Origin of the sequence: Corynebacterium lemuris, assembly GCF_024919295.1 — a bacterium.
Lineage (GTDB): Bacteria > Actinomycetota > Actinomycetes > Mycobacteriales > Mycobacteriaceae > Corynebacterium > Corynebacterium lemuris.
Map to the genome: position 1 here is coordinate 281835 of NZ_JANWTC010000003.1, position 57671 is coordinate 339505.

The following is a 57671-nucleotide window of genomic DNA, read 5'->3' on the forward strand; positions in this document are numbered from 1 at the left end:
TTGACAAGGGCCGGCTGTGGTCGGCGATCGCGGAGCTGGGGGCGGACATCGGCAAGAACGTCACCCGCAAAACCACGGTCCTGGTGGCCGGTGAGTGGGCGACAAAGACCAGCAAGGAGAAGCGGGCCGAGGAGCTGATCGACAAGGGCCAGGAGATCCAGATCTGGACCTCCGCGCAGCTCTTCGCGGTGCTCGGCCTCGACCCGCAGACCCCGGACGACGACGAGCAGCCCCCGTTCTGATCCGCCTCAGCTGAGGTGGCGGCTGTGGTCGGCGGGGTCGGTGTCGTCGGAGACCAGCGACTGCAGGCGCGCCAGATCCTCCGGGTGCAGGCCGGGCTGATCAGCCACGGCCTCCAGCAGCATCCGCATCTGCCGGTCCAGGGCCGGGACGAGCTCCGGGTGGTCCTGTTCCTGAACGTGGGTGGTCAGCATCCGCAGGACCCGCAGCAGTGCGGCCACCACCTCGGTCTGGTCCCCACTCGTCTGCCGGAGCTGGTCGAAGGCGTGGGCGATGTACTCCTCCCGGGAGAGGTTCCAGGGCTGCACCAGCACCCGGCCGTCACCGTCCTGCAGAGCCGGCGGTGGCAGCGGGGTGGCCAGCACCGTGCGCATGAGGCTGCCCAGCCGGAGGATGATCTCGATGGCGGTGGTGGGATCGTTGATCGCCGGGCTCAGCGCGCGCAGGCCGATGTCCACGAGTTGGCGGATGGCGAAGTCGACATCCTGGAGCATGGTGCGCATGGGGGAGACCTCAATCGCCCCGGCCAGGTCGCGGCGGCTGCGCTGCGGGGGCGCGGGCCACACGCTGAACAGCGGCTCCCCGGCGTGGATGTAGGCACCCACCCGGGTCTCCATCCGCACGACGGTGCCGGACGGGACGACGTCGAACACCTGGCGCAGGTCCACCTGGCTGACCCAGCCGCTGCCGGGGGCGGGGATGAGGGCGGCATCGGCCGGGACATCCCGGTAGTGGCGGGGGTCGACCTCCCGCATGCCCGTAGGTACCTCATCCAGTGCGTTGACGACTTTGTCGCCTTCCTCGGCGATGAGCCGGGCGACGTTGCCCACCTGCAGACCGTGCGCCAGGTGGTCCAGGTGGACGATGATGCCGGCCACGGTGACCAGGGTGAGCACGACCGCCAGGGTCAGGGAGATCTGCGGGGCGGGGTCGGTGGCCTCCCCGCTGACGTTGGGCAGGACGAGCACGCAGTAGAAGAACGTGGCCACCAGCAGACCGATGACCTGCTGGCTGAGCCGGTCCCGGATGAATGAGCGCATCACCCGCGGGGAGAACTGGTCGCTGGCCAGCTGCAGGCTGACCACCGTGAGGGAGAAGACCACGCCGACTGTGGTGATCATCGCCCCGGCGACGGTGGACAGCAACCACGTGGCTGCGTTGCTGCTCATCGACAGCGTCAGCGGCACATCCGTGTCGTGGCCGAGGGTGTCGTCGAGGATGGTGGCGCCGACGGCCAGGGCGATGCCGGCCAGCATGATCAGTGCCGGGTGGAGGAAGAGGCTCTCGGCGAACCGGTCCCGGACAGAAGCCACCCGCAACCGCCAGGACAAACCCACCCGCTCCGCCACCGCCACTCCTCTCACCTGCCGAACAATGACCGGAGTCTACCGAATACCTGGGCGACCGGTTCCGCGGCCGCGCCCCCGAGACGACGCGCCGCAGGCAGCAGAGTGCGCTTGTTCTTCGGTACCGCACGCAGCACGTCCTCGTCGTCGAGCAGGGCGGCGTCGGCACGCGGCGGGTGCAGACCGGCGACCACCTGGTGGGGTCCCTGCGTGCCGGGGCGGATGTCGAAGTCGAAGATCTCCGTCGGGATGTGCAGCGTGACACAGGCGTTGGGGAGGTCCACCACGCTCGACAGATGGGCCCGCACCGGTGCCGCCCCGAGCAGGAGGTAGGCCTGCTCCCGGGTGTAGCCGAAGACCGTCAGATGGTCGATGGCGTGCAGGCAGGCCCGCTGGAAGGCCAGGTAGGGATCCAGGTGGCGCTGCCGGCCGTCCTCCGTTACGGAGACACCGGAGAAGGACAACCAGTCGTCATAGGAGGGTGCCGCGCTGCCCGGCACGAAGATGGCGTGGTCCTGGACATGGTAGGTGTCCATCCCGCCCGGGATGAGGTCGACGTGGAGCTCCACGACACCCCCCATCTCAATGGCACCGCACAGGGTGATCTCCCCGTCCCCCTGGGAGAAGTGCAGGTCCCCCACCGACAGGTTCGCCCCCGCCACGAACACCGGGTAGAACACCCGGCTCCCGCGGGTGAGATCACGGATGTCCTGGTTGCCCCCGTTCTCCCGCGGCGGGGTGGTCTGCGCGGCCTCCAGGGCGATACGTCCGGCCTCCTCCTCCGGCACCTGCCCCAGCAGCGCGCCGTGGGCCAGCGGCGGCAGGGCCAGGGGCGGGACCTTCCACGGATGGCGGGCGACGAGCCGGGCCTCCCGCTTATTCCAGCGGGTCAGCAGTTCCGCGGAGGGCGCGGTGCCCATCACCCCGGGGTGCGGAGCGCCCCGGAAGGAGACACCGGGGATGTGCCGGGAGGTGGCCTGCCCATCCCGGAAGTCCCAGATCGCCTTGTGCGCGTCCGGGAAATGCCCATGCAGCAGACCCCCGCCGTGGGAGGGGGCGAAGATGCCCGTGTAACCCCAGCCCTGTCCGGCCAGGGGCCCGGTCTGCTCCCCCTCGCTGGTGGGGCCGACATCGACGATGTCAACCACCAGCAGATCACCAGGCCGGGCGCCCTCCACGCGGAAAGGCCCGGACAGCTGGTGACCGATGTGGAAGGGGGCGGTCAGCACATCCCGGGCTGATTCGTCGTTGCGGACGGCACCGTCGAACCAGTCCCGGCAGTCGATCCGGAAGGTCTCCCCCGGCCGGACGGTGGCCACCGGCGGGATCTCCGGATGCCACCGGTTGTGGCCGAGAATGTCCTGCTCGTGGAATGGCCGGTCAGGGTCCAGGGGGAAGATCGTCGCGTGGTGGTTCATGACCCCACGGTAGCCGGAAAATGTGACGCACAACACTCCAGTGTCCAGCTCTGCCACGGGAAAATTCCCCGCGGCGGGAACCGCCGGCCTGTTTTCCGGGTCCAACAGTGGTGGAGACCCCGACATGTAAGGAGACCGCGAGACCATGACCGCACCGACACTGTCCCCCACCACCCTGCTGCCCGCCCTGCGCCCCGCCACCTGGCGCACCCACCGGGGCTTGAGCGATGACGGCTTCTGCGACACCGTCGCCACCATCGCCCTGTCCCGGGAACTGTGCGCGACGTTCGTCTGCGGGGACAGTGACATCAGCTACCGGGGGCTGGGCGAACTCGACCTCTCCGCCCGGCAGGCCTGGGAACTGGCTGCCCGCAACCTCATCACCCGCGCCCGCACCCCGGAGGGCATCCGGATACTCAGCCGTCCCCACGCGGACGGCCTGCAGGTGGCCATGCCCGGCGCGCCGGCGGAGAGCTGGCTGGCGCATCCGCACACCTTCACCATCCTCGACAGGCACCTCGCCGAGCTGCTCGGCGGACCCGTGGCATGGTGGTGGCCTGCGGCGGGGCGGCTGGTGGCGGTGCCGCGGGCGGACGTCGATAAGCAGGCGCGGAGAGAAGGGACGCTGGTGGAATGGCGTCACGGCTTCCCCGCAGCTGTGTCCTGTCCCCCGTTGCTGACCACTCCCGCCTAGGCTGGCATATGCACTTTTCCTGAATTCAGCACTGACCCGAGGAGATCCATGCGACGTCCCATCACCGCCACCTACCGCCTGCAGCTGCGGGGTCCACAGGCGGACCCGTCGGGACGGGCCTTCGGTTTCGCCGAGGCGGCCGCCCAGGTTCCCTATCTGCAGACCCTGGGCGTCAGCCACCTCTACCTCTCCCCCATCTTCACGGCTGACCCGACCTCCACCCACAACTATGACGTCACCGACCCCACGGAGATCAACCCGGAACTCGGCGGCATCGAGGGGCTGCGTGAACTCGCGGCCGTGGCACACGAGGCGGGCCTGGGCCTGATCATCGACATCGTGCCCAACCACCTCGGCGTGGAGAACCCGCGTCTGAACAGATGGTGGTGGGACGTGCTCAAGAACGGGCAGGACTCCGAGTACGAGCACTACTTCGACATCGACTGGCACGAGGACAACGGTGCCGGCGGCAAACTGGGCATGCCGGTGCTCGGTCAGCCGGGGGACGAGGACAAGCTCGAGTTGCGCGAGGAGGACGGCGAACTCGTCCTGGCCTACTACGAACATGTCTTCCCCGTGGCGGAGGGCACCTGCGAGGGCGTCGACGATGATGTGCTGGCCGTCTACGAACGCCAGTCCTACCGCCTGATGTACTGGCGCGACGGGGTGATCTCCTACCGGCGGTTCTTCTCCGTCAACGGCCTGGCCGGCATCCGCCAGGAGGACCCGCTGGTCTTCGAACACACCCACCGCATCGTCCGCCAGCTGATCGCCGAGGACCTCATCGACGGTGTCCGCGTCGACCACCCCGACGGGCTGTCGGACCCCTTCGGCTACCTCAACCGGCTGCGCGAGGTCGTCGGCCCCGACCGCTGGCTGCTGGTGGAGAAGATCCTTGAGGTCGATGAGGTCCTCGACCCCCGTCTCGCCGTCGACGGCACCACCGGATATGACGCCCTGCGGGAACTGGACGGTGTGTTCATCGCCCGGAAGGCGGAGGAGTCGATGTCCATGTTCGCACTCCAGCACTCCGGTTCCACCTGGGATGAGACAGCCGTGACTGTGGCGCAGCAGCAGCTCAAGCGGGAGGTCGCCGGTTCAGAACTGGCCGCGGAGATCCGTCGCCTGGCGCGCGCCATCCGCCGGGACAACTTCTCCACCGCCGGTTCCGCCGTCGATGAGCAGGATCTGACCACCACCATCATCGAACTGGTCGCGGCGATGCCCGTCTACCGCGCCGACTACCTCTCGCTGTCGCGCGTCACCGCCACCGTCGTCGCCGAGATGTCGCGCCGTTTCCCCTCCCGCCGCACCGCCCTCGACCTCATCGTCGCCGCCCTCAATGCCAACGGGGAGGCGAAGATCCGCTTCGCGCAGGTCTGCGGCGCCGTCATGGCCAAGGGGGTGGAGGACACCACCTTCTACCGCGCCTGCCGTCTGGTGTCGCTGCAGGAGGTGGGTGGCGCGCCGGGCCGTTTCGGTGTCTCCTCCGCGGAATTCCACCTGCTCCAGCAGGAACGTGCGCGCCTGTGGCCGAAGGCGATGACCACGCTGTCGACCCACGACACCAAACGCGGTGAGGATGTGCGCGCCCGCATCATCGAACTGACCGAACGCCCCAGCGAGTTCTCGGAGTTCATCCACCGGGTCTTCGCCATGGTGCCGGCCCCGGATGCGGGCACCGGCTACTTCCTCATCCAGAATCTGCTGGGGGTGTGGCCGGCGGACGGGCAGATCACCGAACAGCTCAGGGAACGGTTCCGGGCGTACACGGTCAAGGCGCTGCGGGAGGCCAGCGTGCACACCACCTGGACCGACCCCGTCGAGGCCTTCGAGACGGCCGTGCTGGACTGGGTGGAGGTGCTTTTCGACGGCCCCGTCACCTCCATCATCACCGAATTCGTCGCCCCGCTTGCCGACGCCACCACCACCATCTCCCTGGGCCGCAAGCTGCTGCAGCTGACCGGGCCGGGTGTCCCGGACGTCTACCAGGGCACCGAATTCTTCGACGACTCCCTCGTCGACCCGGACAACCGCCGTTTCGTGGACTACACCGCCCGCCACCAGACCCTGGACATCCTCCGCGAGGGGGTGGACTGGAATGACCTGGCCGCCGAGGCGGAGTGCCAGGAGGGCACCTCGGGGGTCTACCCGCACCTGGAGCTCTACGGCGACCGGGCGAAGCTGCACATCGTCCACGAGGGGCTGCAGGTACGCCACGACCACCCGGAATACTTCATCGGCGGCGACGTGCAGGCCGTCTTCGCGGACGGACCGGCCTACTCCCACCTCATCGGCCTGGCCCGCGGCAGTGTGAACCAGCCCGGTGAGGAGGGCATCGGCGTGATCACCCTGGCCACCCGCCGCCCGCTGCGTCTGGCGGAACGTGGGGGCTGGGCCGGCACGACCGTCACCCTGCCGCAGGGGCAGTGGCTGGACCGGCTGACGGGCCGCACCTACGAGGCAACCGTCCCCCTGGATGAGGTCATGGATCTCTTCCCCACGGCACTGCTGGTGAGGCAGGATGTCTGACCGGATGGCCCAGCTGGGCAGCCGCTACCACGAGTGGGTGCGCGCCCACCCGGATGCCGGGGAGGATTTCGGGGCGGCGGTCGAGGACCTGCTGGCCGATGCCGGTGTCACCTATGACCGGGTGATCGCCCGGGTGAAGGACTGGCCCTCCATGAAGGCGAAGGCCTATAAGCGCAGGGCTGACGGCAGCTGGATGTACCCGGAGCCGTGGGAGGACATCCACGATCTGATCGGCGTGCGCGTGACCGTCTTCCACTCCACGGAGATCCCCGTGGCCATCGGCGCGCTGCAGCAGTCCTTCCTCGTGGATCGTTCGGTGGACAAGACCGCGGAGACGCGCATCTCCGGTGGCTTCGGTTACGGTTCCCACCACCTCATCCTCACCGTCGACGAGAGTTCCGCCGACCTTGATGAGCTCGCCGCCTACCCGGGTGTGAGTTTCGAGGTGCAGGTGCGCACGGTGCTGCAGCACGCGTGGGCGGAGTTTGAGCACGATATCCGTTATAAGCGGGGACGGGATCCGGTGGACCCGCGGGTGGACCGGGCCTTCACCCTGGCGGCGGGCCTGATCGAGCTGGCGGACCAGCAGTTCGACCAGATCGCGGTGCTGCAGTACACCGATGACGCCGCCGGCGATGATGTCGAACTGACCGCGGAGACCCTGCCGGGCATCCTGACGATGCTGCTGGGCAACCGTTTCCCGGGTTCGCGTTCGGAGAATTACCGCTTCCTCATGGAGATCCTCGCCGCCGACGGCATCACCACCGTCGCGGAACTGGCGGCGTTGCTCGACGACGTGGACATCGAGGCGGTGCGCGGGGCCATGCGCTACCGGTTCCACCCCGGCCAGATCCGGCTCATCGATGATCTGCTGCTGCGCCGTTACGGTCGGGCACACGTCGACCGCACCAGCAAGATCGGTCAGCGACCCCAGTTGCGGCCCGCGCAGCTGGCCCGCCGACTGGAAATGATGCGCACCGCGCGGATCAAGCGCGAAGATTGATCCGGCACCCATTAGCATGGAGCGGGTCAACACCAATTGCCCAATAAGGAGCACTGTCCCATGAACCTGGTTTCGTCCATCCGCGAAGATTTCCCCGAGGCGGCAGACTTCCTGCATGTGTGGGCACTGTCCATCGCGGATTTCTTCCGCCCGATGGGCATTGACTTCCCGCCGGCAGGCTGGGGTCTCTGGTAGTAGCCCCACCGGGTTTGTTGACATATCATCGTCAACATGAACAGACCCATCTCCTTCGGCCTCGACACCTTCGGCGACGTCACCGTCACTCTTGACGGCACCCCGGTCCCCCACGACCAGGTACTACGTGACATCGTCGCGGAAGGCGTCGAGGCCGACCGCGTCGGCGTGGACGTCTTCGGCATCGGTGAACACCACCGCCCCGACTACGCTGTCTCCGCCCCCGACGTGGTCCTCACCGCCATCGCCGCCCGCACGGAGCGCATCCGTCTCACAACTTCCGTCATCGTCTTATCCTCCGACGACCCGGTGCGGATCTTCGAGCGTTTCTCCACCCTCCAGGCCATCTCCTCGGGCCGTGCCGAGATGACCCTGGGACGCGGCTCCTTCATCGAGTCCTTCCCGCTCTTCGGCTACGACCTCTGCGACTACGAGCGCCTCTTCGAGGAGAAGCTCGAGCTCATGCGCGTACTTCTCGACGCCGACGCCTCCCGCACCCCCATCCCCTGGGACCGCGCGCCGGAGCACATCTACCCGCCCACGGCCACCCCGCTGCAGGCCTGGGTCGCCGTCGGCGGCTCCCCCGAGTCCGTCATCCGGGCCGCCCGCCACCGCATGCCCCTCATGCTGGCCGTCATCGGCGGCGCCGCCCGCCGCTTCCGCCCCTTCGTCGACCTCTACCACCGGGCCAACGAGGAATTCGGCCAGCCGCAGGCCCCCATCGGTGTGCACTCCCCCGGTCTGATCGCCGACACCGACGCCGAGGCCCAGGAACGCCTCTACGAGCACTGGTACGTCGGGCAGCGCCGGGTGGGCGCCGAACGCGGTTGGCCGACCCCGACCCTGGAACAGTTCACCCGGGAGATCACCCACGGCGCGCTCTACGTCGGTTCCCCCGCGACGGTGGCGGCGAAGATCGCCGACACGGTCCAGGCCCTCGACCTGGACCGTTTCACCCTGAAATACGCCAACGGACCCGTCCCGCACGAGCACAACATGGACACCATCCGCCTCTACGGCGAGGAGGTCATCCCGCGGGTACGGGAGTTGCTTTCTCAGTAACTGTCGTAGCCGCGCAGCCGGTCGAGTTCGCGCCGTTCGCGCTTCGTCGGGCGGCCGGCCCCGCGGTCACGCCTGGGCAGGGAAGCCAGGACCTCCTTCGGCGGGGGCGGCGGGGAATGGTCGATGTAGCAGGTGCGGGCGACCGGCGCCCCGACGCGCTTACGCACGGTGCCGGTGACCTCCAGGTCCAGCTCCCGGTGGCTGATCCACACGCGGACCCGGTCGCCGGGCACGACCTGCTGGGCGGGCTTGACGGCGTGGCCGTTGAGCTTCACGTGCCCGGCGCGGACGGCGGTGGCGGCGTCGGAACGCGTCTTGAAGATGCGCACCGCCCACACCCACACGTCAATACGGACTGCCTCACTCATCCGTGTGCCTAGCGGTTGTCCCTGTGGTTGACGATCTTCTGGATCTTGTTCCAGTTGTAGAACCCGCCCACCACTGCGACGACGAGGCCGAGGATGATCCAGGTCCAGCTGGTGAACAGCAGGCCGAGTGCGAGACCACCGACGACACCACCGCCGACGCTGAGGACGGCGTTGCGGGAGTACCGGCGCACGGACTGTTTGCGCTGTTCGATCGGGTTGTTCGGGCGACGTTGCATGGTCATGGGGTCCATCCTAGTACTCGATCCATGCGGTCCCCGCCTCAGCGGGGATGACCGCCCCAGCGGTCAGCGCAGCCAGCGTCGACTCCAGTTCCCCCCGCCCGCCCGGAGCCACGGCAAGGGTGTAGGTCACGGCCGCCCCGTAGTCGGTGTCGGTGACGGATACCCCGCGGGCACGCAGGTCGGATTCCAGGCGCCCGGCGTCGGCGTGCGGCACCTCGATACGGTAAAGCTCCCGGATCGCGCGGGTCACCCGGTCGACCGCAGGCATGAGGTCGCCGACGGACTGGGAGTAGGCGTGCACCAGGCCGCCGGCGCCGAGCTTGATGCCGCCGAACCAGCGGACGACGACCACGGTGACGTCGAGAAGCCCGGAGCCCTTGAGCATGTCGAGCATCGGTTTGCCGGCGGTGCCGGAGGGCTCGCCGTCATCGGAGGAACGCTCCACCGGGTTCGAACCCTCGACGTGGATGAGGTAGGCGCTGCAGTGGTGGCGCGCATCCGGGTACTGTGCCCGGATCTCATGGATGAAATCCCGGGCGGCCTCATCGCTCGGGGTGCGGCGGGCCAGGGAGAGGAAGCGGGACCTTTTGACCTCCCATTCGTGCGTCCACGTCTGATCGGCGGCGGGCAACTGGTAGGTCGTGAGCATGAGCACTGATATTAGCCGCCTGTTTGATTAGCCTGGGGCGCATGACTGCTCATGAACCCTTCTCCGTGTGGGCGCCCAACGCCCGCGACGTCCGACTCCGCCTCGACGGGGAGGTGCTGCCCATGCGCGCCACCCAGGGTGACTGGTGGTTCGCCGACCGGGTGGCCGAGCCCGGCATGCGCTACGGCTTCGAGCTCTTCGACGGCCGCGACTGGTCCAAGACCCTGCCCGACCCGCGCAGCACCGCCCAGCCCGACGGCGTCCACGGCCTCAGCGAGGTCACCGACCCGGAATACGCATGGACCGCCGAGAACTGGACCGGCCGCTCCCTGGCGGGCCAGGTCATCTACGAGCTCCACGTGGGCACCTTCAGCCCGGAGGGCACCTTTGCCGGGGTCATCGGCAAGCTCGACTACCTGCGTGAGCTGGGAGTCACCGCCATTGAGCTCATGCCCGTCCAACCCTTCGGCGGCGACCGCAACTGGGGCTACGACGGCGTCGAGTGGCATGCCGTCCATGCCGGTTACGGCGGGCCGGAAGGCCTGAAACAGCTTGTCGACGCCGCCCACGCCAAAGGCCTCGGCGTCATCCTCGACGTCGTGTACAACCACTTCGGCCCCGACGGCAACTACAACGGCATGTTCGGCCCCTACACCTCCGGCGGGTCCACCGGCTGGGGGGATGTGGTCAACATCTCCGGCCACGACTCCGACGAGGTACGCGCCTACATCCTCGACGCCGTCCGCCTGTGGCTTGACGAGTACCGCATCGACGGTCTGCGCCTGGACGCCGTCCACTCCCTCGACGACACCGGCGCGTACTCCCTGCTCGAGCAGATGCAGTCCATCGCCGACGACATCGCGGCACGCACTGGTGTCCCCCGCTACCTCATCGCCGAATCCGACCTCAACGACCCGCGCGTGATCACCGGGACCGACGGCGGCGGTTACGGACTGGCCGGCCAGTGGGTCGACGACATCCACCACGCCCTGCACACCATCGTCTCCGGCGAGAACCACGCCTACTACGAGGACTTCGGCTCACTCGACGCCCTGGCCAAGACCCTGCGCGGCGGCTACTACTTCGACGGCACGTACTCCTCCTACCGTGGACGCGCCCACGGCCGGCCGATCAACACCGCCGCCATCCCCGCCCACCGCCTGGTCACCTACACCACCACCCACGACCAGACCGGCAACCGGGCCGGCGGCGACCGGCCGTCGATGAGCCTCACGCCCGCCCAGCAGGTGCTCAAGGCCGCGGTCATCTACTCCTCCCCCTTCACCCCCATGCTGTTCATGGGTGAGGAATTCGGTGCGCAGACCCCCTTCGCCTTCTTCTGCTCCCATACCGACGCCGAACTCAACCGCCTGACCTCCGAGGGGCGCAAACGGGAATTCGCCCGCTCCGGTTGGGATGACTCCGAGGTGCCGGACCCCGCCGACCCGGCCACTTTCGAGGCCTCGAAACTGGACTGGGACTTCACCGACGAACAGCAGGAGATCCACGCCGCCTACCGGAAGCTGCTGCACCTGCGCCGCGAACTGGGTCTGGCCCGCCCCGACCTGTCGAAGCTGCTCGTGGAAACCGGCACCGAGGAGGACAAGTGGCTGGCGATGGGACATGAGGACGTCATGCTCGTGGCCAACCTCTCCGACCGTCCGGTGGTGGCGCCGTTCGGCGGCGAGCTGATCTGGTCCTTCACCCAACCGGCGGTGGAACCGGACCGGACCGAGCTGGGTGCGTGGGAGTTCGCGCTGATCCGGCGGTAGAGGCGCAGTGGCGCGCCCACTGGATGCGCAACATCTGACACCACCGGAACCAGCGAACAGCGACGATGCGCGCTGATGCCACCCAGGGCTGTCAGTTATTGCGCACCGGTCGAGCAGTACCGCCTCACATGTTCACGAGGTACTCGTACTCCGGGGTGCCGGGGCGCAGGTGCTGGCAGTCGATGCGCGAGGCGGCCATGCGCTCCATCAACGGATCGAAGTTGCTGGCGCTGCCGAGCTCAAGGCCGACGAGTGCCGCACCGGTCTCCCGGTTGTTGCGCTTGAGGTACTCGAAGAGGGTGATGTCGTCGTCGGGGCCGAGGATGTCGTTGAGGAAGTGGCGCAGCTGGCCCGGCTCCTGGGGGAAGTTGACCAGGAAGTAGTGCTTGAGGCCGCGGTGGATCAGGGAACGCTCCATGATCTCGGCGTAGCGCAGGACATCGTTGTTGCCGCCGGAGATGATGCACACGACAACGGAGTCCTGCTGCAGGTTCATCTCCTTCATGCCGGTCACCGACAGGGCGCCGGCGGGTTCGGTGATGATGCCCTCGTTCTGGTACAGCTGCAGCATCTCGGTGCACACCGCACCCTCGGAGACGTCCATGACGTGGATGCGGCCCTGGTTACGCTCGGCGATGTAGTACGGCAGGTCACCGATGCGCTTGACGGCGGCGCCGTCAACAAAGGGGTCCACGGCCTCGAGGGTGACCGGCCCCCCGGCGCTCAGGGCGGCCTGGAGGGAGGCCGCACCGGCGGGCTCGACGCCGACGATCGCGGTGCGCGGGGCCATGTCGGCGAGGTAGCTGGTCACACCGGCGAGCAGGCCGCCGCCGCCGACGGGCACGAAGACGGTGTCCAGGGACTTACCGATGGCCGTCAGCTGGGTGAGCATCTCCGCGGCGACGGTGCCCTGGCCGATGACGGTGTCGCGGGCGTCGAAGGGTTCGATGATGGTGGCGCCGCGCTCGATGGCGTCGATACGCGCAGCCGCGGCGGCCTCGTCGAAGTTGTTGCCGGTGACCACGAGCTCGACCATGTCGCCGCCGTGGACGATGATGCGGTCACGCTTCTGCTTCGGGGTCTGGACGGGCACGAAGATCCGGCCGGGGATGCCCATGGTGCGGCAGGCGTAGGCCACACCCTGGGCGTGGTTGCCTGCCGACGCCGCGACGATGCCCGCCGCCCGCTGTTCATCGTTGAGGTTGGCGATGGCGTAGTAGGCGCCGCGGATCTTGTAGGAACGCACATCCTGGAGGTCCTCGCGCTTGAGGTAGACCTCGACACCGGTATCCTCGGAGAGACGGGGGCAGTACTGCAGCGGGGTCGGTTCAATAATTGATGAGATCCGGGCCTGAGCCAACTGAATATCCGAGGCGTGGACGGGCTCGAAGGTGGTTGCTGCAGTGGGGTTGTCGCTCATGTCGTCACAGTGTAGTCCCCCGCCATCCCTGTCCCCGCCCCGCCGTCCGGTTCATGGAAGGTTCACCGGGACACCCCCGGGAGTTTGCCGGGCAGACATTTCATCACACCATTCTGAGCAGCGTTCTTCATCCACGTAACACTCAGGAGCCCTCCAGTGTCCTTCCGTCGTTCTGCCGTTGCCCTGTGCGCGGCCGTCGCCACCGGTCTGAGCATCGCCCCCGCCCAGGCCGCCATCGTCGCCGAGCCGATCGAATACTCCGCGCCGGGTGCCGGCCTGTCGCTCACACCGATCGGCGCCTACGATTCCGGTGTCTTCGACGAGTCCGCGGCCGAGATCGTCGCATACCACGCAGGTTCGCAGCGGGTGCTCACCATCAACGCACGGTCCGGCAACATCGACCTGCTCGACATCTCCGACCCCACCAGGCCGGAGAAGGTCGGCGAGGTTTCCGCCGGTGCGGGCAACGGCATCAACTCCGTCGCCATCCGTGCGGACGGCCTGGCCGTGGCCAACGTCGAACCGGAGGACAAGACCGCGGAGGGCTCCATGCTCTTCTTCGACGCCACCACCGGTGAAGAGCTGGGCACGGTCATGCTGGGCAACAACGGCGAGCACGACGCCGCGCTGCCCGACATGGTGGGCATCTCCGCCGACGGGCGCTACGCATTCTCCGCCAACGAGGGCGAGCCGGCCGAGGACTACAGCTTCGACCCGGAAGGTTCGGTCTCCATCGTGGCTCTGCCGAAGAGCATCCAGGCCCCGGCGCAGTCGGATGTCCGCGTCGCCGACTTCCGCGCCTTCAACGCCCCCGGCGCCCTGCCGGAGGGCGTGCGCATCTTCGGCCAGGTCGGGAACTCCACCACCGTCGCGCAGAACCTCGAGCCGGAGTACATCACCGAGATCGACGGCAGGCTCTACACCACTCTGCAGGAGAACAACGCCGTCGCGGTCGTGGACCTGGAGTCCGCGACCGTGGAAAAGCTCCTCCCCCTCGGACACCAGGACCACTCCGTCACCCCGCTCGACGCCTCCGACAAGGACGGCGGCATCAACATCCGCAACTGGCCGGTCAAGGGCATCCACCAGCCCGACGCCATCGGTGCGTACACCGCAGCCAACGGCCGCAACCACCTGGTCATGGCCAACGAGGGTGACGCCCGCGACTGGGAGGCCTACTCGGAGGAGGCGCGCCTGAAGAAGGTGCAGCTGTGCGAGGGCTACCAGGGCCTGACCGCAGGCGAGATCGAACACCTCCAGTCCGATGAGGGCGCCGGCCGCCTCAACGTGACCACCGCCGAGGGCCTGAGCGAGGACGGCAGCTGCCACACCCAGCTCTACTCCTACGGCTCGCGTTCCTTCTCCGTGATCGACACCGAGGGCAGGCTGGTCTTCAACTCCGGCGACGATTTCGAGCAGATCCTGGCGAAGGCCGTCCCGGAGTACTTCAACTCCAACCACTCGGAATCCAACTTCGAGGGTCGTTCCGACGACAAGGGCCCGGAGCCGGAGGGCCTGGCCCTCGGGGAGATCGACGGCCGCACCTACGCCTTCGTCGGCCTGGAGCGCATCGGCGGCATCATGGTCTACGACATCACCGACCCGGCCCACTCCAAGTTCGTCACCTACGTGAACAACCGCGATTTCGCCATCTCCATGGAGGATTCCACCGACATCGACGCCGACCTGCCGCAGGCCGGCGACCTCGGCCCGGAGGGGCTGGCCTTCATTCCGGCCGCCGACTCCCCCAACCGGAAGAACCTGCTCGTCGTGGGTAACGAGGTCTCCGGCACCACCACGATCTTCCAGATCGACGGCCATGAGCTGCGGCCGGAGGGCTCCTCCTTCTCCTCCAGTCTGGGCTGAACCCTCGCGGTGGCAGCCCGCGCCTGCTAAGTTCTACAACGATCTGATCTCATATCCCCTCAAGGAGTACCCGTGATTCGTCGTCGACTCTCTGTCGCCCTGGTTGCCGCAGTCGGCACCTCCCTGGCCCTGGTCACCCCGGTCCAGGCAGAGACCCCCGGGGGATCGGTGGAGACCATCCTCGCCCAGTCCTCCGGTTCCTCCACCTCCACCACGGATGATGACGAGGACGTCATCATCGACGACGATGCGGACGACGAGGACGACTACGAGATGCCGGAGTGGGCACAGTCGGCGGTCCTCGACGATGAGGGACTGCTGGTTGTGGAGGTCCTCCGCGCGATCATGGCCCTCGGTCTGGCCGTGACCCAGGGCGCGACCGTCGTCCTGCCCTTCATCCCGGGCGGTGAGGACATGCTCCGCGACTTCCTCATCTCCATCGGTATCCAGCCTTAAGGGAAGCATGTGGAAGGGCCCGCGGGGATCTCCCCGCGGGCCCTTCCGCCATGTCCTCAGCAGGAACTAGAAGAGTTCCCTGGTGGCGATGCGTGCGCCCTCGACGAGGGACTCCAGCTTCGCCCAGGCGATCTGGTGGTGCAGACGGCCGCCCAGGCCGCAGTCGGTGGCGGCGACGACGTTCTCCGGGCCGACGACCTCGGCGAACTGGATGATGCGGTCGGCGACCAGGCGCGGGTGCTCCACGGCGTTGGTGTTGTGAGAGATGACACCCGGGTAGATCAGGGAACCCTCGGGCAGTTTGTGGTCCTGCCAGACGCGCCACTCGTGGGCGTGGCGCGGGGAGGCACCCTCGAAGGAGAAGCCGCCGACCTCGGCGCGCAGGATCTCCTCGATGATGTCGCCGAAGGGCACGTCGGTGACGTGCGGGCCGTGCCAGGATCCCCAGCAGATGTGCAGACGGGTCTGTTCCTTCGGCAGGCCCTTGAGGGAGTGGTTGATGGCGTCGACGCGGGTGCGCAGCCAGTCACGGTAGTCCGCCAGCGAAGGCTCCGGGTTGATCTGGTCCCAGGACTCGGCCAGGTCCGGGGCGTCGAGTTGGACGGTGAAACCGGCGTCGGTGATGGCCTTGTACTCCTGGGCCATGGCGTCGGCGCAGGCCCACACGACCTCGTCGTCCGTGGCGTAGTGCTCGTTCTTCAGGCGGGCGGCGGAACCCGGGGACAGGGCGGCGACGAAGCCGTCCCTGGCGCCGACGGCGTCCATGGCGCCGCGCATGAGTTTGACGTCAGCCTCGACCTCATCCTGGCCGATGTAGGTGATCGGGCCGGTGAACTTCGGGTTGCCCACCTTGGCGCGGCCGGTGAAGATACCGGACTCCGGGTCTTCGTAGGCCTCGTTGAACAGCTGGCGGTCGCGGCGGTCAGCGAAGGAGGTCAGCTGGATGTTGCCCGGGGTGGAACGCACGACGTCCTGGCTGGCCCAGCGGTCCTCGTCGGTCATCGTCAGGCCGCCGAGGCGGGAGAAGGAGTAGTTCCACCAGGCGCCGTAGTCGATGGCACCGGAGGTGATGTGGCCGTACTCGCCCTCGTTGATGATGTCGATGCCCATGTCCACCTGACGCTTGACCACGTCGTTGACGGCGGTCTGCAGGATCCCGAAGAACTGCTCATCGGGGAGCTCGCCGGCGGCGCGCTGCCTGTTCGCCTCCAGCAGTTCCGGGGTACGCGGGAGGGAACCCACGTGGGTGGTACGGATCTTGTTCACTGACATTCAGACTCCAATACGAAAATAGACTGTGCGGTCTATGGTAACCGATGTTCCGCAGTCTTCCCGATCCGGCTCACGTTTTTATGCAGGGGTGCCGCTTCCGCATATCAACCCAGGATCCCCGGCCCCATCGTGGCCTTGAGGTCACCCATCAGGGAACCGGAACGGTCGACGCGCAGATGCTCGCCGAGGATCATGGTGGTGGACTCCTCGCCGTCGACAAGCTTGAGGTAGACGTCGGAGTCGCCGACGTTGCCCACCAGGACCTCCTTGAGCTTGCGGATGTTGGCCATGGTGCACTGGTCGGTGCGCATGGTCAGCCGCAGCGGCAGCCCGGCGCCGTTGCCGGGGCCGAGCTCCGGGACCTTCAGGTCATCGCAGAACAGGGACATGCGGTCATCGCGGATGGAGACGTGCGCCTTGGCCAGGATGATGTTGTCCTCGACGATCTGGGAGGACACCAGGGAGTAGACCTTGTTGAAGACCAGCAGCTCCACCTGGGCGCCGTTGTGGTCCTCCATGGTGACGATCGCCCAGGGGGAACCGTCCTTCTTGGAGAACCGCCTGTCCACGCCCGAGATGATGCCGCCGATGGTCACCTCCGCGCCGTGGCGCATCTCCCCACCCAGGATGGTGGTCAGGGGCGTGTCGATCTGTGCCGCCAGTGCATCCTCGTAACCGTCGAGCGGGTGCCCGGAGACGTAGAGTCCGAGCATCTCGCGTTCCAGAGCCAGCTCGTGCTTGCGCTCCCAGGCGTCCTCGGGAACCTCGATGGCGAACATGCTGGCCCCGGCATCCTCGCCGTCGTCGCCGCCGAAGCTGGCGAAGAGGTCGAACTGGCCCTTGTCGGCGGCTTTCTTCGTCGCCAGTACCGAGTCGACCGCATCCTCGTGGATGAGCATGAGTCCCTTGCGGGAGTGGTCGAGGGAGTCGAAGGCACCGCCCTTGATGAGGGATTCGGTGATGCGCTTGTTGCAGGGCAGCAGGTCGATCTTCTCCAGGTAGTCGGAGAAGCTCGTGAAATGGCCCTTCGCCTTGCGCGTGGCGACGATCGAGTCCACCACTTCCGCGCCCACGTTGCGGATCGCACCCAGCCCGAAACGGATGTCCTCCCCCACGGCCAGGAAGTCGTTCTCGGATTCGTTGACATCCGGCGACAGCACCCGGATACCCAGGTGACGGCAGTCCGAGAGGTAGATCGCGGACTTGTCCTTCCTGTCCGCCACGGAGGTCAGCAGGGCCGCCATGTACTCGGGCGCGTAGTGGGCCTTGAGATAGGCCGTCCAGAAGGAGACCAGGCCGTAGCCCGCGGCGTGCGATTTGTTGAACGCGTAGGAGGCGAAGGGCAGGATCGTGTCCCACAGCGCCTTGATGGCGTCCTTGCCGAAGCCGTTGTCCTGCATGCCGGCCTCGAATTTGGCGTATTCTTTCTCCAGCACCTCGGGCTGCTTCTTACCCATGGCCTTACGGAAACCATCGGCCTCACCGGCGGTGTAGTTGGCCACCTTCTGGGAAATACGCATGATCTGCTCCTGGTAGACGATCAGACCATAGGTCTCGTCCAGGATCTCCCGCAGCGGTTCCTCCAGCTCCGGGTGGATCGGCTCGATCGGCTTGCGCCCGTTCTTGCGGTCCGCATAATCCAGGTGCGCGTTCACACCCATGGGGCCGGGGCGGTAGAGCGCCAGGGAGGCGACGATGTCATTGAAGCCCGTCGGCTGCATGCGCTTGAGCAGCTCCTGCATGCCGCCGGAGTCCAGCTGGAACACACCCAGGGTGGAACCGCGGCCCAGCAGCTCGTAGGTCTCGGTGTCCTCGACGGGGAGGTTCTCCAGGTCGATGTCGAGGCCACGGTTCTTCTTGATGTTCTCCAGGGCGTCACCGATGACGGTGAGGTTGCGCAGACCCAGGAAGTCCATCTTCAGCAGGCCGATGTTCTCACAGGCCGGGTAGTCCCAGCCGGTGATCAGTGCACCGTCGGCGGGGCGCTTCCACATGGGGATGCAGTCCAGCAGCGGCACGCTCGCCATGATCACCGCACAGGCGTGCACGCCGGCCTGGCGGACCACACCCTCCAGACCGCGGGCGGTCTCGTAGATCTTCCGGATGTCGGGGTCCGTCTCGATGAGGCTGCGGACCTCACCGGCCTCGGCGTAGCGCTCGTGCGAGGAGTCGGTGATGCCGGCCAGGGGGATGTCCTTGGCCATGATCGGCGGCGGCAGGACCTTGGTGATGCGGTCGGCCATCTGATAGCCGGCCTGACCGAACTGCACACGGGCGGAGTCCTTGAGCGCCTGCTTCGTCTTCACCGTGCCGAAGGTGATCACCTGGGCGATCTTGTCCTCGCCCCAGCGGTCCGCGGCGTAGCGGATCATCTCACCGCGGCGGCGGTCATCGAAGTCGATATCGATATCGGGTGCCGACGGCCGCTCCGGGTTGAGGAAACGCTCGAACAGCAGGCCGTGTTCGATGGGGTCGATGTTGGTGATGGTCAGGGCATAGGCCACGAGTGCACCGGCGGCGGAACCACGGCCCGGGCCGACCCAGATGCCGATGGAACGGGCGTGTTTGATGATCTCGGCGACGATGAGGAAGTACGAGGGGTACCCCTTCATGTCGATGATCTCGATCTCGTAGTTCGCGCGGTCGATGTAGTCCTGGGGGACCTCGGCGCCGTCGAAACGCTCCTTCAGCCCCGCCATCACCTCATGGTGCAGCCACGTCGTCGGGGTGTGGCCCTCCGGCACATCAGCGACCGGCATGCGGTCATGCGGGTGCGGCTCCCAGATCTCGCCGTAGTCCTGGACGCGCTCGGCGATCCACAGGGTGTTGTCGCAGCCGTCGGGGACGATGTCGTCGAAGAGCGCGCGCATCTCCGCGGCGGACTTGATGTAGTAGCCGGTGCCGTCGAATTTGAAACGGTCCGGGTCGCTCAGCGTCTTGCCGGTCTGCACACACAGCATCGCCTCATGCGCCTGCGCCTGGGACTCCAGGACATAGTGGCAGTCATTGGTCACCAGCGGCGGCAGATCCAGCTTCTTGCCGATCTCCAGCAGCTCCCGGCGCACCCGCTGCTCAATGTGCAGGCCGTGGTCCATCAACTCGAGGAAGTAGTTGTCCCGGCCGTAGATGTCCTGCCACATCGCCGCAGCCTCCAGGGCCTGGTCGAACTGGCCCAGCCGCAGGCGGGTCTGCACGTCACCGGAGGGGCAGCCGGTGGTGGCGATGATGCCGTCAGCGCGCTCGGCGATCAGCTCCACATCCATGCGCGGCCACTTGCCCAGCTGACCCTCATAGGAGGCCATCGACGACAGGTGGAACAGATTCCTCAGACCGGTGGCGTTCTCCGCGATCATCGTCTGGTGCAGGTAGGCACCCGAGGCCGAGACATCATCGGACTTCTGGTGCGGCTCACCCCAGCGCACACGCGTCTTGTTGAAACGGCTCTCCGGCGCCAGATAAGACTCGATGCCGATGATCGGCTTCACGCCCGCCTTGGTCATCGCCCGGTAGAACGCATCCGAACCGAACATGTTGCCGTGATCGGTGATCCCGACCCCCGGCATCCCCTGCCGTGCGACCTCCTCCGCCAGCATGTCGATCTTCGCCATGCCGTCGAGCATCGAGAACTCGGTGTGGTTGTGCAGATGTACAAAAGAGGAGTTCTTCGCCATGGGAGTGAGTCTAGCCAGTCCGTCAACGCAGGTAAATTACACCAGTGTTGCGGTGCTGAGCAGGGGTTTTGATGGTGGTGTGGGTCACTGGACACCTCCGGTCCTCTTCGGCGTGAGATTTTCAGGTGAGCTTTTCAGGGCCCTGAAAACCTCACGTCACACCTTTGGCTGAACAGGGACTTTCAGGGGCTGACCAGAAATTCAGGGCAGTTATTCAGGCGGGCCCCGAACCGGCTGGCCCCGTCATGCTCCCAGGCCCCCTCACCCGCCCTTTCTTTGATCACACCAGCGGGTACCATGACCTGCCATGGTCTATGGATTGCTCGCCTATCTGCTGTGGGGTCTGTTCCCGGCGTTCTTCCCGCTGCTGCTGCCCGCGGGTCCGGTGGAGATCCTCGCGCACCGGGTGGTGTGGACCGCGGTGATCATGTCGGTGGTCCTCACGTTCATGGGCAGTTGGAAAGAGCTGCGGCAGGCCTCGGGGCGCACCTGGCTCCAGCTGATCGCCGCCGGGGTGCTCATCTCCTCGAACTGGGGCATCTACATCCTGGCGGTGAACACCAACCATGTCGCCGACGCCGCCCTGGGTTATTTCATCAACCCGCTGCTGTCGGTGGTGCTGGCGGTGGTCTTCCTCCGGGAGCGGCTCAACCGGCTGCAGCTGGTGTCGGTGTCCATCGCGGCGGTGGGTGTCATCCAGCTGACCTTCCTGTCGGGTCAGGCACCCGTGATGGCGCTGGCCATGGCGATCACCTTCGGGCTCTACGGCCTGGTGAAGAAGCAGGTGCAGGTCTCGCCCACCGCCTCGCTGACGGCGGAGACCCTGGTCATCGCGCCGCTGGGGCTGGTCTTCATCGTGTGGTTGGAGTCCACCGGCCAGGGCACCTTCTTCAGCGAGGGCCCGCTGCACAGCACGCTGCTGGTGGTCTCGGGGCTCATCACCATGATCCCGCTGCTGCTCTTCGGCATGGCAGCGAAGCGGCTGCCACTGTCGACGATCGGAATGATCCAGTACATGACCCCGACGATGCAGATGCTGTGGGCGCTGTTCGTCACCCAGGAGTACCTCTCCCCTGCCCGCTGGGCGGGTTTCATCATCATCTGGGTGGCGGTGGCGGTCTACCTCTTCGACCTCACTCGCCGGGCGCGCCGGGCGCGGAAACGGGACGAACCCCGAACCGCCCCCACGCGGCATCCGGTGGAAGTACCTCAGCAGTGATGATCGCGGGGTCCGCGGCGACCTCGCGCAGGGCGGTGCCGGTGTCGTAGGCGACGACGGCGTCGATACCCTCCGGGACCGGCACGTTCCCCACCCCCGAGAGGCTGTGGGCGATGCGGTCGAGCTGGCGCTGGAAGACATCCTCCCGGGTTTCGCCGGCGATGGGTTCGGGCAGGTCGAAGGGGGAGGCCAGGGCGATGATCATCGCGTTGACCCGGCCCAGCGGCTCCAGCACGTCCGCTGCTTCGGCGGGTGCCAGGGGCTGAGTGAAGGTGAGCAGCGCGAAGGCGGGCTGGTCGGCGGGGGCGTCGGCAAGCGAGGCCTCCGCGCGGGCAGTGTAGTCCCGGAAGGACTCGCCGGAATCCATGCCGAGCATGTCCCCCTGCGGGGCGAGGGGTTTGTGGGTGGCGTCGTCGAAGAAGGCGAAGACGAGCACCCCGGCCAGGGCGACCACGGCGAAGATCGCCAGGATGCGCTGGGCCATACCGCTCACTGGCGGATCACCTCGAGCGCATGGGCCAGGTCGTCCGGGTAGGGCGCCTCGATCTCCATGTACGCGCCGGTGCGGGGGTGGTGGAAACCGATGCGCACGGCGTGCAGCCACTGGCGGATCAGGCCGAGACGCTCGGCCAGGTTCGGGTCGGAACCGTACATGGGGTCACCGACGCAGGGATGCCCGATGGCGGACATGTGCACGCGGATCTGGTGGGTGCGTCCGGTCTCCAGGTCGATCTCCAGGAGGGTGGCCTCCCGGAAAGCCTCGATCGTCTCGTAGTGGGTGACGGCAGCCTTGCCGTCGGTGGTCACCGCGAAGCGCCAGCCGGCGGAGGGGTGGCGGCCGATGGGGGCGTCGATGGTGCCGGTGAACGGATCCGGGTGCCCCTGGACCAGCGCGTGGTAGACCTTCTTCACCGTGCGGTCGCGGAAGGCGTTCTTCAGGACCGTGTAGGCGCGTTCGGAAGCGGCGACGACCATGACGCCGGAGGTGCCCACGTCGAGGCGCTGGACGATGCCCTTGCGCTCCGGAGGGCCGGAGGTGGAGATGCGGAAACCAGCCGCGGCCAGACCACCGACGACGGTGGGCCCCTCCCAGCCGACGGTCGGGTGTGCTGCGACACCGACCGGCTTGTGCACGGCGATGATGTCGGCGTCGGAGTAGAGGATGTCCATGCCCTCCACGAGTTCCGCCCGCGGGGTCAGCGGCTGCTCCGGGGCGGGCAGGGTGACCTCCAGCCAGGTGCCCTCGGTGAGGCGGTCGGATTTGCCGACCTCGCGGCCGTCGACAAGCACGTCGCCCTCGGCGGCGAGCTCGGCGGCGATGGTGCGGGAGATGCCGAGGAGCCGGGACAGGGCGGCGTCGACACGCATGCCGGCCAGTCCCTCGGGGACGGGGAGATTACGCATTTCGCGGCCCATCAGGCATCCACCTTTCTGCGCTCGTCGACGAACATGGCGATGACGAACACCACGACGCCGACAGTGATGGCGGAATCCGCGATGTTGAAGACCGCGAAACCGCCGACGGAGATGAAGTCGACCACGTGGCCGAACCAGAAACCCGGCTCCCGGAACAACCGGTCGATGAGGTTGCCCAGGGCACCGCCCGCGATCAGCGCCAGGCCGAGGGCCTGCCAGCGGTCGCGGATGCGGGGGGCCGCGATGGCCACACCGATGACGAAGGCCAGCTGGATGGTGGTGAACAACCAGGTGGAGTTCTCCCCCATGGAGAAGGCAGCACCCGGGTTGAACAGCAGGAGGAAGCGCAGCCAGTCCCCGATGACGGGCACCGGCACCCCCGGTTCCAGCCAGGCCAGCATGGTCGCCTTCGTGGCCTGGTCGATGGCCGCCACCACGAGGATGATCACCGCCATGAAGGTGATGTGTCTTTCGGATGGTCTCGGCGTTGTCGTGCTCACGGCCACCATCATTCCCCACGCAGCCTGTCAAGGTCCACCTCAGGTAGCGTTGATGAGGTGCAGTTCTCCCGTATTCTCCTCGCCGCAGCGACCGCTCTGACACTGACCACCGGCCTTGTCGCGTGCACCACCGAACGGCCCGATGCCTCCATCGAGCCGGCCGTCGGCCTGCCTGTCGATGCCGCACGGGTCACCATCCAGTCCTCCGGCACCGGCGAGCGGGTGCTCACCTACGGGGACGTCGATGCTGACGACCAGTCCCTCGAGGTCGAGGTCGCCGACGGCATGGAGCAGACCGTCATGCAGGCCGATGCCGTGGACGTCCAGGCCCCGGCCGGCGGCGATGTGCAGCGCATCACCCTGCCGCTGACCGGCGGCACCTCCGCAGCGCAGGAGGACGAACCGGAGGAGGGGGAACCCGCCACCCGGGACGTGGAGTTCCGTCTCGGCCAGCCCTCCAACACCGACCTGGAGATGACCGACGACATCCGCTCCGCCGAGGGTTTCCTCCTCGGTTGGGACGGCCACGACGACGGCCGCGTGTCCACCGTCTACCTCGCCGCCCCCCGCGAGGCCACCGACGAGGGTCGCGCCCGGATCGAACAGGCCATGATGAAGCTGCTGTCCCTGCCGGTGGTCTTCCCGGCGGAGGCCGTCGGGCCCGGCGCGACCTGGTCGGTGGATTCCCGGGTGACCGGTGAGTCCACGCTGCTGCAGACCGTCACCTACACCCTCACCGCCCTGGAGGGTGACCGCGTGGAGCTGGATGTTGACGTGCAGCAGCGCCCGGCGATCGGTGCGCTGACCATGGAGGACGGCGGCTCGCTCAACGTGCTCAACTCGAACACCACCACCGAAGGCTCACTGACGGTCGATCTGACCAGTCCCCTGCCAGTCGAGGGGCGCGTGTCCTGGACCACCCGCGTCGTCTACGGTGGCGCGGATTCGGACGTCCGCGTTGTCCAGGACGCCACCACGTCACTGGCCTTCAACGACAGTTAAGGAAGAACCACCATGGCTTCCCCCCACCACCTGAAATTCGACGGTGTGAGCTTCACCTACCCGGGCTCTGTTGACCGGGTGCTCACCGACATCACCTTCGCCGTGCCCTCCGAGCATGTCACGGGTCTGATCGGGGAGAACGGCGCCGGCAAGTCCACCCTCCTGGAACTCGTCGCCGGGAAGCTGGAACCGGATGTCGGTTCCATCACCACCCCGCCGACCACGGGTTTCATCGAGCAGGAGACGTCACTGCCGTTCTCTGCGGCCGCTTCCGAGCTTATCGACGCCGCCGTGGCCGAGCTGCGCGACGTGGAGCGCCAGATCGGGGATCTCTCCGCCCGTCTGGCCGATGAGCCGGAACTGGCGGAGGCCTTCGACGCCGCCCTGGCCACCGCGGAGCAGTCGGGGGTGTGGGAGCTGGACTCACGGATCGCCACGGTCCTGGCCGGACTCGGCCTGGCGGAGGTGCCGCTGGAGACCCGCCTGGGTGACATGTCCGGTGGGCAGCGGCGCCGTTTCGCGCTGGCCGCCCTGCTGCTGCGCCCCGTGGACGCGCTGGTGCTCGACGAGCCGACCAACCACCTCGATGACGACGGCGTCGACTTCCTCATCTCCGAGCTGCACGAATTCCGCGGTCCGGTGCTGGTGGCCAGCCACGACCGGTTCTTCCTCGACAAGGCCGCCGATTCTCTCGTCGACCTCGACCCCGGCCTGGGGCATGAGGGTGGTGGCGGGGAGGACACCCGACAGGGCACCGTGTTCACCGGTGCCTTCACCGACTATCTGGAGGCCCGGGAGGACATCCGGCGCCGCTGGGAGGAGCTCTACACCGTGCAGGAGCACGAGCGGGCGCGCCTGCAGAAGGCCACCGAGCAGGGCGCGGAGGACATCTTCCACCGGGAGACCTCGAAGTCGGAGAGCCGGATCTCGGACAAGTTCTTCGCCGACCGGGCCGCGAAAACACTGGGCAACCGGCTGCGTTCGACCCGCAGCCGGCTGGAGGCGCTGGAGCGGGAGGAGCTGCCCCCGCCGCCGGCGCGCCTGAAATTCCACGGCATCCCCGAGCACACCTCGCTGGCCTCCCTCGGCGAACCCGCGGTGGTGGCGAAGGAGCTCGTGGTGGCCGACCGGCTGGGTCCGCTGACGGTGACCGTGCAGCCCGGTGACCACTGGCTCATCGAGGGGCCCAACGGGGCGGGTAAATCAACTCTGCTCAAGGTGGTGCAGGGCGAGTTGGAGGTCAACGACGGCCTGCTGCGCATCCCCGAGGAGGTGCGCATCGCGCGGCTGAGCCAGGATGATGAATGGATCGAGCTGGACACCCCCGCCGAGGAGATCTTCGCGGCGAAGGTGCCGCCGAAATCCCCCACCCTCGTGGAGATGGGGCTGATGGACGAGGAGACCGCCGCCCGCCCGCTCGGCGAGTTGTCCCTGGGTCAGCGTCGGCGTGTGTCGCTGGGTATCATCCTGGCCTCCCCGCCGGACATCCTGCTTCTCGACGAGCCCACCAACCACCTCTCCCTCGCCCTCGCCGAGGAACTCGAGGAGGCGCTGGAGGACTATCCCGGCACGGTGCTGCTGGCCACCCACGACCGCTGGATCCGCCGCCGCTGGGCGGTGCGCACCAACGGCCGCGGCAAGGTCCTCTCCCTGCCGGGCCGGGACGGCTAGGTTATTCGGCCGGGGCCTCGGCGGGGGCCGGGCTGAAGTCCAGGCACATCTCCGGGACCTGCTCCGGGCTGACGGTGTTGGTGATCAGGGTGCAGGCCCAGGACTGGGACAGCTTCCAGGTTTCGTTCTCGTAGATGAACTCGACGTTCTCGGCAGGCTGGGCCTCGTTCTCCGGGAGGATGAAGTTCACCGAGGCCAGCACGGAATCCGGGGTGTAACCCGGCAGTACCGGGTTGACCACCTGGAACTGGGCGCCGGACTCAGCCTGGGAGGCGGCCATGACCTCGAAGAGCTCGGGTGCCTGCTCGCCGTTCTGAACGGTGTTGACCTTCTCCTCCAGCGGGACGGCCGGGTCGGTGGCCTTGGCCAGGATCGTGTTCAGTTCGTCCGCGGTGGGCAGCGCGGGGCTGGCGGCCGAGGTGGTGGCCTCGGTGGTCGCCGTCGCGGTGGTGGTGGCGGTCGCGCCGTTGTCCTCATCGGAGGCGCAGGCGGTGAGTGCCAGGGCGGCGCCGAGTGTGGCGACGAACGCGGTGATCTTGGTCAGCTTCACGGAAAAACTCTCCTCAATTCGGGGCACCACTGGTCTTGGGGCTCCGGGCCGATCGTACACGTTACGGATTTGTGACAACACTTGCGGCGGGTGTCCTGTGGCAGGCTTGGAAGATGACCCGTATCGTCCTGCTGACCACCGGCGGCACCATCGCCTGCACCACCGACGAGTCCGGGGCGCTGCGCCCGACCGTCACCGGAGCAGAGCTTCTGAGCGCCATCCGTGACCACCTCCCCCACGATCTCACCGCCGTAGACCTCGTCCGTCTCGATTCCTCCGCGATCACCCTGGCCGACATTGACGGCCTGGTCACGGCGGTACAGGAAGCCCTGGACTCCCCGGATGTCGACGGGGTGGTGGTCACCCACGGCACCGACTCCATGGAGGACACCGCCTTCGCGCTGGACTGCTTCCACGCCGATGACCGACCGGTCGTGCTCACCGGGGCACAGCGCGCCTTCGACCATCCCTCCTCCGACGGGCCCGGCAACCTCATCGACGCCGTGCGGCTGGCCGCCGATCCCCTGGCCCGCCGCCAGGGGGTGCTCATCGCCTTCGGTGGCTGGACCATCCCCGCCCGCGGTGCCGCCAAGCGCCACACCACCGAACTCGATGGTTTCATCTCCACCGTGCCGCGCGAATCCCACCGACCCGCCCCCGTGGCGGCCGCTCCCCTGGCCGGTATCCACGTGCCCGTGCTCGCCGCCTGGCCCGGCGCGGGCCGCTCGCTTGTCGACGCCGCCGTCGCCGCCGGTGCCCGCGGTCTGGTCATCGAGGCCCTCGGTTCCGGCAACCTCGGCCCCGGGATGGGCGCCGGTGTCGCCGATGCGCTGGACGCCGGTATCCCGGTGGTGATCACCAGCCGTGTGCCCTCCGGGGAGATCGTCCTCGCCTACGGCGGTGATGGCGGGGGCGCCACGCTGGGTTCGAAGGGTGCCGTCGGCGCCGGGCATCTGCGGGCCGGGCAGGCCCGGATGGCGCTCGTCGTCGCCCTGGCGACCGGTCGCGATGTGCGGGAGCTGCTGCTCTAAAACCCCGCGATCACGATCCTGCGGGGAGGGCCCCGCGGTCACCCCCGAAAAATAGCGGAAACCCCGCGAGGAGTCCGATTCGTCGGGTCCTCGCGGAGTCTTCCCCCCGGCTTCGTGATCGCGGGGTTTGTGCCCGGAAACTGTCAGGCGTCCGAGACGGTGAAGCGGGTGTTGCGGTGGGCCGGGTTCTGCAGCTCGTCGAGAACCGCGACGGCCATGGTGCCGGCGGTGGTGTGGGATTCGCCGTCGGCGGCGGTGAGCAGCTCGTCCGTGCCCAGCTTCGGGGTGGTCGCCGGGCCCTCGGCGGGGAACATCGCCTGCGGGGAGATTCCCACCCAGTTGACGTTCCCGACGGTGCGCAGGTACTCAAGCTGCTTGAACTGCTGCTCGGGGACGTTGATCCAGGCTGCGGCATCCGGCACCTCACGGAGCACCTCGATGAAGGGCCTCCCGGTCGCCGGGTTGGTCAGGGAGCCGGCGCCGAGGATGAACACCAGGCGCGGGCCCTCCTCCCCTGCGGCCTCGACGAGCCGGCGGGACAGGTCAATGTGCCGGTGCGCCTGGTCCGGAGCGGTGGAAAAGGCGTTGACGATGGCGTCGTAGCCGGCGATGTCCTCGGCGGTCAGCTCAAAGGCATCCTTCTCCACGACGTTGACGTCCGCGCCGAGGATCTCCCTGGCACGGCCGGCGCTACGGACGAGTGCCACAGCCTCTTCCCCGCGGCGTACTGCCTCCCGGTAGATCTCCTGTCCGGCCTTGCCGGTTGCTCCGATGATGCCGATCTTCATGCTTGATCCTCCTGATTTACTTTAGGGTTCAAGTAAACATAACCATCCGCAGGTTCGGGACATTCCCCTTTCTGCAGGAAAAGACGACCCCTTCGCCACATGTCACATCAACAAATGCACTTTCCGGCATACGGCCAGCTCGCAAACGCGTCGCGGAGTTGTTGACGTAACATGTGACGACACCCCCGTCCTCAATCCTCCCATTCCCCCTGCCCGGCCAACCACTCCTCCCACGCCAGGCTGGCCAGTGGGTCCCCCGGACGCAGGTCCGGATCATCCATGGGGAAGGTGCGGGTGAAACCGGGACCGGTGGCGCGGGTCTCGAAACGGACGGAGACGATGCCGTGGCCCGCGCCCTGGACCCAGCCGTGGCCGAATTCGGGGTGGTGGACGTCCTGGGTGGCCCGCCATCCCGCGGCAGCATCCCCCTCGATGTCGGCGCGGGCGATGTCGACGACGGGTTCGGTGACGTGGTCGCTGACGCCGGTTTCGAAGTCGTCGTCTGTGGTCGCGCGGTGTTCGACGATCTGCTGGTCGAGTTCCGGGAAGAGCACGTCCTGGCGGGCGGCCTCCAGGCCGGAGTAGCTCACCCCGACCAGGCGGATGGGGCCCACCTCATCGGGGTAGCGGGCCAGCCGGAAGGCGGTGGCGCGCAGCGTCTCCGGGTCGTCGGTGGCGTACGGCAGGGTCGCCGAGCGGGATTCGATGCGGAAGTCGGCCATGCGGAGCTTGACGGTGACGGTGCGGGAGCCGCGGCCGTCGGCAAGCAGGCGGCGGTGGGCGGACTCTGCGGCGCGGTCGATGGCGGCGTCGACCTCGGCGGGGGTGGTCAGGTCGCGTGGGTAGGTGTGTTCGGCGGAGATGGACTTGGCCTCGGCGCGGGTTTCCACGGGACGCTCGTCGATGCCGCGGGCGAGGTGCCACAGCAGCCGGCCGTTGGCCGTGCCCAGAGAGATGGTGACCTCGCGTTCACTCAAACCCGCCAGGTCACCGATGGTGTGCACCCCGATCTGGTTGAGCCGGGACTCCGTCACCGGCCCCACTCCCCACAGCTCGGAGACGGGCATGGGGTGGAGGATCTCCAGCTGCCGGCCGGCAGGAATGACGAAGGTGCCGTCGGGCTTGGCGCGCCCCGAGGCGATCTTGGCGTACTGCTTGCCGCTGCCCGCGCCTATCGACGCCGCCAGGCCCGTCTCCTCCCGGATCACCCGGCGCAGCTCCTCGGCCCAGCGGGTGACCTCCGCCGCCGAAGCCCCCTCGAGTTCGGCGGGTTCCATGAAGGCCTCGTCGATGGACAGCTGCTCGAGGACGTCGACACGCGAGGCGATGAGCTGGAAGACGCGTCGCGAGGCCGCCACGTACACCGCCCGCCGCGGTGAGACGAGCACCGCCGAGTAACCGACCAGGCGGGCGGCCTGCTGGGTGGGCATCGCGGAACGCGCCCCGAATTTCCGGGCCTCGTAGCTGGCTCCGGCGACCACCCCCCTGCCCGAGACCCCGGCCACCAGCACCGGGCGCCCGCGCAGGGTCGGCCGGGTCAGCTGCTCGACGGATGCGAAGAACGCGTCCATGTCGATGTGGAGGACCCAGCGCTGCATGCCGGTCACCTCGCCGGACGCCGCAGGAGGATGGCCAGGATGACCAGCGCGATGCCCACCACCTCCGCCAGGCTGAGGAACTGCCGCAGGGCGACGGCACCGAGGATCGCGGCGCTCGCCGGCAGCAGGGCCTGCAGCAGCGCGAAACCCGAGGCCCCGGCCATCTTCATCACCACCTGGTCCAGCGAGTACGGGATGACCGCGGAGAGCACCCCCAGCCCGAGGGCCAGACCCAGCAGCTGGGTCCCGGGCATGGCGACCTCCGCCGGCCACAGTAACCAGGCCAGCGGCGCGGTGAGCACCGCAGCGACCGCGAAACCCGCGGCCATCGCGGAACGGGGATTACCGGTACCGCCGACGATCCGGGAACCCACGACGATGTAGACGGCCCACATCGCGCCCGCCGCCAGGGCGAAGAGGATGCCGGCGGCGGCCGTCGACCACACCGCCCCGGAGATGACCACCACCCCGACCAGGGCGGCCAGCAGCGCCAGCCAGTCCCGCAGCGAGCGCGAACCGACGGCGGCGACGAGGACGGGTCCGAGGAACTCGATGGCCACGGCGGTCCCCAGCGGCAGGCGGGCGATGGCCTCGTAGAAGGTCATGTTCATCCCGAGGGTGGCCACGCCGTAGACCGCGGCCTGCCACGTGAAGGAGGCCCGGGCCGGGCGGTAGAGCACCAGCAGGATCAGCGCGGCCGCGGACATCCGCACCCACGCCACGACGACCGGCGGAAAAGCTCGAAGAGCCCGACGGCCACCGCCGCACCAGCGTAGAGGCTGAGCGAGGAGGCGACCATCACCGCCGGTGCGCGCCACATCAGACGGTGACCTTCGCCACCGTCGCCTCTGCTCCCTTGACCACGTCGTGGGCGTCGCCCTCGAGCGCACCCGTGACGACGTCGAGCTCCACGGCGAGAACCTCACCGGCGATGAGGTCGCGGTGGCGCTGCGCCCACTCCTCCTTCTCGGCGGGAACGGACAGGACCACGGTGATCCGGTCGGAGACCTCCAGGCCGGTGGCCTTGCGCGCGTCCTGCAGACCACGGATGACGTCCGCGGCCCAGCCCTCGGCCTCAAGTGCCTCGGTGACCTTCATGTCGAGGACGACGAGCCCGTCGAGGCCGTCGATGCGCGCGGTGGAGTCCGGGTCCGCGGCGACAAGCCGCTCGGTGTACTCCCCCGGGTTCAGCTCGATGCCGTCGGCGACGACCGTGTCACCGACACGCTCGTAGTCGCCGGCCTTGACGGCCTTGATCACGCGCTGGACGTCCCGGCCCAGGCGCGGTCCGGCAACCTTGGCGTTGACGACGACCTCGAAGGTACCCACCGAGTCGACGTCGTCGGTCAGCTGGACATCCTTGACGTTGACCTCATCGCGGATGATGGCGGCGAAGTCGGCGAGCTGGCCGGACTCCGGCAGCGCCACCGTCAGGGAGGGCAGCGGCAGCCGGTTACGCAGCTTATGGGCCTTGCGCACCGAGGAGGCCGCGGAACACACGCCACGGGTGGCGTCCATCGCGGCGACCAGGGCGGCATCCGCCGGGATCTCATCCGCGGCGGGGAAGTCCGCCAGGTGGACGGAACGCTCCCCGGTCAGGCCACGCCAGATGACCTCGGAGATCATCGGCAGCAGCGGAGCGGTGACGCGGGTGAGGACCTCGAGCACGGTGTAGAGGGTGTTGAAGGCCTCCGGGTGCTCGGTGTCCCCGGCCCAGAAGCGGTCACGGGAACGACGCACGTACCAGTTGGTCAGGGCGTCGGCGAACTGGCGGACGGCGTCAGTGGCGTCGGCGATCTCCGCGGCAGCCAGGGCCTTGTCCACGTCGGCGACCAGGTCATGCAGCTTGGCCAGGATGTAGCGGTCGAGGACGTCCGTGGAGTCGACGGACCACTCGGCCGGCTTCGAGGAGTACAGCTGCAGGAAGGTGTAGGCGTTCCACATCGGCAGCATCGCCTGGCGCACGCCCTCACGGATGCCCTGCTCGGTGACGATGAGGTTACCGCCGCGCAGGATCGGCGAGGACATCAGGAACCAGCGCATGGCATCCGAGCCGTCGCGGTCGAAGACCTCGTTGACGTTCGGGTAGTTGCCCTTCGACTTGGACATCTTCAGCCCGTCGTCACCGAGGACAATGCCGTGGGCGACGACCTTGCTGAAGGCCGCACGGTCGAAGAGTCCGACGGAGAGCACATGGAGCAGGTAGAACCAGCCGCGGGTCTGGCCGATGTACTCGACGATGAAGTCCGCCGGGGCGTGGGACTCGAACCACTCCTTGTTCTCGAAGGGGTAGTGGAACTGGGCAAACGGCATGGAACCGGAGTCGAACCAGACGTCGAGGACATCCGGGACGCGCCGCATGGTGGACTGGCCCGTCGGGTCATCCGGGTTCGGGCGGGTCAGCTCGTCGATGTAGGGACGGTGCAGGGAGGTCGGGCGCACACCGAAGTCGGCCTCGAGCTCGTCGAGGGAGCCGTAGACGTCGATACGCGGGTACTCGTCGTTGTCGGAGACCCACACCGGGATCGGCGAGCCCCAGTAACGGGAACGGGAGATGTTCCAGTCGCGGGCACCCTCCAGCCACTTGCCGAACTGGCCGTCGCGGATATGCTCCGGCATCCACTCGATGTCGTTGTGGTTGATCTCGACCATGCGGTCGCGGATCTGGGTCACGTTGACGAACCAGGAGGGCAGTGCCATGTAGATCAGCGGCTGGCCGGAACGCCAGGAGTGCGGGTAGGAGTGCTCGATCGTCTCGTGGCGCAGGACCCGGCCGGCGTCCTTGAGGTCGCGGATGATGTCCTTGTTGGCGTCGAAGACCAGCTGGCCCTCGTACGGCGGGACCTGGGCGGTGAATTTGCCGTCCATGTCCACGGGGATCACCAGCTCGATGCCGAGGGCCCTGCAGGCCTCCATGTCGTCCTCACCGAAGGCCGGGGCCTGGTGGACGATACCGGTGCCGTCCTCGGTGGTGACGTAATCGGCGGCGAGGATCTGAAAGCCGTTGTCCAGCTCCGGGAAGAAGCCGAAGATCGGCTCGTAGCTCAGACCCACCAGCTGGGCGCCGGTGAAGGTGGCCAGCACCTCGTGGTCCTCACCGAGCTCCCTGGCGTAGTTGCCCACCAGGTTCTCGGCCAGCAGCACCTTCTCACCGTTCTCAGCGACCTGGATCAGGGTGTAGTTGACCTCCGGGTGCACCGCGAGGGCGGCGTTGGAGGGCAGGGTCCACGGGGTGGTCGTCCAGGCCAGGGCGGCGGCCTCGGCGAGCACCGGGTGCTCGGCCAGGGTCTGCTCGGCGGCCGTGCCCGGACGTGCCCCGGTGACGGGGAAGGTGACCGTCAGCGCCGGGTCCTGGCGCATCTTGTAGGAGTCATCCAGGCGGGTCTCCTGGTTCGACAGCGGGGTGTGCTCTGCCCAGGAGTAGGGCAGGACGCGGAAGCCCTGGTAGATCAGGCCCTTGTCGTAGAGCTCCTTGAACGCCCAGATCACGGACTCCATATAGGTCAGGTCCATGGTCTTGTAGCCGTTGTCGAAGTCCACCCAGCGGGCCTGGCGGGTGACGTACTCCTTCCACTCCTCCGTGTACTCCAGGACGGAGGTGGCGCAGTACTCGTTGAACTTCGCCAGGCCCATGGCCTCGATCTGGCCCTTGTCGGTGATGCCCAGCTGCTTCTCAGCCTCCAGCTCAGCGGGCAGGCCGTGGGTGTCCCAGCCGAAGACGCGCGGCACGTGGTAGCCGGCCATCGTGCGGTAGCGCGGGATGATGTCCTTGACGTAGCCGGTGAGCAGGTGGCCGTAGTGCGGCAGGCCGTTGGCGAAGGGCGGGCCGTCGTAGAAGACGTACTCCTCGTTGCCCTCGCGCTGGTCCAGGGAGGCCTGGAAGGTCCGGTCCCTGGACCAGTAGTCCAGGACGTTGGTCTCCATGTCGGGGAAACGGCTGGAACCGCCGGTCAGGTCAACCCTGGGGTAGACCCCGCCGACGGAGGTCTTCTTCTCGGGTGTGGACATCCTCGTATCTACTTCCTTCACTCACGACGTGTGTCTTCGGTCTGCAGGGACGCCGCCTTTGTGCCGGCTGCGCGGTACCACCCTGCTTGGGTACGCGACTGCGCACCCCACTTCGTTCGTGGTGAAGGTCTGTGACGGTCCCACCCGTCCGGTTCTACTGGGCCCCGCTGCCGGGGCTGTTCTTCCGGATGCTCCCCGGTGATGGCCGGATCATCGCTTCTGCCTCAGCACTATACCCCACACGACGAAAACTCCCCGTCCTGGGACGGGGAGTTCGCGGTGATCTCAGCTGGGGGCGTCAGATCAGTTCTGGTTGCCGCCCTCGGCGTTCGGGGCTGCGGAGCCGCGGGACTCCAGCTCCTCCAGCTGGGACTGGATCATGGTCTTCAGGCGGGTGCGGTACTCGCGCTCGTAGACACGCAGCTCGCTGATGCGGGTCTCCAGCGCGGTCTGCTGCTGCTTGACGGTGGCCATGATCTCGGTGTGCTTGCGCTCGGCGTCGGCCTGCAGGGCGTTGGCCTTCTCCTCGGCCTGGCGGATCTGGGCCTCGGCGCGGGAATTGGCCTGGCTGGTGGTCTCCTCGGCGCGCTTCTCGGCCTCGGCGACCATGGTCTTGGCCTTGTTGTCGGCCTCGGCCAGCTGCTGCTCAGCGCGTTTGGCGGCGTCCGCCAGCTGGGCGTTGGCCTTGTTGTCGGCCTCGGTGAGCTGGGCGTTGGCCTTGTTGTCGGCCTCGGCCAGCTGCTGCTCAGCGGCGGAACGAGCCTCATCCAACATGGAGCGGGACTCAGCCTGCGCCTCGGAGGTCAGGCGGTCTGCCATTTCCTGGGCCAGGCCCAGGACCTTGGCGGCCTGCATGTGGGTGTCGGCACTGGCCGCACCGGAGGCCGCCGGGGCAGCCGCGGCAGCGGGTGCTGCAGCAGCGGATGCCTGGGCGGGGGCCTGTGCCTGTGCCTTCTTCGCGGCCTCGGCCTCGGAACGTGCCTTGTCCGCATCAGTCCTGGCCTTCTGCAGGTCGGCCTTGACGGTCTTCAGCTCGGCCTCGGCCTTTTCGGTGGCCTTGCGTGCCTCGGCCAGCTTGGCCTCGTACTCCCCGCGCACCTTGGCCTCGATCTCCTTGCGGAGAGCGCCCTTGTCGACGCCGGCGGGGGCACCGCCGTCCTCCACCCGCGCACGGAGGTCATCATTGTCGTCCTGCAGCTGGGCGAGGGTGTCCTCGACGAGATCGAGGAACTGATCGACCTCATCCTCGTTGTAACCCCGCTTGCCGATCGGCGGCTTACTGAAAGCGACGTTGTGCACATCAGCTGGTGTCAGCGGCATTGGCGTTCCCTTCGAGTTTTGTGGTGGCCGGGAGGGCCGGTGCGGGGCGACCCACACGAAGTTGTTTCTAGAAATCGTACTTTGAATGTCTGATCAAGTGTAACCCCAGAGGGGATCGTCCGGACGTCGGACACCCTGAATCTTTACCGGAGGTTCAGATCAGCGGCCACTCAGCCCGCTCAACGCAGCAGGGTCTGGACCACAATCACCCGCAGGATCGACAGAATGATGAAGAGCACGATGATCGACATGTCGAGCGAGACATTGCCCAGCCGCAGCGGCGGGATGATCTTCCGCAACGCCTTCACCGGCGGATCGGTGACCACGAAGAGCGGCTCAGCGATGTAGATGAACCAGCGCGGCGGCTGGAAATTCCGGGAGAAGGCCTGGATCATCTCGATCACGATCCGCGCGATGAGGATCAGGACGAAAACCTGGAGGACGACATAGAGGACAGCACCGAGGAGACTCACGAGAACCGAGCCTAGTGGCACCGGGCCCAAAAAACACAGGCGCCCCGCCGTGGGCGGGACGCCTGATGCATTGAAGCGTGCGGGTCAGCGCAGGCCGGCGGCGCGCTCCAGCTCGATCTGGCTGAAATCAGCACCCTCCGGGGTGATGGCGAAGACGGTGCGGTCGGTGTCGATGTGCTTGGACACGTTGACCATGCCGCCGCGCAGGGCGAAGCACAGGCCCGCCGCGAAATCGACGATGCGCTTCTTGTCGCCGGACTCCATGCGGCTGAGGTCGAAGACCACCGCGTCACCGTTACGGAAGGGCTCGCCGATCTCGGCGGCCTGGTTGTAGGTGCTGACCTCGACGGCGACCAGCTTCGCCTGCGGGGTGTAGCGGGGACGCTCCCCGTAGGAGGAGGAGTAGCCGTAGTCCCGGGCCGGGGCCGGGGTGGGTGCCGGGGCGTAGGCGGCGGACCCGCTGGAGCGGTACTGCGGGTCGTCGTCGTAGTAGGCGTCCTCGTGCTCCATGTCGACCGGAGTGAGGCCGAAGAACTCCTTGGCGTTCCTGATGATGGACATATGGTTGATCCTCCCGGGAAGGTTTCCCGTAGACGCGGCTGACACGGGGCTTTTGTCGTTTGTTGTCCCCTAGGGTAACGGTCTGGCGCCGAGCACACCAGTACCGACACGCACGACGTTCGAGCCCCGGGCCACGGCCTCCTCCAGATCGCCCGACATCCCGGCGGACAGCTCCATCGGCCGGCCGGTCTGTTCCGCGATTTTCCCGCACAGCCTGCGGGCCCGGTCGAAGACCTCCCCGGCCGCGGAATCCAGGGGCGGCACAACCATGAGACCGGCCAGTTCCAGGTGTTCCGCCTCCTCGACGACCTGCACCAGCTCGTCGAGGTCCTCCTCGAGGACTCCCCCGCGGGCGGGGTCCCCGTCGGCGGAGAGCTGCAGGTAGACGGGCAGCACATCGGTGGTGCGGTCGCCGCGTTCCAGGGCCAGCGCCATGCCGCGGTCCAGGGCCTGGGCCAGACGGACGGAGTCGACCGAGTGGACGCTGGCGGCCCAGCGGGCGACGGAATTGGCCTTCTTCGTCTGGACCTGCCCGATCATGTGGATACGGGCCTCGGGTACCTCAGCGGCCTTGCCGCGGGCCTCCTGCTCGCGGTTCTCGGCGACATCGGCCGCGCCGAGTTCAACGAGCAGCCGCAGGTCGGCGGCGGGGTGGAATTTGGTCACCGGCAGCAGGCGGATCTCCTGCGGGTCGCGGCCGGCGGCCTCGGCGGCGGCGTCGATACGCGCGCGGACGGCAGCCAGGTTGGTACGCAGTTCCTCGGTACGTGTCACGGCAGCCACACCAGTCCCGCCTGTCGCCCGGTGGTGCCTTCGCGGCGGTGGGAGAAGAAATCGGTGTCCCCGATGGTGCAGCGCGGGTCCGCCTCGATGGCGGTCACCCCCAGGCCCATGAGCTGGCGCACCAGGCCGGCGCGCACGTCGATGCCCGGTGTGCCCTGCTCCGTGCGGGTCCGCGAACCGGGCAGATGCTTCTCGACGTCCGCGGCCATCTCCGCCGGCACCTCGTAGTTCCGGCCGGAGGCCGCCGGGCCCAGCAGCACCTGGATGCTGCCCGGGGTGGCACCCAACTCAACCATCTTCGCGACGGTGCGGGGGATGATCCCGTTGCGGGCCCCCATGCGGCCGGCATGGGCGGCGGCGATCACACCGTGGGTGTGGTCGGCCAGCAGCACCGGCACGCAGTCGGCCACGAGTACGGCCAGGGCCAGGCCCCGGCGGGTGGTCACCAGGGCATCGGTGGTCTCCACAGGGCCGGCCTGCGGGCCGTCGACGACGGTGACGTTGTTGGAGTGCACCTGCTCCATCCACACGATCTCACCCGGATCCAGGCCGAGCACCCCGGCGAGGCGGTCACGGTTGGCGGCGACGGTGCCGGCGTCATCGCCGACGTGGTCGCCCAGGTTGAAGGATTCATAGGGGGACGACGACGCCCCGCCCGCACGGGTGGTGAACACCATGCGGACGGGGCGTGCAGCCTCGTTCTCATTGCGCAGGGACATGCCCTAGAGGTTAGCGCAGGAAGTCGGGCACATCGAGGTCGTCATCCCGGCGCTCCGGGCGGGAGGAGGTGAACAGGCCGCCGCCGCTGGAACCGCTGCGGTGGTGGTGGCGGCCGGAGTCGTCCTGGGCCGGGGCGGGCGGCGGGGTCGGGGCCGGCTTCTCGCGCTCCTCGAAGAGGCGGCCGCGGGCGGAATCATCCTGGGTCGGAGCCGGGGTGGGGTTCTCCGCCGGGGTCGGGGTCCCGGGGGCGTTGGCCGGCGGGTTGTTCTTCGCGGCGTCGAAACCGGTGGCGATGATGGTCACGCGGGTCTCGTCGCCGAGGTTGTCGTCGATGATCGTGCCGAAGATGATGTTGGCGTCCGGGTCGCCCTTCTCCTGGACGATGCTCATCGCCTCGTTGACCTCCATGAGGCCGAGGTCGGAGGCGCCGGCCACGGACAGCAGCAGGCCCTTGGCGCCCTCCATGGTGGACTCGAGCAGCGGCGAGTTGATCGCCTGCATGGTCGCGTCCATGACCCGGTTGTCCCCGCGGGCGGAACCCACGCCCATGAGGGCGGAACCGGCGTCAGACATGACGGAACGGACATCCGCGAAGTCCACGTTGATCACACCCGGGGTGACGATCAGGTTGGTGATGCCCTGGACACCGTTGTGCAGCACCTCATCCGCGGCGCGGAAGGCCTCCATCATGGACAGGGTGGCGTCACCCAGCTGGAGGAGGCGGTCGTTGGGGATGACGATGAGGGTGTCGCAGACCTGGCGCAGCTCCTCGATGCCGGCCTCCGCCTGGCGGGTACGGCGCGGGCCCTCGAACTTGAAGGGCTTGGTCACCACACCGACGGTTAGGGCGCCGAGCTTCTTGGCGATGCCGGCGACGACCGGGGCGGCACCGGTACCGGTGCCGCCCCCCTCACCGGCGGTGACGAAGACCATGTCCGCGCCCTTGAGGGTTTCCTCAATCTCGGACTTGTGGTCCTCGGCGGAGGTGCGGCCGACCTCCGGGTTGGCGCCGGCGCCCAGGCCACGGGTGGCCTCCCGGCCGATGTCGAGCTTGGTGTCGGCGTCAGAGAAGAGCAGTGCCTGGGAGTCCGTGTTGATTGCGACGAACTCGACACCCTTCAGGCCCTCTTCGATCATGCGGTTGACGGCGTTGACGCCGCCGCCGCCGACGCCGACGACCTTGATGACGGCGAGGTAGTTGTTCGGTGAGGTCATGGGTTCTGGCCGCGCCTTTCGGGGAAGTTAAGTGAAATTTGGAACGAGGTTGCATCCATCATGGGCCACCGCCCGCCCGAATCCCGGGACATTTCGGCGGCGTGTCCATACTCTCAACCTCAGGTCAAGGGTTGTTGACGTGCGTTTTTAACGCACAGTGACCATCGCGGGGTTGGACACATTCCAGTGCTGCCCCTCGCGTTGGATCACGGTCTGCATCGCCACGGACTTGTCGTGGTTGTTCTCCGGTGACCCCCAGTAGACCGTCCGCCCGTCATGCAGGTGGAGGGTCAGCTCGTGGGGGCCGGGGGCGTCCACGGAGGCCACCATGGCGCGGACATGGTCCGGCAGTGAGGCGACAGCCCCGGCGATGCCACCGAAGGACTCCGGTTCCCCGGTCACCTCCACCGCACCCTCAGGTGGGGTGTCGATGATGAACGGTACCCCGCCCTCATCGATGAGGTGTTCGCCGTCGTCCTCCCGGATGTAGAGGACCGCGCGGCGTTCCGTGATGGCCACCTCAAGGGTACCCGGCCAACCGCGGGTGACGGTCGCGCTGTGCACCCAGGGCAGGTCCGCCACCCCGCGCGCCGCACGGCCCGCATCCACGCGGGCGAGGTTGTCGCCCTCGGCGACACCGGTGGCCTCGACGATCTGTTCCTCCGGGGTGTGCACGTTGCCGGTGACCGCATAGTCCGACACCCGCAGGACGGGCAGGACCCAGAGCAGGCCGACGGTCACGGCCAGCAGGGCGAGCACCCCGGCCACGCCGAGGAGAATCTTCTTCCGCGGCATCATTCACCCAACGCGGCGAGGATCTCCCCGGCCAGGAGGGTGACGTCGCCCGCACCCATGGTGAGCACGAGATCCCCCTCCCCCACCAGGCTGCGCACGGTCTGCGGGGCGTGGGAGAAGTCAGGCTCGTAGACAACCTGCTCCGCGGTCATCGAGTCGATGATGATGCGGGAACTGACCCCCTCGACCGGCTTCTCCCGGGCGCCGAAGATGTCGAGGACCACGGCGGCGTCGGCAAGCGAGAGCGCCGTGGCGAACTCGGCCGCGAACTCGATGGTGCGGGAGTACAGGTGCGGCTGGAAGACGACGATGACGCGCGCGCCGGTGCCCTCCGCCTCGACCTTCTGGCGGGCGGCCCGCAGCACCGCGGTCACCTCGGTGGGGTGGTGCGCATAATCGTCGTAGACGCGCACTCCCCCGGCGGTGCCCCGGTACTCGAAACGCCGGCGCACCCCGTTGAAATCGCTCAGCCCCTCGGCGAGCAGCACCGGGTCACCGCCGGCGAGGTGGCCGGCCAGCAGCGCGCCCGCCCCGTTGAGCACCATGTGCTGGCCGGGGATCTGCAGGTGGACCGTCAGATCCCGGTCACCGATGCGCACATGCGCCACCGAACCCTCGTCGGTGACGTCCGAGCTGAGGACCTCCGCGCCGACCGGGATCGACGGGTGCAGCGCAGCGGCCGCGGTCGTGCCGTAACCCAGCACGTTCACGCCACGCTCCACACAGCGCTCACCCAGGGCCGCGGCATGGCCGTCATCGAGGCAGACCACCAGATGGCCGGACGGGGTGAGGCGGTCGGCGAAATCGTCGAAGACGCGGTGGTAGGCCTCGGCGGTGCCGAAGAAGTCGAGGTGGTCCGGCTCGATGTTGGTCACCACCGCGATGTCGGGGCAGTACCGCAGCAGGGAGGCGTCCGATTCATCGGCCTCCGCCACGAAACTGTCGCCGGTGCCGTGATGGGCGTTGGTGCCGGAGCGGTTGAGCTGACCGCCGATGGCGAAGCTGGGGTCCATGCCCGCGGCCTGCATCGCAGCCACCGCCATGGAGGTGGTGGAGGTCTTGCCGTGGGTGCCCGCGAAGAGCACCTGATGGCGCCCGCTCATCAGCTCACCGAGCAGGTCCGAGCGGCGGATGACCGGGATGGCCAGCTCGCGGGCGGCGGCCAGTTCCGGATTGTCCTGCGGGATCGCGGCGAAGGAGACAACAACCACGGTCGGTGGCTCCCCCGCCAGGCGGAGATTCTCCGCCTCGTGGCCCACCGCAACGAGCGCGCCCGCCGAGCGCAGAGCCCGGACGGGGCGGGAGTCCTTCACGTCGGAGCCGGTGACCACCGCGCCCCGGTCGAGCAGGATGCGGGCAACCCCGGACATGCCGGAACCGCCGATGCCGATGAGGTGGACGCGGGAGAGGTCGACAGAATCGGTCACGGAATTTCAGGCTCCTGGGTGTGGGTTGGACGGGCAGGTCATTCTAACGCCGCAGCGACCGCAGCAGCCAGATACGCTGCGGCATCCCCTGCGGAGTGCCCCCGGGCGGCCGCCCGCATGGTCTCGAGGGTCTCCCCGTCACCGAGGATGCCGGTGACCTCGGCGACCAGCCGGTCAGCGTCGAACTCGGCGTCACCGACAAGACGGGCGGCGCCGGCGGCGACCACATCAGTGGCATTGAGCGCCTGCTCACCGTTGCCGTGCGGCAGGGGGACGTAGACGGCAGGCAGGCCCGAGGCGGTGACCTCGGCGACGGTCATCGCGCCGGAACGGCAGACGATGAGATCCGCGACGGCGTAGGCGGCCGCCATGTCCCCGATATAGGGCAGGGGGACATAATGCTCGTGCGGGGCGGGGGCGGTGTTGCGTCTGCCGTAGGCGTGCAGCACCTGGAATCCTCCGGCGGTGGTCAGTGTGTCCACCGCGCCGGCCACCGCCCGGTTGAGGCTCACCGCCCCCTGGGAACCGCCGGTGACCAGCAGGGTGCGCCGTTCCGGGTCGAGCCCCCACTGCTCACGGGCACGTTCGGCCGCGGCCTGCATGTCACCGCTGCGCAATCCGGCGCGGACGGGGATGCCGACGACCTCGCCGGGCATCCCTGAGCCGGCCACCGCGTTGAAGCCGGTGCCACCGAGGCGCACACCGAGTTTATTGGCCAGCCCGGCGCGGGCGTTGGCCTCGTGGACGAAGAACGGGATGCCCAGCGAGCGGGCCGCCAGGTAGCCGGGGGCGGAGACGTAGCCGCCGAAACCGATGAGGGCGTCGGCCTGCACGTCGCGGAGGATCTCCCGGGTCTGGCGTACCGCCTTGACCACCCGGACCGGCAGCTTGAGCAGGTCGAGGTTGGGGCGCCGCGGTACGGGCACCGGGTCGATGAGGCGGAGGTCGAAGCCGCGGGCGGGGACGAGGTCACGTTCCAGGCCGCGCGGTGTACCCAGGGCGGTGACGGTGGCGCCGTGCCGCTCGACGAGGGCCTCAGCCACCGCCAGCGCGGGTTCGACGTGGCCGGCGGTGCCCCCGCCGGCGACGACCACACTCAGGGTGTCTTGGGGTGCGCGCATGGGTCACCGCCTCCTGTCAGGTTGGGGCCGGTCATGTTCTCTGACGGTACCAGTCACCGGAGCGCCGAAGCGGGCCTGCGTCCGGCGTTCCCGGGCCGTCGCCGCCTTCGGCACGGCGGGTTCGGGCAGCAGGAAGAAGCGGTCGAAGAAGGGGCGGCCGTAGGACTGCATCGCGGAGACCGCCTCCGGCTCATGGCGGGCGATGGAGGCGAGCAGCCCCATGGAACCGAGGGTGATGATCGCGGAGGTGCCGCCCGCGGAGATCATCGGCAGCTGGATACCGGTGACGGGCATCAGCCCGACGACGTAGCCGATGTTGATGAAGGCCTGGGAGACCACACCGGCGGTCAGGGCAGCGGCCATGAGGGACTGGAACTGGTTCTGCGCCCGGGTGGCGGTGCGGTAGCCGAAGTAGCCGAGGGTGGCGAAGAGGACGATCACCAATGCCCCGCCCCACAGTCCGAGTTCCTCCCCGATGATGGCGAAGATGAAGTCGTTCTTCGCCTCGGGCAGGTAGAACCACTTCGCGCGGGACTGGCCGAGGCCGACACCGAAGAGGGAACCGTCGGCCAGGGAGAGGAAGCCCTGGTAGGACTGGAAGGCCGCGCCCTGGGTGTCCTCGAAGCGGCCGAAGAGTGCGTCGAAGTAGACGGTGAAGCGGTTGGAGCGGAAACCGCCGCCGACCAGGATCGCCACCAGCCCCAGCGCGGCGGCGGCGCCGGCGAGCAGGACGATCCTGAGGCTGCCGCCGGCGAAGACGAAGGTGAACATGCCCACCAGCGCGAAGCTGGCGGTCATGCCGAGATCACCCTGGGCGGCGATGAGTCCGGTCATCGCGACCATGACCCCGAGGTAGATGGTGAAGGGGCTGCTCCTGCTCATGCGGGTGTCGTTGCGGTCGGCGAGGTAGGCGGCACCCCACACCGCGATGGCGACCTTGGCCAGTTCGGAGGGCTGCAGGCCGACGGAACCGACGCGGATCCACGACTGGGAGCCGACCTCCTCGCTGCCCTCACCGATACCCGGGATGAGCACCGCCACCAGGAGGAGGAGGGAGATGATCATGAGCCAGGGGGCGATGCGGCGGACGGTGGCCGGCGGGACCCGCAGGGCCGCCCAGAAGGCGAGGAGGCCGAGGACGACCATGAGGCCCTGGCGCAGGGACTGGCCCCAGACGGTGGAGCCCTCGATGACCGACCAGGTCATCGAGGAGGACATGACCATGACCACACCGATGCCGGTGAGGAGGAAGACCACGGTGCGCAGCATGAGGTAGTCGAAGCCCGGCCGGGACTCCATCATCGACTGCCAGGCCCGGTATCCCCTGGTGAAGGCGCCGGTGCTGCTGCTCATGTGATCTCCCGGGGTTGGTTTGCGGCCGCGGCGAAGAGGTCGCCGCGCTGGGCCATCCCGGTGAACATGTCGAGGGAGGCCGCGGCCGGGGCGAGCAGGACGGTGTCGCCCGCCCCGGCGGTGTCCGCGGCCCAGCCGACGAGCTCGGCGATCGCCTGCTCCGGGTCGGTGTGGGTGGTGTGGTGGACGGGGACGTGCGGGGCGTGTTCGGCCAGGGCGGCGGCGATGCGGGGGGCATCGGCACCCAGCAGGCCGACGGCCTTGAGCCGGTGGGCGTGGGAGCGGATCAGCGGGACGATGTCGGCACCCTTGAGCTGCCCGCCGGCGAGCCAGATGACGTTGTCCAGCCCGGCCAGGGCGGCGTCGGCGGCGTGCGGGTTGGTGGCCTTGGAGTTGTCGACCCAGGTCACTCCCCCGGTCTCGGCGATGATCTGGCCGCGGTGCCCGTCGACCTGGAAGGCGGCGAGCGCGGCGGCGATGTGCTCCGGCGTCGCGCCCTGGCTGCGGGCGATGGCGGCGGCGGCGAGCGCGTCGAGCACACCGGCCGGTCCGGCCGGTTGGATGCCTGCGACCGGCGCGAGGATGACGGGGGCGTCACCGGTGTTGTCCACCAGCTGCCCACCGATGAGGCCGAACTGGCCGACGCCGGGTTCAGCGAGGGTGAAGCCGATGTGATTGTCGACGTCCGCCCGCGCCAGCACCGCGCGGACCACCGGGTCGTCGACGCCGGCGACGGCGACCGGCCCGGACAGGGCACGGGCCTTGGCGTCGGCGTAGGAGGTGAAGGAGCCGTGCCAGTCGATGTGGTCCTCGGCGAGGTTGAGCAGCACCCCGGCGTCCGGGCTCAGCTCCTTCGACCAGTGGAGCTGGAAGCTGGACAGTTCGGCGACGAGGACGTCGACGCGTTGCTCGTCAAGCAGGGCGTCGGCGACGGCGACACCGATGTTGCCCACCGCCCGGGCACGCAGCCCGGTGTCCTGGCCCAGCTGCGCCATCATGGCCGCGAGCATGGCGGTGGTGGTGGTCTTGCCGTTGGTGCCGGTGACCACCAGCCAGGTGCGCGGGGGGCCGAAGGCGCCGGCGCGGTCGAGGCGGTAGGCCAGCTCGACGTCGCCGATGACCTCGAGGCCGGCTGCGGCGGCGTCGGCAAGCAGGGGGTTGTCGGGACGCCAGCCCGGGGAGGTGACCACCAGCGAGAAACGGCTCAGCATGGTGCGGGCCTCGTCGACGGTGATGCCGGTGGCCAGGTCGTTGTCGTCGGCGACGGTGTGATCCACGCCGAGGCGCTCCAGGAGGCGGATGATGCCGCGGCCGGAGACCCCGGCGCCGGCGATGAGGACGGTTCCGGTGATCATCGCAGGCTCACCCCCGTGACGGTGAGCCATTCGGCGTAGAAGATGCACACACCGAGCATGACAGCCATGGCGGCGATGAGCCAGAAGCGGACGACGACGGTGGTCTCGGGCCAGCCACCGTTCTCGAAGTGGTGGTGGAAGGGTGCCATACGGAAGACGCGCTTGCCGGTGGTGCGGAAGGAGATGACCTGGATGACCACGGAGGCGGCCTCGATGACGAAGAGTGCGCCGATGATGATCATCAGCAGCTCCGTGCGGGACGCCACCGACAGGCCGGCGACGAGCCCGCCGAGGGCCAAGGAACCGGTGTCGCCCATGAAGATCTTGGCGGGGGCGGCATTCCACCACAGGAAGCCGAGGCAGCCGCCGAGACCGGCGGCCGCGAGGATCGCCAGGTCGAGGGGGTCCCGCACCGAGTAGCAGCCCGGTTCGACGGCGACCTCGCAGGAATTGCGGAACTGCCAGAAGGTGATCAGGGAGTAGGCGCCCATGACGAAGGCGGTGGTGCCGGCGGCCAGTCCGTCGAGTCCGTCGGTGAGGTTGACGGCGTTCGACCAGGCGGCGATGAGGATGACCATGAACACCAGGAAGACGATGATGCCGATGATGCCGCCGCCGAAGGCGATGTCGACGGTGTCGATGTCCCGGATGAAGGACAGGTGAGTTGAACCCGGGGTCAGGCCCTGATCGTCCGGGAACTGGAGGATGAGCAGGCCGAAGGCGATGGCCAGCACGAGCTGGCCGACGAGCTTGGCGGTCTTGTTCAGGCCGAGGTTGCGGGCCTTGAACAGTTTGATGGAGTCGTCGGCGAAACCGAGCGCACCCATGCCGAGCATGAGGCCGAGGACCAGCACGCCGGAGACGGTGAAGCCGCCGGTGCCGATGACCATGCCGTAGATGCCGACGGTGGCGTAGGCGACGACGATGCCGGCGATGATGGCGATGCCGCCCATGGTGGGCGTGCCCCGCTTGCGCAGATGGGACTGGGGGCCGTCCTCCCGGATCTCCTGGCCCAGGCCCTCGGCGGAGAAGCGCCGGATGAGCACCGGGGTGGTGAAGATGGCGACGAGGAAACTGACGATTCCTGCGATGATGATCTGTGTCACGTCGTGTTCGCCCCTATGAACCCTTCTGGATGTTCTGCTGTTGGATGAGGTTCTCCGCTACCCGCCACAGCCCCAGTGAGTTGGAGGCCTTGACCAGCACAACATCGCCGGGGTTGCCGGTTCCGGTGTGTTCGATCGGGCGGGTCCGCAGCACGGCCTCGACGAGGCGGGTGGCCTCGTCGACGTCGCGCGCGACCTCAGTAGTTATACCCCGGTTGGCGGCCTCGGTGGCCATGGCGCGGCTGTTGGGATCATCGCCGACGGCAATCAGGTGCTCGATCCGGTACCGGTCGAGCTGCCGGCCGATCCTGCGGTGCGCGGCCTGCGCATCGGTGCCGAGCTCGCTCATCTGGCCCAGGACAGCGATGGCGCGGGCGTGGGGGCGGGCCGCGGCGGTGTAGGCCAGGGCGGCGATGCCGGCCTGCATGGAGTCGGGGTTGGCGTTGTAGGCGTCGTTGATCACGGTCACCCCGTCAGCGCGGGTCTGCACGTCCATGCGGTGTGCGGAGGCGCTGGTGTGGCCGGAGAGTCCCGCGGCGACCCGGCTGAGGTCGAGTCCCGCCTCCAGCCCGATGGCCGCGGCGGCCAGGGCGTTGGAGACCTGGTGCTCACCGAAGACCTGCAGGCGCACGGGGGCGGATTCCCCGCCGGCGTGGAGGGTGAAACTGGCGCGGGCGACATCATCGAGGCGGATGTCCCCGGCCCACAGGTCGGCGCGGGTGGCGGCGGAGTAGGTAACCACCCGGGCGCGGGTGCGCGGCGCCATGGCGGCGACGAAGGGGTCGTCGGCGTTGAGCACCGCCACCCCGCGGTCCGGCAGGGCCTCGATGAGTTCGCCCTTGGCGCGGGCGATGTTCTCGCGGGAACCGAATTCACCCAGATGGGCGGTGCCCACATTGAGGACTGCGCCGATGTGCGGGGGCACAGAGCGGGCCAGGTGGGCGATGTGACCGATGCCGCGGGCGGACATCTCGGCGACGAGGAAGCGGGTGCCGGTGGTGCAGCGCAGCGCCGTGTAGGGCAGGCCGATCTCGTTGTTGAAGGAACCGGGTGGGGCGACGGTCTCCCCCGCCATGCGCAGCACGGAGGCGACGAGGTCCTTGGTGGAGGTCTTGCCGGCGGAGCCGGTGATGCCGACGACCGTCAGCTCCGGCAGCCGGGTGACCACGGCGTGGGCGAGGGCGGCGAGGGCGTCGACGACGGCCTTGACGGAGCCGTCGGTGTCGTGGGCGTAGATGTCGGCGTTGGAATCGGGGCGGCCGGTGGGTTTCACCACGACTGCGGGCACCCCCACCGGGCGGGCGGCGAGCACAGCGGCGGCGCCGGCCGTGATGGCGGTGGCGGCGAAGTCGTGGCCGTCGACACGCGCGCCCGGCAGGGCGATGAACAACCCGCCCGGGGTGATCAGGCGGGAGTCGAACTCGATGGTGCCGGTCACCGGGGTGTCCGGCTTCTCGACGTCGTGGAGCTCACCACCGGTGATCTCCGCGATCTCCGCGAGGGTCAGGGGGATCACAGTTTCTTCTCCTTCAGTGCACGCCGGACTTCCTCCCGGTCGTCGAAGTGGTGGTCCACCCCGTTGATGAGTTGCCCGACCTCGTGGCCCTTGCCGGCGACGACGACGCCGTCACCGGGACGCGCCCAGCCGATCAGCGCGTCGATGGCCGCGGCGCGGTCACCGATCTCGCGGATCTCCGCGGAGGTGCCGGCGGCGAGCGCGCCCTCGAGGACGGCGGCGCGGATGGTGGCGGGGACCTCGCTGCGCGGATTGTCGTCGGTGATGATCACCAGGTCGGCCCGCCGGGCCGCCTCCGCCCCCATGAGGGGACGCTTGGTGGCGTCCCGGTCGCCGCCGGCCCCGACCACCACGCCGAGGCGGCCGCTGACCTGGCCGCGCAGGGTGTCCAGCACCGCGGCGACGGCCGCGGGTTTGTGGGCGTAGTCGACCACGGCGAGGAAGTCCTGGCCGGCGTCGATGCGCTCCATCCGGCCCGGCACGGCGACGTCGGCGAAACCGGCGGTGAAGGCCACCGGGTCCACCCCGGCGGCGAAGGCCACCGCGGTGGCCACGGCGGCGTTGGCGATGTTGAAGTCACCCGGCAGCGGCAACCGGGCGGTCAGTTCCTGGCCGGGCAGCCGCAGGTGCAGCGTCTGCGCACCGGTGGGGGCCACCTCGGTCTGGGTGGCGGTGACATCGGCGTCGGTGCCGCGGGTGGACACGGTCAGGGGGTCAGCGGCACGCTCCGCCATCCGCCGGCCCCACTCCTCGTCGACGCAGACAACCGTGCGGTCCGCGGCCAGCGGCGAGGCCGGGTCGAAGAAGCGGGCCTTGGCCTCGAAGTACTCCTCCATGGTCGGGTGGAAGTCGAGGTGGTCCTGGGAGAGGTTGGTGAAGCCGGCGACGTCGAAACGCGTGCCCGCCACCCGGCCCAGTTCCAGGGCGTGGGAGGAGACCTCCATGACCACGTGGGTGACGCCTGCGTCGACCATCTGCGCGAAGAGCTCCTGGAGGGTCGTGGCCTCCGGGGTGGTCAGGGAGGTGGGCACCGCCCGGCCGTCGATGCGCGTGCCGGTGGTGCCGATCAGACCGACCTTGTGGCCTGCGGCCATGAGGCCGGCCTCCAGCAGGTAGCTGGTGGTGGTCTTGCCGGAGGTGCCGGTCACCCCGAGCACGGTGAGTCGCTCGGAGGGATGGTCGTGGACCTCGGCGGCGACGGTGCCGAGCACCGCGCGGACGTCGTCGACGACGACGATGGGGCGGGTCTCCCCCGCCGCGGCGAGGATCTCCCGGCCGGCGGCGTCGGTGAGCACGGCCACGGCCGGGCTGCCGGCGGCGTAGTTCGCGCCGTGGCTGCGGGTACCCGGTACGGCGGCGAACAGGGCGCCGTCGGGGGCCAGGGTGGACGAGTCCAGACCGAAGGAGGTGATGACGGGATCAGCCCCGGAGTCCTGGACGAGCTCTCCCCCGGCGATGCCGGCCAGATGGGACAGTGTGTTTTCCATGGTGGTTCTCCTCCTCGAGGACTTATTGGGCGTGGAGGATCAGGAGGTCCTCCATGGGCGGCGACGTCGGGATGTTGTCCCGGTCGAGCAGCCATGACGCGATGTCGCGGAAGATCGGGGCCGAGGACTGTCCGCCCCCGCCGCCCTCCTCGACGCCGCGGGTGGGTTCGTCCACCATGACGGCGACCACGAAACGCGGGTCATCCGCCGGGGCGACACCGGCGAAGGTGATCCAGTAGTCGCTGTTGGAGTAGGCCCCGGTGTTCGGGTCGACCTTCTGTGCGGTGCCGGTCTTGCCGGAGGTCTGGTAGCCGGGGACCGCGCCGTTGGCGCCGGTGCCCATCTGCAGCCCACCCGGGTCGTCCTGCATGACGGAGCGGAACATGTCGATCGTCGCGCGGGCGGTATCCGGGCTGACCACCTGGGTGCGGTCCGGTTCCTCGAGCTCCTGCCCGGTGCCGTCCGGGTTGGTCACCGACCGGACGATGCGGGGTTCGATCCGCTCGCCGTCGTTGGCCAGCGCCTGGTAGATGGAGGCCATCTGCAGGGTCGTCATCGACACGCCCTGCCCGATGGGCAGGTTGGCGAAGGTGCCGCCCGACCACTGTTCGCGGGCCGGCAGGAGGCCGGAGGACTCGTTGGGCAGTTCGATGCCTGTCGTCTGACCGACGCCGAAACGCTGGAGGTAGTCCGCGAACCGGTCCTCGCCCAGGCGTTCGGCGAGCATGAGGGTACCCACGTTGGAGGACTTACCGAAGATGCCGGTGGTGGTGTAGGGCACCACGCCGTGGGCCCACGCGTCGTTGACGGTCACGCCGGCCATGTGGATGGAACCGGGCACCTGGTGGACCTCGTCCGGGGTGGTCAGTCCCTCCTCCAGGGTGGCGGCCGCGGTGATGATCTTGGCCACCGAGCCCGGCTCGTAGGGGTGCGAGATGGTCTGGTTCTCGAAGTCCTTGCCGGCCTTCAGCTGGCGCTCGATGTTGCCGTTGGGGTCGATGGTGTCGGTGTTGGCCATGGCCAGCACCTCGCCGGTGGCCACGTCGAGGACGACCGCCTCCGCGGATTCCGCTTTCGAGTTGGTCTTCGCCTGCTCCAGCAGCTGCTGGACGTAGGTCTGCAGGTCCAGGTCCAGGCTCAGCTCCACGGCGGCGCCGTCGACGGCCGGCACCACGTCACGCAGGGTGCCGGGGATGACCTGCCCGTTGGTGGACACGTCCTCCGTGGAGCGGCCGTTGATGCCCGAGAGCATGGCATCTCCGGAGGTCTCGAAACCGAACTGGCCCTGCCCGTCCATGGACACCTTGCCCAGGACGTTCTCGGCGATGGCCCCGTTCGGGTACTGGCGGATGTCCTGGTGGTCGGCGGCCACGCCGTGGAAGGTGGCGGCGATCTCGGCGGCGACGTCCGGGTCGACGTTGCGCACCAGGACCTCGTAGGTGGAGTCGGCCTGCAGCTTCTCCAGGATCTCCTCCTCCTTGACCTCACCGGTGATCGCCCCGGCCTCCTCGATCATGGCGGGGATCTCCTGCGACATGGTCACCAGGACGTCCTCGACGCGCTCGTCGATCTCGGCGTCGATCTGTTCCCGGGACATGCCGTCCATGCGCATCTCCAGGTCCTGTTGTTCGGTGAGTTCGCCGCGCAGCACCTGCGGGGAAACAGTCAGGCTACGGGCCTGCATGGTGTAGGCCAGCTGGTTGCCGTGACGGTCGGTGACCTCACCGCGGCGGGCCGGTTCGACGTAGACGCGGGCACGCTGCTGCTGCGCCTTTGCGGCGAACTCGGGGCCCCACACGATCTGCACCCAGGCGAGGCGGCCGACCAGGAGGACGGTGAGAGCCGTGAAGAATACGAGGATGATCCGCAGCCGGCGGGTCATCACCGCCTTCTGGGTGGGGGCCTGCTTCCGGGTGGGTTTCCCGGCAGGCTTCCCACCGGTTTTTTTCGTGGGTTTCTTCGGTTTGGTCTCTGGTTGCCGGGGCGCGCGGCTCTGCGCTGCCCGGACGTCGGAATAGGGACGGGATGACGAACTGCGGGACGAGTCAACTCGTCCCGCAGCACGTCGGACGCCGCCGGCGCCTGGTCGTGTCACTTGCCGTCCTCAACAATCGGTACTTCTGGGGTCACTGATCCTCAGCGGGAACATTCGGGGCGTAGGGGGCCACGCCCGGTTCGTAGGGGGCCACGCCCGCCTCTGCCGGGGCTCGCAGCCGCTCGGCCTGGGGGATCGTCTCCAGGCTGTCACCCAGCTCCCGGATCGCGTCCGGGTTGCTTGAGGCCTGGCCCGGGCGGACCGGCGCGCCGTTGACGTCGATGATGGGACGCGTGGTCACATCCGCCGGACGTTCCTCCACGATCCCACCGTCGGCGCCCACCGCGAGGATGCCCGGTTGGACGGGCACCTCCAGGCCGAGTTCACCGGCCCGGCGGGCCAGCTCCGCGGAGGAGCGGACGTTCTCGAGGTCCCGGTTGAGGGTCTCGATCTGGTTGGACAGCTGCTGTTCCTGGGAGGACAGCGTCTGCATGCGGAAGGTCAGCTGGGTGGACACACCCGACAGCCACATGGCCAGGGCGACACCCGCGATGGCCAGGACGACAGACATGCCGACCAGCTTCATCAGCAGGGTGGAACGGCGGACCTCTTCGGTGCGGCGCCCCCGGACGGAGACCACCTGCCGCGAACCCAGGCGCTTCGGCGAGGGGACAGGCCGCCGGCGGCCCGGCAGGGGCGTCTGCGGGACCTTCGGTGTCCGCGGTTTCTCCGGCGCCCGGGCCGGTTGCCCGCGGTCGAGGACGGCGGTGCTGGTGAAGTCACGGCTGGCACCCATGCGTCGTTCCTTACGGTCGTTTCGGGTCCTGGTCGGTTGGGTCACGGTCGGCCTCCGGTCGGTTCAGGGAGCTTCTCGACGGCGCGCACCCTCACCGGTGCCGCCCGGGGATTCTCTTCGATCTCCGCCTCGTTCGCCTTCTCCGCCCCACGGGTCACGGTCCGGAAGCGGGGCGCGGTGCCCGGCAGGTCCATCGGCAGGCCGGGGGGTGTCTTCGAGGCGGTCATGTCGGCGAAGGCGTTCTTGACGATGCGGTCCTCCAGCGACTGGTAGCTCATGAACACCGCCCGGCCACCGGCGGCAAGCAGTTCCGCGATGACGGGGATGACGTTCTCCAGTGCCTCCAGCTCGGCGTTGACCTCGACGCGCAGCGCCTGGAAGGTGCGCTTGGCGGGGTGGCCGCCGGTACGCCGGGTGGCGGCGGGGATGGCGGAGTAGAGCAGCTCGACCAGGCGCGCGGAGGTGGTGAAGGGCTCCTTCTCACGTTCCCGCAGCACTGCCGAGGCGATCTTTCCGGCGAAACGTTCATCGCCGTAGGTCTTGAGGATGCGTGCCAGCTCGCCGTGGCCGTAGGTGTTGAGCACGTCCGCTGCGGTCTTCCCCCGGGAGGGGTCCATGCGCATGTCCAGCGGCGCGTCGGTGCGGTAGGCGAAGCCGCGCTCCACCTGGTCCAGCTGCATGGAGGACACTCCGAGGTCGAACAGTGCCCCGGCGACACCGTGCTCGCGGGCGAGGTCGAAGATCTCCCCCTCGCCGTGGGCGATGGCCTCACCGATGCCGTCGAAACGCGTCTGCACGCCGACGAAGCGCCCGCCGAAGGGGGCGAGGCGTCCGCGGGCGTCAGTGAGCGCCACGGGGTCACGGTCCACGCCGATGACGCGGGCCTGCGGGAAGGTCCTCAGGAAATGCTCGGTGTGTCCGCCGGCACCGAGGGTGCCGTCGACGATGACCGCGTGCTCACCGAGTTTCTCGACACCCGGCGCCAGCAGGTCCGCCATCCGGTCGCGGAGAACCGGGACGTGGCCGAAATTCTCCTCGACGTCGAAGCTCATGTCGCTCATGGCGTCCCTAGCCCCCTTCGTCCTCGAGTGTGTGGCCCGCCCACGGTACGGGGTGCGTACAGGGCCCTGCCCGATGTGTCCATCTGATGTCGGGGAAGTACACCAGAGCATCACCTCGGGCAGAGTCCGTACACGCGCTCCGTCCCACCCTCCCATCCCCTGCGGGGGATGATCAGAGCAGTCCGCCGAGGACGTCTTCTGCGTCGGCCGCCGCGAAGGCGGCTTCCGTTTCCTTCTGATAAGCGGCCCAGGACTCTGCGTCCCAGATCTCGAGAAAATCCACTGATCCGATGACCACACATTCCTTGGTCAGACCCGCGTATGCACGGTGCCCGGCCGAGAGGGTGATGCGACCGCTCCCGTCAGGACGCTGTTCATCCGCACTGGCAGCCAGATTCCGGATGAAGGCACGTGCCTGAGGGTTGGTGCGGGACACCGACGCGGCCTTCCGGACGCGTGCGGCGAACTCTTCCCGGGGATAGACCGCAAGGCTGTGGTCCTGCCCCTTCGTGATCATCAACCCACCGGCAAGTTCCGCACGGAACTTGGCCGGAAGTGTCAGCCGACCCTTGTCGTCGAGCTTCGGAGTGTAGGTACCGAGAAACATCCCGGGGTCACCTTCCTCTGCTCGCCTCCTCGGATCTCTTCAGAGCAATTCAGTTCTCGCCATAGTTCGGGGCGGCCACTCAGGCCGCCCTTCTCCACCGCTGCGCCCCACAATACCCCACTTTGCCCCACCAACAACCCTCAACGCGGCCGTAAAATTGCCTGGCAGAGAAAGAGATGCAGGTGAAGTAAGTGAAAGCGGTGGGGCACCGACCCGTGGCGGTGGGCGGGCCACCCTGCGGACACCCCCTTTTCACACCCGGATGTGGCCTTTCCTGTGAATTTCCGAGTAGTCGCAGGTCCCGGTGGGGGCTACGGGGGCGAAGGTGGGGAATCCAGAAAAAGGTCCGCCGCACACCCTGGTGCAGGGGTGTGCGGCGGACCTTGATCCGTGGTGATTCTGTCTGGCCGGCTAACGCTCCTCGAAGCGGCGGCGGAAGTTCTCCTCCATGCTGCTGGCAGGCGCCCGGCCGCGGTTGGTCCGGCGCTTGCTGACCCGCCCGGTGGGCGATCCTCCGCCTCCGCGGAGCATCCACACGCCGGCGCCGAACATCACGAGGAAGCCCACGACGCTCAGCGCAATGAACCACAGGCTCTGCTGGGCGAGTGCGACCCCGCCGATGAGCATGACCAGGCCGACAACCGCGATCGCAACACCCCGAAGCGTGATACCGGGTGTACCGGTCGCGCCGAAGCCATGGCCGCCGGCCACGGATGACCCGAACTTGGGGTCATCAGCAAGGAGAGACTGTTCAATCTCCCGGAGCGCTCGCTGCTCCTGCTCTGAAAGCGACACTGTTCCTCCCGGACATCGCTGGGTGTTTATCTTCTCACTCTTTCAACGCCCAGACTAACGGGAATGTTCCCGGGAACGCCAACCCCGCTATGCGGCAGCCGGAGCCCAGCCGGCCTCGGCCTCGGCCTCGGCCAGAAACTCTGTGACCATGGAGATCACACGGTCGACCACGGTGGGATCCACATCACGCTCCAGCCCGGAGGCCACCCGGGAACGCAGGCGGGAATACTGGGCGAAGGCCAGGGCCCACCGCTCCCCCTCCGCATCGACCAGGCAGAGCTGGTCCCAGGCGTTTGTCGGACGGCGGCGCCTGCCCGCCACCGCGGAGGCGGAGATCCTCGCCCCGGCGGTCCGCAGGGCGGCCTGATAGGCGGATTCGAGGGCCTGGTCCCATTCCCCCGCACGGCGGTGCCTGACCGCCGTGGCCAGGAGACCGCGCGCCTTGAAGATGAAGTCGGCCCGGCGGGTACCCGAACCCGCGCCGGCGAACCTCGTTGTCGCTGAGATGATCCGGGCCATCGGGGCCAACTCCTTTCCACTGCGTTCACTTGGCCCGCAGACCGTGTCCGATGACCTCCGGACACTCCGCGCACCACGCTTCCAACTGCCTCGTCCTGTGTGTTGCCCACACCATAGGCACGGCATGGGACATGACACCCTCAATCCTAGAACAGCCATTCGAACACGTCAATGGTTTCTCTGCATTTTCCCTGACCGCGATCCGGGTGCCTGTTCGATTCCATCGCGGCCCTGCCGCCTGAATTTTTCCCACGGTCGGCCCTGTTCGTGGTTCAGTGGAGAGGTGACGATTGAGATCCGCCGTTTGACCGGCCCCGAATTTGCCGTGCTGACCCCGCAGCTCGTCGACCTCTACATCGAGGCGATGGGCTATGACCGGAGCATCCGCGCAGGCCGCATCGAGGTATGGCGGCGGGAGATCATGCAGCCGGGATTCACCGCCCTGGCCGCCTTCGAGCAGGACACCCTCCTCGGTGTGGCCTACGGCTACCTCGGCGCACCGGACCTGTGGTGGGACCGTCAGGTCCGCCGCGGCTTCCGGGAGGCCGGCGGTCCGGACACCCATCAGGCCGTGCTCATGCGCGACTACTTCGAGATCGCCGAGATCCACGTCGATCCGGCACACCAGGGCCGGGGGATGGGCCGCCAGCTGCTCTCCCAGCTGCTCTGGCACGTCCCGGCCACCTATGCGCTCCTGTCCACCCCGGAAGTGGAGAACGAGGCCAACAACGCCTTCTCCCTCTACCGCTCCATGGGCTTCCGCGATGAGCTGCGCAACTTCCACTTCGACGGCGATTCCCGCCCCTTCGCGGTCCTGTCCGTCGCCCTGCCATTGTCCGACGGCCCCGACAGGTCCGGCAAGGTCGGGGACCAACCCCGGTAGGTCAATGGGTATCGTGGACTCGACAGTTCACCGCCCTGATGAAGGACCGCCGCATTGAGCACCCAGGACCCCCGAACGCTGACTCTCGACCAGATCCCGGCCGCAGCCCGTGACGAACTCGCCCGCTTCTTCGCGGACCGCCGGGAGCAGGTCGCCGCGATCGGGGCCCCGGTCAGCCAGACCGTCACCCACCTGGAGAACTTCGTCCTCGGTGGCGGCAAGCGGATCCGCCCGCTGTACGTGTGGGCCGGTTTCGTCGGCGGCGGTGGTCTGGAGAACACCTCCGAAAACCCCGCGGCCGTGCTGCGGGCGGCGGCCTCCCTGGAATTTATCCAGGCCTGCGCGCTGATCCATGACGACATCATCGACTCCTCCGACACCCGGCGCGGCAACCCCACCGTCCACCGGGCAGTGGAGGCCACCCACCGGGGCAGCGGCTGGACCGGCGACGCCGCCCACTTCGGCGAGTCCGTGGCCATCCTGGTCGGTGATCTGGCGCTGGTCTGGGCCGAGGACATGTTCCAGGACTCCGGACTGTCGGTTGAGGCACTGCAGCGGGCCCGGGAGCCGTGGCGCGGCATGCGCACCGAGGTGATCGGCGGGCAGTTGCTCGACGTCACCCTGGAGGCCACCGCCGATGAGGACGTGGTGCTGGCGGATGCGGTCAACCGCTTCAAGACGGCCGCCTACACCATCGAACGCCCCCTGCACCTCGGCGCGACGATCGCGGGTGCGGACCAGGCCACCATTGACGCTTTCCGCGGTTACGGTCGGGACATCGGCGTCGCCTTCCAGCTCCGGGACGACCAGCTGGGTGTCTACGGGGACCCGGCCGTCACCGGCAAACCCGCCGGCGATGACCTCCGCGAGGGCAAGCGCACGGTGCTGCTGGCCACCGCCCTGCAGCGTGCCGACGAGCGCGACCCCGCCGCAGCAGCCGAGCTGCGGGCCGGCATCGGGACGACCTCGGATCCCGCCCGGATCGCCCGGCTGGCCGAGATCATCGCCGGGACCGGCGCGGTCGAGGAGATCGAGGAACGCATCACCGCTCTGACTGCCTCCGGGTTGGCCCACCTTGCGGCCGCCGACACCGCGCCTGAGGTCACCGCGACCCTCACGGACCTGGCCCGGCGCGCGACGGCGCGCCGGCACTGATGGTCCTCCGCCTGCCCCGGGCGGTGACCCTGGGGCTGATCGGCTCCCTCCTGCTGCTCCTGGGTTCCTTCGGCGGGGGTGCCACCCGCAACCGCGGTGGCGTCCTGGAGGCGGTGGGTCTGGATTTCCTCGCCTACGGCCGCGGAGCGGGCATCTCCAACACGGTCTTCTGGTTCGGGGTGGTCCTGCTCCTGCTGGGCTGGATCACACTCGGCCGCAGGCACGTGCTGGGGGCGCGGGAGGGGGGCGTCGATAAGCGGGAGAAGGCCGTGCGCACCGCGATGTGGGTCTGGGTGCTGCCGCTGATCCCGGCGGCACCGATGCTCTCGCGCGACGTCTACTCCTATCTCATGCAGGGCGCGATGCTGCGCGACGGTTTCGACCCCTATACGCAGGGCGCGGCCGTGAACCCGGGGCCTTTCCTGCTGGAGGTCTCCCATGACTGGCGTAACACCACCACCCCCTACGGGCCGCTCCACCTGTGGATCGGTGAGGGGGTGACCCGGCTGGTCGGCGACCACGTCACCGCCGGGGTGATCATGTACAAGCTTCTCTCCGTGGCGGGTTTCGCGGCCATCGCCTGGGCGGTGCCCCGCATC

The 57671-nt window shown here is 68.3% G+C and carries 51 protein-coding genes and 1 pseudogene (2 of these 52 cut by a window edge); 16 read left to right on the top strand and 36 right to left on the bottom strand.

All coding sequences use genetic code 11. The annotated features are described in order from the left end of the window. Window positions 1-242, top strand: partial view of a 3'-5' exonuclease gene (locus NYP18_RS06635; protein WP_259427376.1) — the 3' end only. Its footprint begins 1096 nt before the window's first position; 242 of the gene's 1338 nt are visible here — the last part of the coding sequence; its start codon lies beyond the left edge, outside the window; it ends in the stop codon at window positions 240-242. A gap of 6 nt (window positions 243-248) precedes the next feature. Here the strand turns inward: NYP18_RS06635 and NYP18_RS06640 are convergent, their stop codons facing one another. Next, on the bottom strand, window positions 249-1604 hold the full coding sequence (locus tag NYP18_RS06640) for a DUF2254 domain-containing protein (RefSeq protein WP_259427377.1): 1356 nt from the start codon (window positions 1602-1604) through the stop codon (window positions 249-251). Continuing rightward, window positions 1601-3004 carry a formamidase gene (fmdA, locus tag NYP18_RS06645; protein WP_259427378.1) on the bottom strand — a complete coding sequence of 468 codons (1404 nt, stop codon included), beginning with the start codon at window positions 3002-3004 and terminating at the stop codon, window positions 1601-1603. Before fmdA ends, NYP18_RS06640 begins: the two co-directional genes overlap by 4 nt. A 145-nt stretch (window positions 3005-3149) precedes the next feature. Between fmdA and NYP18_RS06650 the strand changes: the two genes are divergently transcribed. Genes NYP18_RS06650 through NYP18_RS06670 form a run of 5 tightly spaced genes read left to right on the top strand, consistent with a single transcriptional unit; the run spans window position 3150 to window position 8490 of the window. After that, window positions 3150-3698 (top strand): hypothetical protein, encoded by a 549-nt coding sequence (locus tag NYP18_RS06650; protein WP_259427379.1) that lies wholly within the window; start codon window positions 3150-3152, stop codon window positions 3696-3698. A gap of 48 nt (window positions 3699-3746) precedes the next feature. Next, window positions 3747-6230, top strand: coding sequence for a malto-oligosyltrehalose synthase (gene treY, locus NYP18_RS06655; protein WP_259427380.1), 2484 nt, complete (start codon window positions 3747-3749; stop codon window positions 6228-6230). Further along, on the top strand, window positions 6223-7233 hold the full coding sequence (locus tag NYP18_RS06660) for a GTP pyrophosphokinase (RefSeq protein ID WP_259427381.1): 1011 nt from the start codon (window positions 6223-6225) through the stop codon (window positions 7231-7233). The genes treY and NYP18_RS06660 overlap by 8 nt, the downstream gene beginning before the upstream one ends. A 60-nt stretch (window positions 7234-7293) precedes the next feature. After that, complete coding sequence (locus tag NYP18_RS06665; protein ID WP_259427456.1) at window positions 7294-7428, top strand: hypothetical protein; 135 nt, start codon at window positions 7294-7296, stop codon at window positions 7426-7428. Between the two features lie 36 nt (window positions 7429-7464). Further along, window positions 7465-8490 (top strand): LLM class flavin-dependent oxidoreductase, encoded by a 1026-nt coding sequence (locus tag NYP18_RS06670; protein ID WP_259427382.1) that lies wholly within the window; start codon window positions 7465-7467, stop codon window positions 8488-8490. On the opposite strand, the gene NYP18_RS06675 is transcribed toward NYP18_RS06670, so the two are convergent. Genes NYP18_RS06675 through NYP18_RS06685 form a run of 3 tightly spaced genes read right to left on the bottom strand, consistent with a single transcriptional unit; the run spans window position 8484 to window position 9749 of the window. Then, complete coding sequence (locus NYP18_RS06675; RefSeq protein WP_259427383.1) at window positions 8484-8858, bottom strand: RNA-binding S4 domain-containing protein; 375 nt, start codon at window positions 8856-8858, stop codon at window positions 8484-8486. The genes NYP18_RS06670 and NYP18_RS06675 overlap by 7 nt on opposite strands. Before the next feature lie 8 nt (window positions 8859-8866). Further along, window positions 8867-9100 (bottom strand): hypothetical protein, encoded by a 234-nt coding sequence (locus NYP18_RS06680; RefSeq protein WP_259427384.1) that lies wholly within the window; start codon window positions 9098-9100, stop codon window positions 8867-8869. Window positions 9101-9110: 10 nt separating this feature from the next. Then, on the bottom strand, window positions 9111-9749 hold the full coding sequence (locus NYP18_RS06685) for an IMPACT family protein (protein ID WP_259427385.1): 639 nt from the start codon (window positions 9747-9749) through the stop codon (window positions 9111-9113). A gap of 41 nt (window positions 9750-9790) precedes the next feature. Here NYP18_RS06685 and treZ point away from each other — a divergent pair, with 41 nt between their 5' ends. Next, window positions 9791-11521, top strand: a complete 1731-nt coding sequence (treZ, locus tag NYP18_RS06690) for a malto-oligosyltrehalose trehalohydrolase (protein WP_259427386.1) — start codon at window positions 9791-9793, stop codon at window positions 11519-11521. A gap of 124 nt (window positions 11522-11645) precedes the next feature. On the opposite strand, the gene ilvA is transcribed toward treZ, so the two are convergent. Further along, window positions 11646-12941: a threonine ammonia-lyase IlvA gene (gene ilvA, locus NYP18_RS06695; RefSeq protein WP_259427387.1), complete on the bottom strand. Its 1296-nt coding sequence runs from the start codon at window positions 12939-12941 to the stop codon at window positions 11646-11648. A 156-nt stretch (window positions 12942-13097) separates the two neighbouring features. Between ilvA and NYP18_RS06700 the strand changes: the two genes are divergently transcribed. Then, window positions 13098-14807 (top strand): choice-of-anchor I family protein, encoded by a 1710-nt coding sequence (locus NYP18_RS06700; protein WP_259427388.1) that lies wholly within the window; start codon window positions 13098-13100, stop codon window positions 14805-14807. Between the two features lie 72 nt (window positions 14808-14879). Then, entirely contained in the window at window positions 14880-15263 is a 384-nt protein-coding gene (locus NYP18_RS06705) for a hypothetical protein (RefSeq protein ID WP_259427389.1), read from the top strand. Between the two features lie 66 nt (window positions 15264-15329). Here the strand turns inward: NYP18_RS06705 and NYP18_RS06710 are convergent, their stop codons facing one another. Together NYP18_RS06710 and dnaE are read right to left on the bottom strand one after the other, a co-directional pair. After that, the gene (locus NYP18_RS06710) at window positions 15330-16535 is read right to left on the bottom strand and encodes a cobalamin-independent methionine synthase II family protein (protein WP_259427390.1); all 1206 of its coding nucleotides are present in this window, start codon (window positions 16533-16535) and stop codon (window positions 15330-15332) included. A 104-nt stretch (window positions 16536-16639) separates the two neighbouring features. Next, on the bottom strand, window positions 16640-20206 hold the full coding sequence (dnaE, locus tag NYP18_RS06715; protein ID WP_259427391.1) for a DNA polymerase III subunit alpha: 3567 nt from the start codon (window positions 20204-20206) through the stop codon (window positions 16640-16642). A gap of 307 nt (window positions 20207-20513) precedes the next feature. Here dnaE and rarD point away from each other — a divergent pair, with 307 nt between their 5' ends. Further along, on the top strand, window positions 20514-21425 hold the full coding sequence (gene rarD, locus NYP18_RS06720) for an EamA family transporter RarD (RefSeq protein WP_259427392.1): 912 nt from the start codon (window positions 20514-20516) through the stop codon (window positions 21423-21425). Here rarD and NYP18_RS06725 read toward each other — a convergent pair. From NYP18_RS06725 to lspA, 3 genes are read right to left on the bottom strand one after another with little or no spacing between them, the layout of a single operon-like run. Then, window positions 21340-21909, bottom strand: a complete 570-nt coding sequence (locus NYP18_RS06725; protein WP_259427451.1) for a hypothetical protein — start codon at window positions 21907-21909, stop codon at window positions 21340-21342. The two genes, rarD and NYP18_RS06725, sit on opposite strands and share 86 nt — an antisense overlap. 5 nt (window positions 21910-21914) lie before the next feature. Further along, complete coding sequence (locus tag NYP18_RS06730; protein ID WP_259427393.1) at window positions 21915-22841, bottom strand: RluA family pseudouridine synthase; 927 nt, start codon at window positions 22839-22841, stop codon at window positions 21915-21917. Continuing rightward, the gene (lspA, locus tag NYP18_RS06735; RefSeq protein ID WP_439648061.1) at window positions 22841-23350 is read right to left on the bottom strand and encodes a signal peptidase II; all 510 of its coding nucleotides are present in this window, start codon (window positions 23348-23350) and stop codon (window positions 22841-22843) included. Before lspA ends, NYP18_RS06730 begins: the two co-directional genes overlap by 1 nt. Window positions 23351-23398: 48 nt before the next feature. Here lspA and NYP18_RS06740 point away from each other — a divergent pair, with 48 nt between their 5' ends. Next, window positions 23399-24343 (top strand): DUF6263 family protein, encoded by a 945-nt coding sequence (locus NYP18_RS06740; RefSeq protein WP_259427394.1) that lies wholly within the window; start codon window positions 23399-23401, stop codon window positions 24341-24343. A gap of 12 nt (window positions 24344-24355) precedes the next feature. Further along, a complete protein-coding gene (locus NYP18_RS06745; RefSeq protein ID WP_259427395.1) occupies window positions 24356-26014 on the top strand; it encodes an ABC-F family ATP-binding cassette domain-containing protein in 1659 nt (552 codons plus the stop codon). Window position 26015: 1 nt separating this feature from the next. On the opposite strand, the gene NYP18_RS06750 is transcribed toward NYP18_RS06745, so the two are convergent. Then, window positions 26016-26564 (bottom strand): WKL family lipoprotein, encoded by a 549-nt coding sequence (locus NYP18_RS06750; protein WP_259427396.1) that lies wholly within the window; start codon window positions 26562-26564, stop codon window positions 26016-26018. Window positions 26565-26677: 113 nt separating this feature from the next. On the opposite strand from NYP18_RS06750, the gene NYP18_RS06755 reads away from it, so the two are divergent. After that, window positions 26678-27595: an asparaginase gene (locus tag NYP18_RS06755; RefSeq protein WP_259427397.1), complete on the top strand. Its 918-nt coding sequence runs from the start codon at window positions 26678-26680 to the stop codon at window positions 27593-27595. Between the two features lie 143 nt (window positions 27596-27738). Here NYP18_RS06755 and NYP18_RS06760 read toward each other — a convergent pair whose 3' ends face one another. The 24 genes and pseudogenes from NYP18_RS06760 to NYP18_RS06875 all read right to left on the bottom strand — a co-directional run bounded on the left by NYP18_RS06760 (window position 27739) and on the right by NYP18_RS06875 (window position 55034). Continuing rightward, window positions 27739-28383 carry an NAD(P)-dependent oxidoreductase gene (locus NYP18_RS06760; protein ID WP_259427398.1) on the bottom strand — a complete coding sequence of 215 codons (645 nt, stop codon included), beginning with the start codon at window positions 28381-28383 and terminating at the stop codon, window positions 27739-27741. Window positions 28384-28574: 191 nt separating this feature from the next. Continuing rightward, on the bottom strand, window positions 28575-29981 hold the full coding sequence (locus tag NYP18_RS06765; protein ID WP_259427399.1) for a DNA polymerase IV: 1407 nt from the start codon (window positions 29979-29981) through the stop codon (window positions 28575-28577). A gap of 5 nt (window positions 29982-29986) precedes the next feature. Further along, window positions 29987-30801 (bottom strand): annotated as a pseudogene (locus tag NYP18_RS06770) (EamA family transporter). After that, a complete protein-coding gene (ileS, locus tag NYP18_RS06775) occupies window positions 30801-33989 on the bottom strand; it encodes an isoleucine--tRNA ligase (RefSeq protein WP_259427400.1) in 3189 nt (1062 codons plus the stop codon). Before ileS ends, NYP18_RS06770 begins: the two are co-directional and overlap by 1 nt. 303 nt (window positions 33990-34292) lie before the next feature. Then, entirely contained in the window at window positions 34293-35309 is a 1017-nt protein-coding gene (locus NYP18_RS06780; RefSeq protein WP_259427401.1) for a DivIVA domain-containing protein, read from the bottom strand. 179 nt (window positions 35310-35488) lie between these two features. Beyond that, window positions 35489-35782 (bottom strand): YggT family protein, encoded by a 294-nt coding sequence (locus NYP18_RS06785; RefSeq protein ID WP_259427402.1) that lies wholly within the window; start codon window positions 35780-35782, stop codon window positions 35489-35491. 84 nt (window positions 35783-35866) lie between these two features. After that, window positions 35867-36343, bottom strand: coding sequence for a cell division protein SepF (locus NYP18_RS06790; protein WP_259427403.1), 477 nt, complete (start codon window positions 36341-36343; stop codon window positions 35867-35869). A gap of 69 nt (window positions 36344-36412) precedes the next feature. Next, the gene (locus NYP18_RS06795) at window positions 36413-37117 is read right to left on the bottom strand and encodes a YggS family pyridoxal phosphate-dependent enzyme (protein WP_126121051.1); all 705 of its coding nucleotides are present in this window, start codon (window positions 37115-37117) and stop codon (window positions 36413-36415) included. After that, window positions 37114-37845, bottom strand: a complete 732-nt coding sequence (gene pgeF, locus NYP18_RS06800) for a peptidoglycan editing factor PgeF (RefSeq protein WP_259427404.1) — start codon at window positions 37843-37845, stop codon at window positions 37114-37116. Before pgeF ends, NYP18_RS06795 begins: the two co-directional genes overlap by 4 nt. Before the next feature lie 10 nt (window positions 37846-37855). Next, window positions 37856-39061, bottom strand: a complete 1206-nt coding sequence (gene ftsZ / locus NYP18_RS06805) for a cell division protein FtsZ (RefSeq protein ID WP_259427405.1) — start codon at window positions 39059-39061, stop codon at window positions 37856-37858. Between the two features lie 147 nt (window positions 39062-39208). After that, window positions 39209-39859: a cell division protein FtsQ/DivIB gene (locus NYP18_RS06810; RefSeq protein ID WP_259427406.1), complete on the bottom strand. Its 651-nt coding sequence runs from the start codon at window positions 39857-39859 to the stop codon at window positions 39209-39211. Continuing rightward, window positions 39856-41226 (bottom strand): UDP-N-acetylmuramate--L-alanine ligase, encoded by a 1371-nt coding sequence (gene murC, locus NYP18_RS06815; RefSeq protein ID WP_259427453.1) that lies wholly within the window; start codon window positions 41224-41226, stop codon window positions 39856-39858. Before murC ends, NYP18_RS06810 begins: the two co-directional genes overlap by 4 nt. 95 nt (window positions 41227-41321) lie before the next feature. After that, window positions 41322-42404: an undecaprenyldiphospho-muramoylpentapeptide beta-N-acetylglucosaminyltransferase gene (gene murG, locus NYP18_RS06820; RefSeq protein ID WP_259427407.1), complete on the bottom strand. Its 1083-nt coding sequence runs from the start codon at window positions 42402-42404 to the stop codon at window positions 41322-41324. Window positions 42405-42407: 3 nt separating this feature from the next. Beyond that, window positions 42408-43757 (bottom strand): FtsW/RodA/SpoVE family cell cycle protein, encoded by a 1350-nt coding sequence (locus tag NYP18_RS06825; RefSeq protein WP_259427408.1) that lies wholly within the window; start codon window positions 43755-43757, stop codon window positions 42408-42410. After that, on the bottom strand, window positions 43754-45142 hold the full coding sequence (gene murD / locus NYP18_RS06830; protein ID WP_439648062.1) for a UDP-N-acetylmuramoyl-L-alanine--D-glutamate ligase: 1389 nt from the start codon (window positions 45140-45142) through the stop codon (window positions 43754-43756). The genes NYP18_RS06825 and murD overlap by 4 nt, the downstream gene beginning before the upstream one ends. Next, window positions 45109-46218, bottom strand: a complete 1110-nt coding sequence (mraY, locus tag NYP18_RS06835; protein WP_259427410.1) for a phospho-N-acetylmuramoyl-pentapeptide-transferase — start codon at window positions 46216-46218, stop codon at window positions 45109-45111. Before mraY ends, murD begins: the two co-directional genes overlap by 34 nt. A 13-nt stretch (window positions 46219-46231) precedes the next feature. Continuing rightward, entirely contained in the window at window positions 46232-47734 is a 1503-nt protein-coding gene (locus NYP18_RS06840) for a UDP-N-acetylmuramoyl-tripeptide--D-alanyl-D-alanine ligase (RefSeq protein WP_259427411.1), read from the bottom strand. Continuing rightward, entirely contained in the window at window positions 47731-49221 is a 1491-nt protein-coding gene (locus NYP18_RS06845; protein WP_259427412.1) for a UDP-N-acetylmuramoyl-L-alanyl-D-glutamate--2,6-diaminopimelate ligase, read from the bottom strand. The genes NYP18_RS06840 and NYP18_RS06845 overlap by 4 nt, the downstream gene beginning before the upstream one ends. 22 nt (window positions 49222-49243) lie before the next feature. Then, window positions 49244-51103 (bottom strand): peptidoglycan D,D-transpeptidase FtsI family protein, encoded by a 1860-nt coding sequence (locus NYP18_RS06850; RefSeq protein WP_259427413.1) that lies wholly within the window; start codon window positions 51101-51103, stop codon window positions 49244-49246. 244 nt (window positions 51104-51347) lie between these two features. Then, window positions 51348-52052 carry a cell division protein FtsL gene (gene ftsL, locus NYP18_RS06855; protein WP_259427414.1) on the bottom strand — a complete coding sequence of 235 codons (705 nt, stop codon included), beginning with the start codon at window positions 52050-52052 and terminating at the stop codon, window positions 51348-51350. Window positions 52053-52093: 41 nt separating this feature from the next. Next, complete coding sequence (gene rsmH, locus NYP18_RS06860; RefSeq protein ID WP_259427415.1) at window positions 52094-53113, bottom strand: 16S rRNA (cytosine(1402)-N(4))-methyltransferase RsmH; 1020 nt, start codon at window positions 53111-53113, stop codon at window positions 52094-52096. Window positions 53114-53285: 172 nt separating this feature from the next. Beyond that, window positions 53286-53720, bottom strand: coding sequence for a division/cell wall cluster transcriptional repressor MraZ (mraZ, locus tag NYP18_RS06865; protein ID WP_126121017.1), 435 nt, complete (start codon window positions 53718-53720; stop codon window positions 53286-53288). Between the two features lie 411 nt (window positions 53721-54131). Then, complete coding sequence (locus tag NYP18_RS06870) at window positions 54132-54515, bottom strand: DUF3040 domain-containing protein (RefSeq protein ID WP_259427416.1); 384 nt, start codon at window positions 54513-54515, stop codon at window positions 54132-54134. Window positions 54516-54602: 87 nt separating this feature from the next. Further along, window positions 54603-55034: an SAV_6107 family HEPN domain-containing protein gene (locus tag NYP18_RS06875; protein WP_259427417.1), complete on the bottom strand. Its 432-nt coding sequence runs from the start codon at window positions 55032-55034 to the stop codon at window positions 54603-54605. A 283-nt stretch (window positions 55035-55317) separates the two neighbouring features. Between NYP18_RS06875 and NYP18_RS06880 the strand changes: the two genes are divergently transcribed. The 3 genes in view from NYP18_RS06880 to NYP18_RS06890 are tightly spaced (at most 54 nt apart) and all read left to right on the top strand, a layout consistent with a single transcriptional unit that may run on beyond the window. Then, window positions 55318-55917, top strand: coding sequence for a GNAT family N-acetyltransferase (locus NYP18_RS06880; protein ID WP_259427418.1), 600 nt, complete (start codon window positions 55318-55320; stop codon window positions 55915-55917). Window positions 55918-55971: 54 nt separating this feature from the next. After that, window positions 55972-57072 (top strand): polyprenyl synthetase family protein, encoded by a 1101-nt coding sequence (locus NYP18_RS06885; protein WP_259427419.1) that lies wholly within the window; start codon window positions 55972-55974, stop codon window positions 57070-57072. After that, window positions 57072-57671, top strand: partial view of an alpha-(1->6)-mannopyranosyltransferase A gene (locus NYP18_RS06890; RefSeq protein ID WP_259427420.1) — the beginning only. It continues 930 nt past the right edge of the window; only the first 600 of its 1530 coding nucleotides appear in the window; its start codon is at window positions 57072-57074; the stop codon falls past the right edge of the window. The genes NYP18_RS06885 and NYP18_RS06890 overlap by 1 nt, the downstream gene beginning before the upstream one ends.

Excerpts from the sequence above, each read along its gene's own strand:
- fmdA (WP_259427378.1), bottom strand. The coding sequence starts at position 3,004 with ATGAACCACCACGCGACGATCTTCCCCCTGGACCCTGACCGGCCATTC.
- NYP18_RS06650 (WP_259427379.1), top strand. The coding sequence starts at position 3,150 with ATGACCGCACCGACACTGTCCCCCACCACCCTGCTGCCCGCCCTGCGC.
- treY (WP_259427380.1), top strand. The coding sequence starts at position 3,747 with ATGCGACGTCCCATCACCGCCACCTACCGCCTGCAGCTGCGGGGTCCA.
- NYP18_RS06660 (WP_259427381.1), top strand. The coding sequence starts at position 6,223 with ATGTCTGACCGGATGGCCCAGCTGGGCAGCCGCTACCACGAGTGGGTG.
- NYP18_RS06665 (WP_259427456.1), top strand. The coding sequence starts at position 7,294 with ATGAACCTGGTTTCGTCCATCCGCGAAGATTTCCCCGAGGCGGCAGAC.
- NYP18_RS06670 (WP_259427382.1), top strand. The coding sequence starts at position 7,465 with ATGAACAGACCCATCTCCTTCGGCCTCGACACCTTCGGCGACGTCACC.
- NYP18_RS06675 (WP_259427383.1), bottom strand. The coding sequence starts at position 8,858 with ATGAGTGAGGCAGTCCGTATTGACGTGTGGGTGTGGGCGGTGCGCATC.
- NYP18_RS06680 (WP_259427384.1), bottom strand. The coding sequence starts at position 9,100 with ATGACCATGCAACGTCGCCCGAACAACCCGATCGAACAGCGCAAACAG.
- NYP18_RS06685 (WP_259427385.1), bottom strand. The coding sequence starts at position 9,749 with ATGCTCACGACCTACCAGTTGCCCGCCGCCGATCAGACGTGGACGCAC.
- treZ (WP_259427386.1), top strand. The coding sequence starts at position 9,791 with ATGACTGCTCATGAACCCTTCTCCGTGTGGGCGCCCAACGCCCGCGAC.
- ilvA (WP_259427387.1), bottom strand. The coding sequence starts at position 12,941 with ATGAGCGACAACCCCACTGCAGCAACCACCTTCGAGCCCGTCCACGCC.
- NYP18_RS06710 (WP_259427390.1), bottom strand. The coding sequence starts at position 16,535 with ATGTCAGTGAACAAGATCCGTACCACCCACGTGGGTTCCCTCCCGCGT.
- dnaE (WP_259427391.1), bottom strand. The coding sequence starts at position 20,206 with ATGGCGAAGAACTCCTCTTTTGTACATCTGCACAACCACACCGAGTTC.
- rarD (WP_259427392.1), top strand. The coding sequence starts at position 20,514 with ATGGTCTATGGATTGCTCGCCTATCTGCTGTGGGGTCTGTTCCCGGCG.
- NYP18_RS06725 (WP_259427451.1), bottom strand. The coding sequence starts at position 21,909 with ATGGCCCAGCGCATCCTGGCGATCTTCGCCGTGGTCGCCCTGGCCGGG.
- NYP18_RS06730 (WP_259427393.1), bottom strand. The coding sequence starts at position 22,841 with ATGGGCCGCGAAATGCGTAATCTCCCCGTCCCCGAGGGACTGGCCGGC.
- lspA (WP_439648061.1), bottom strand. The coding sequence starts at position 23,350 with ATGGTGGCCGTGAGCACGACAACGCCGAGACCATCCGAAAGACACATC.
- NYP18_RS06745 (WP_259427395.1), top strand. The coding sequence starts at position 24,356 with ATGGCTTCCCCCCACCACCTGAAATTCGACGGTGTGAGCTTCACCTAC.
- NYP18_RS06755 (WP_259427397.1), top strand. The coding sequence starts at position 26,678 with ATGACCCGTATCGTCCTGCTGACCACCGGCGGCACCATCGCCTGCACC.
- NYP18_RS06760 (WP_259427398.1), bottom strand. The coding sequence starts at position 28,383 with ATGAAGATCGGCATCATCGGAGCAACCGGCAAGGCCGGACAGGAGATC.
- NYP18_RS06765 (WP_259427399.1), bottom strand. The coding sequence starts at position 29,981 with ATGCAGCGCTGGGTCCTCCACATCGACATGGACGCGTTCTTCGCATCC.
- ileS (WP_259427400.1), bottom strand. The coding sequence starts at position 33,989 with ATGTCCACACCCGAGAAGAAGACCTCCGTCGGCGGGGTCTACCCCAGG.
- NYP18_RS06780 (WP_259427401.1), bottom strand. The coding sequence starts at position 35,309 with ATGCCGCTGACACCAGCTGATGTGCACAACGTCGCTTTCAGTAAGCCG.
- NYP18_RS06790 (WP_259427403.1), bottom strand. The coding sequence starts at position 36,343 with ATGTCCATCATCAGGAACGCCAAGGAGTTCTTCGGCCTCACTCCGGTC.
- pgeF (WP_259427404.1), bottom strand. The coding sequence starts at position 37,845 with ATGTCCCTGCGCAATGAGAACGAGGCTGCACGCCCCGTCCGCATGGTG.
- ftsZ (WP_259427405.1), bottom strand. The coding sequence starts at position 39,061 with ATGACCTCACCGAACAACTACCTCGCCGTCATCAAGGTCGTCGGCGTC.
- NYP18_RS06810 (WP_259427406.1), bottom strand. The coding sequence starts at position 39,859 with ATGATGCCGCGGAAGAAGATTCTCCTCGGCGTGGCCGGGGTGCTCGCC.
- murC (WP_259427453.1), bottom strand. The coding sequence starts at position 41,226 with ATGTCCGGGGTTGCCCGCATCCTGCTCGACCGGGGCGCGGTGGTCACC.
- murG (WP_259427407.1), bottom strand. The coding sequence starts at position 42,404 with ATGCGCGCACCCCAAGACACCCTGAGTGTGGTCGTCGCCGGCGGGGGC.
- NYP18_RS06825 (WP_259427408.1), bottom strand. The coding sequence starts at position 43,757 with ATGAGCAGCAGCACCGGCGCCTTCACCAGGGGATACCGGGCCTGGCAG.
- murD (WP_439648062.1), bottom strand. The coding sequence starts at position 45,142 with ATGGCTCACCGTCACGGGGGTGAGCCTGCGATGATCACCGGAACCGTC.
- NYP18_RS06845 (WP_259427412.1), bottom strand. The coding sequence starts at position 49,221 with ATGGAAAACACACTGTCCCATCTGGCCGGCATCGCCGGGGGAGAGCTC.
- NYP18_RS06850 (WP_259427413.1), bottom strand. The coding sequence starts at position 51,103 with ATGACCCGCCGGCTGCGGATCATCCTCGTATTCTTCACGGCTCTCACC.
- ftsL (WP_259427414.1), bottom strand. The coding sequence starts at position 52,052 with ATGGGTGCCAGCCGTGACTTCACCAGCACCGCCGTCCTCGACCGCGGG.
- rsmH (WP_259427415.1), bottom strand. The coding sequence starts at position 53,113 with ATGAGCGACATGAGCTTCGACGTCGAGGAGAATTTCGGCCACGTCCCG.
- mraZ (WP_126121017.1), bottom strand. The coding sequence starts at position 53,720 with ATGTTTCTCGGTACCTACACTCCGAAGCTCGACGACAAGGGTCGGCTG.
- NYP18_RS06875 (WP_259427417.1), bottom strand. The coding sequence starts at position 55,034 with ATGGCCCGGATCATCTCAGCGACAACGAGGTTCGCCGGCGCGGGTTCG.